We start from the raw sequence: 57,671 nt of genomic DNA on the forward strand, positions 1-57,671 counted from the left end.
ACCCGTTAATTCTTTGACATTCACATCGGAATTTACGGTTCCGTCGGCCTTGGCGGCGGCCTGCTGGGCAAAATTGTGATTGACGATGCGATAAAGGCTAAGATTGGCGGAGAGTTTACCCTTTAGTATTTCGTTTTTAACCCCGAGTTCATATTGGTCCACAATGGAGGGGCTGATCTGCGAGCCATAGATATCCACTCCGGTATTGATGATAAAATTATTGGAGTAACTGGCGAAGACGGATGTCGTTTTAACCGGTTGATATATGATGGCCAATTTGGGAGAAAAGGCCTTGTTATCGGCAGCCGCCGCTGTGCCTTTTCTTTCCGAATGACCAGCCTGGTTGAGAATGGTGGTCTGTAAGGTTTTCTGATAGGTCCACCGCAGACCGGCCAGTACTTTTATTTTCTCCGTTACCGTGATCAGGTCTTGTGCATAATATCCAAGCCGGTAAGAAGGAGAGGTAGTCCGGGCCGTGTCCCAGGTATCGGGTATATCGGTCCGGGCGGTATATTTACCGGGGTTCAGGATATTAATGCTGTCATAGGTCGATACTGCAACACCGCCGCTGGTTATTTGAAAAGCATTGGTTTCGGTTTCAATTCGCACGGCATCCGTCCCAACCAGGAGTTGATGGATAAAAGAGCTTGTCTTAAAATTTCCGGTAAGATTTAATTGAGCTGTATAGTCCTTCTCTCCGCTCTTCACACGGCTTAAACCTCTTTTCCAGTCACCGTTGGCCGCAATGGCATTCGGTACATTGGTTCCGAAAGAGTTTACCCGTGTATTCTGCGAAGAGGCAATAAAATTGATTTTCCAGTTATCATTTAAAACATGATCCAGGTTCACGGATCCGGTTTTTTGATCCAGGTGGTAATATGCCCAGGAAGTATTGATGAAGCGGGAGCGGGAACCAGGAATGATCGGATCCATATTCTGGTTCAGGACGCCGATTCCGTTATCAGGGGTAAAATCTGCATACAAATAATCTCCCTGAACCAGGAGGGTTGTTTTACTTCCCAGTTTGTATAATAAGGAAGGATTGACATAAGTTCGTTTTGTTTTGACCTGGTCCCGGTAACTTCCTGCATTCTCATAGGTCCCGATTACCCGGAAGGCCAGGTCCTTGGTTACTGGCCCGTATAAATCGATAATGGGCTTGTATAAATTGTTACTGCCTGCCCTCATGGATATCTCGCCTCCAAAATCGAATTTTGGTTTCTTTGTCACCATGTTGATGACCAGGCCGCCCGATACATTGCCATAGAGCAGGGCTGAGCTTCCCTTGAGTACTTCAATGGACTCCAGGGTACTCGCTTCCGGGAATCCCATCGTATTGGTAATTACTCCGTTCTTAAAGATACTTCCCCCCGAACCGCCCACTCCGATACTATATCCCCGGGAGGAAAAAGTCTCAGCCACACCGCCTCTCTGCTGGGTAAGGGAAACGCCGCTTACATTTTTTAATACATCCCCCAGGCGGGACGCCTGTTGGTCCCTGATTACCTTATTGCTGACGATCCCAATGGTTTGCGGAAGATCCATCGGAGAAATATTGATCTTTCCTACCGAAACGGGATGAAGATTATTACTTCTTCTGCCTTGTATGACCACGGCATCCAATTCTTTCAGGGTCTCTTGCAGACTGAATTGAACTTCCCGGGATTCGTTAGTGGTAATCACTACTTGTTTTTCCTGGGTTTGTAAGCCGGTATGGGAGACAATAATGAGGTAAGTTCCTGGTTTTAAGGACCTTAAATAAAAAAAACCATCCTCATCAGTGAACGTGACGATTTTCGTATTTTTAACCTGTACCGTTACGGAGGCTGCCGGTTTGCCGTCCACCGTTTTGACCTGCCCTTTAATAAGACCCTGCTGTTCTTCATTGGCAAAAGCCGGGATCAGGATCCATAAACAAAAAACAGGGAGAATTATTCTTTTGATCAAGGTAAGAGTAAGATTGCCAATCATATATGAATTACTTTAAAATAGATATTGTTATTGACCCGTTAATATTCCTTTTCGGAGCTGCAAAGGTATTTTCTACTTGCTGCAAAGGGTTTACGCAATGAGGAATAATGTTTACGGGAAAGGGAGAAAAACCTTCGATTAGTCATTCAAACCGGACGATAACAGCAATTCGATCCAGGTAAGCCGGCATTTCCGGTTTTGAGGTTACTGATAATTCTTAAATATATCAAGGATCTTGCGTATGCCGATAGGATCGTATTGATTGATCATATTATCGGTAAAGGATAACCGTAATCGTTCCATGGAAGGGGCTGATATCTGCCAACCGAGAGGTAGCAATGGAGCGTAAACAATGCCTTTTTGGTCCCTGATATAAACTGCGGTGGGCCATACGGAACAGTAGTCCACATGAATACCGCGCAGAAAAGGCGTAGAATCTGCGGCATACCGAAAACGAAGAGCGCTGTCAGCGGCACTGGCATTTCCGTTTATACCGCTATTGATAAGGCCCACCAGCGGGCTTATCGGTTCAAAACGGTTGGAAACGAGCCTTCTGGTGCTATCATTGGGATCGAAATAGGGATTGTTGGTAATGGAAACAAAATAAAAACGCACCCTACTTAATAAATTGGAAAAAGTCGAATCCCTCCCGCTATTATTTTCCCGTAAACAGTACCGGGCAAGACTGAGCATTATATTTTCAGAAGTGGAGGCGCCGGAATTATCCTTCGCACCTCCATCCATAAAATGATAACCGGCCCCCATCATACCGCTTGGGCTGATAAAGGGGAAACGGGCGCTTAGGAAAGCACCAGTCATTAAGGAAAGGGACTGAAGGGAATCGTTATCCTTTTTCCTGCGCCTGTTGAGTGTCCGGATCCTTTCCCTGATAAAAATGGTGGCAGGGAAGTCGCTGTGGCTAAGGGATACAGGGGCCATGATCCCTTTCAGGCCATCGTCCACATTTAAGGTGTTGGAAAATAATAACGGAGTTTCCAATCTGTTAACCGGATTTTTGGCAGGGTCCCACAGATCGGAAAATTCCTGATGCAGATCCAGGTGAAGGGTTTTTTTGGCGAAGCCTTCCCAAAGATATTCCTGGATAGCCGAACGGTCCTGCCAGGTGTCCAATCCGGAAACGGCAGCCCAGATGTCTTTTCCCAGGGCATTACTTAATACGGGCGTCAAAAAATCGTGTTGGTAGAACTGCCGGAAGGTATCTAATTTATAGGCCGCTGATGAACTATCCAGGTGGCGTGACCGATAGGCGCATTGCAAGGCTGCGCCGACGGTGCCCCCGGATGCGCCGGAAATAGAGAATACAAAATGTTCGAATCCTTTTCCATTTTCGATCAGGACCGAATCAAGATAAGAAAGGACCATATTGGTAAATACGGCTGCGCGGATACCCCCGCCATAGGTGTTGACCAGGAATACCGGGTAGGTGGTTTTTGCATTTTTGATCTCGTCTTTTCTATGTAATATCCATTGTTTAAAAAAAACACCTAAGGAATCCGGTTCCGGCTCCGTCCTGACGGTCATTGGGTTTACTGTATGATAGGGATTGTCCCTGGTTATGGAGATGACCAGGCCGATCACCAAAAAAAACAAAACAAAATTTATCTTTCTCCATTGACTGAAACGGATCAGGAGCGTCAATAGCAAAATATAAAAAATGATGCCGGAAAGAAGAACGGGGAGACTCAGGTAATTACAATCCAGGGAAAGGATCGAGAGGGGGCGTCTGTTCAATAAAACGAAAAGTAAGGCCAGACAACCGCTGCTCAGGATCACAGGCCAGCCTATTTTTTTTCCAAGCCATCCCGTATGACGGGCCAGCCATCCCGTTCCCATAAAAACGAATGACCGGATACTTACAAAAATGTAAAAGGCAAACGATAGAAGAAGTAAGTGGAAAAAAAGAAAGAAAAGCGAGGTGGGGCTCACACTTTGTTCTTTTAAAATGGTCCAACGGATAAAACCCGGGAGGATCAGCCCTAAAAAGAGTAGTATGATGATGGCCAGGAGGGCCGCTTTTGGCTTTCCCCAATTAATTTCCATCCGGAGATATGCTTTTCCGGCGACATCGTATTTTATCACGACAAAGAAAAAGGTGATCAGCCCGGCAAGCCAGATCATGGGAGGAAACAGATCCATCCAAAAACGGATACGAATGGTTTGGAGTGCATTCAGAATCGCGACTGCGGGCAGGATGATCGTTAAAATGCCGAGGAAACGGGATACTTTTTTTTCTGACAGGTTAAGGGCATTAATCGAAACTTCGGGTTCTTTAACGGGGTAGACAGGGGGAGTGTAGGTTGGCTCAAAAAATAATTTGGCTAAATACCAGTTTAGGAATGCTGCTATGACCACTACTGCTAAAAACAGGAAAACTCCTTCTTTGCTGGAATTGCTGTTGATCAGCAAATCCTGGCCCTGATCCAGGATCCATACCGGGGTTGCAAAAGCCACGACTCCGATCAGTATCACCCGGTACCGGAATAATTGCCTGGTTTTTACCTGGAGGTATTCGGTCAGGTGCACTAATCCCTGATCTTTAAAGATCAACGTAAATGGAAGGTAGAGGCACAAAAGAAAAAACAGGATGCCGAATTTTATGGAAGCGGCCAGACTGGTTATCCAGGCATTGATCGGCGAAAGATGGAGGGATATTATTGGAGGCTTCGAAGGGAGCTCTGTACTAAGCCCCCGGTTAATAAAATGAAGGAGACCCAGGTTCTCGATCGCATCGCAAAGACCGGCAAGAACGGCCAGCAATAATAATATATTACTAAAAATAGTCCCTGATTTTTTGATCTTGGTTTGAAGGGAGGTTATGATAATAATGGCGAGAAAGGTATATAAAAGAATAAACAGGTAGTCCAGGTAAATATCATCCCGTGCTATCCTTAGTCTGTTTACCGGCGAAATCCCCGTATGGAAAGGATCCACTTCGAAAGGGTCGTGGGTGTCCGCTTGCCAGGATTGGATAATGACAGTATCCCTGGCGGATGTCCAGCCGAGTTCCATCGAAACAATGCCATTTGGGGCTGACTCATTCGTTAAATAGGCTTTGTCTCTTAATTGAATAAAGGCCACGATAAAAGCGGCCGCAAAGACGGGCCAGAAAAACAGGTAGAAATGCCGGTAGATAAAATGATAAAATCGCTGGATAGAACTGTCATTCATACTATAAGGGTTATGATACTCGGGGTTAAGCTGAGTTCATAGGGATACCTTATTCCAGGGAACAGAGGACTGGTAAAAATAGGTAAAAAAGGCTTTCTTTTTTTTAAGATTTTACCGCTGTCAGTTCCTCCAGCACCCGGATCGTATTTTCTTTGTCCATTTCGGACAGCTTTTCCAGGCGCAGATTGTCCACATCTTCGTATGGTTTTCCTACTCCCAGATTTTCCGGCCATGTCTGTGCCTCCCGGATAAAAACAAACGCTTTTTTGAAATTACGCAGCCGCATTTGTTCCAGGGCCTGCATCAATTTTGCCTTCCGGAACAACTCATGCCCTTCAGTAGCGCCTTCAAAAGGAATGATGGTGAGCCGGCCCAGGATTTTGCCTGCATCTGCATACCGTTGGTTTAAAAGCAAGGCTTTTGCATAGAGCAAACCCATAATATATTGCTCCGGATGTTTGCGGTAAAAGGGTTCTGCGATTGACACGGCATTAGCATATTCTTTATGATCGATGTACCAGGTTGCTAATAATTTATGGTATCGCCATTGATCATCGAGGGATAAGGCTTTTTTAAGATCGGACAGGGCTGGAGTGGAAGAATCCGAAGGGGTCCCTGCTAATCCTTTTTCCTGAAGTATTGCAGCCCTAACGGCATAAAAAGGGGCAAAATCAGGTTGATCCCCGCAGGATAGTAATAGATTTTTGCATTCTTCCATCCGGTTTCTGTCATGATAAATGAGGGCCAGGTGATATTTAAGTAGCCAATGATCATCTTGCTTTACCAATTGCTCAAGTACCGCTCCCGTCTCTGAACGAAAGGGAAAGGAAAGAAGGGGATCGAGCCTTGAACGGTCTGTTGGTTTATGTTGAAGGAAGGCCAGCCAATAGGAAGCTTCCGTGGATGAAGGGTAAAGGGCAAACAACTTTTCCGCCTCATTCAGGCATCCGGCATTATAATACCAGACAGCCAGCTCTATAATGCTTTCCTGGGGAAGTTCATTACGGATCAGGGAGGTAAATTGATTTTTGTTTTCATCACTGGCGTCAATCATGTATTTTTCAAAACGACTGAAATGATTAAGGACATCCAGGATACCGATAATGCCCAATACTTCTTTTTCTTTGGAAAAATTAGCCTGGTAGCGGTAGGCAACAGCTTGTAATTGAAGCGCATCCAGCGCATACCGGTTAAAATCCAGTGCCTTTTGCGCATAGACCAGTGTCTTATCGTAGTTTTTTTCTTTCAGGTATAACTTGCTGAGTCCGGTATAGGCGGCAGTTCTGAAGGATGGGTCGAGAGAGGCGATATCCATTCCGTCCCTGGCATCGGTATAGTGATCCAGTTGGGCGTTGATCAAACCATAATAATAATTGGCGGCTCCGTCTTCGGTATCGATGCTCAGGGCCCGTTTGGCAAAATCAAGTGCTTCAGAATACCGCATGTTACGGTAAAACAATTCCGCCATTTTTACCAATGCAGGCAAATAATGAGGATCCAGCTCAAGAGCTGTCCTTAATTTTTCTTCGGCAAGGGAATAGTTTTTCTGATCCATCGACTCCTTCCCTAATACATAATTGCCATATGCTGATCTCCAGTTAAAATCTTTCGGTGCGTCTACCGGGCGGTTCAACTCATCCAAATGTGGATCGGTGGAGTAGACCATCTTTGTTTTTCCAAGAGTGACGGTAATGTAATCCTCCCGGATATTATTTTTAAGGGAATCAGAAAATATGCTCATGGGCGATAAACGCACGAATTTTTTATAAACCAATCTTTCTCCTTCCTTTATTTCAAGTGTATCGTTAAGCGTTTGAACAGGGGAGAACCGGATCTTCAACCATCCTTTTTCTCTTTGAATGTTAAGGGCTCCGTAATCATTCGCTTTCACTATCCCTTTTGTTTCCAGTACGGGGTACCAGTATTCCGTCCAGGTATCGGATTCATAGGGTTGAAGGCTTTTGTGTTTAAAGGGGGTCAGGCTGCTTTTCTCCTGGTTTTGATTGAACAATCTTCCGGATTGCAATTCCACATATTGTCCGTCGTGATCCGTCAGTAATTTTTCCCAGATCATACCCTGGCCGGAAAGACCCCATATCCAGATCTTTTTTCCGGCTTTATCGTCATGTGTTCCGTACCGGACCATCCCCATATCGTCATCGTGCCAGTATGCACCGGAGAAGTCCGTATATTTTCCGAACACATGATAGGATTTATAGGTTCCGAAATTATTCTGTTCATAAAAAGAGATATTTTTCCCATTTTGTTTATTGATGGGCCAGTCGGCATATTCACCCTCATGACCGATATACCGGTTCCCGGGATAAATGAATTCAAGGTTGCCGCTTGCTTTCAACCCTGCATTCATCCAATGGTACTCAGGCTGTTCGACTGGTGTTTGATTGAACCAATAGGCACGGGTGGTAAAAAATGCATGGCCGGCTTCAAGCGTGATCTCCATTCTCCAGTTGCTGCGGGTCAGCAGATCAAGTGCGCCGATAGTGCAGGTAACGCTTCCGTCCTCATTTGTTTTGGTGCTGTAATCTACCGGTGTGGAACAGTTAGGGGTATGCCCGATAATCCCGAAATTGGATTCCAATCCACCGCTGGTCCAGGGGCCGCGCATAGCAATATCCCTGAACTTGACAACGTGGTTGTCATAAAGGAATGGGCGGTTGGTAGATTTTTCTATGGCCGTCCAAATCTTACCTCCGATCTCAGGTAATATTAATAAGCTGATATAGTCATTTTCCAGTTCCACTACTTTCCATTCTTTTTGAACCGGGGTAGTCGTAAACCCATCGAAACGATAATAAGGATAAACCGCTGTCAGCAAGGGGATAGGATTGGGGTCTCCGAACGGATAGGTCGTAAATGTTTTTTTATACTCCTTTAGGGTGGCTGAATGTTGCGGGTAGACATTTATGCAGCAACATAAAAAGAAAAGAAGAAGCAGATTTTTCATGACTTATAAATTAGCAATGGAAATAATTGGTTGAGGGAAGATAAGTAATGCCACGCGATTTTGTACTTTTGGGCAAACAGCGAGTTACGCCATGAACTTTTTTCCCGGATTTTTCAGGACCATTATTCTGCTGGGTACTGTTCAGGGATTTCTGATAAGCGGTCTGCTTTTCTTTTCCGGTAAGCGGGGACAAACCAACCGTATACTATCCATTCTCCTGCTTTTACTCGCGATGGCCTGCTTAAACCTTTATTTAATTACCGGAACCTGGACAGGAATTTCTCCCATTTTACAGATTTTATCCTATTTTATTCCCCTGGTGATCGTCATGCCCATCGGTCCCCTGATTTATTTCTATACCCGTTCAACCCTGGATCCGGATTTTAAAATGACAGGGAAGGACAGGGTTCACTTTTACCCGGTTTTGCTGGACCTGCTACCTTACCTGACTGCTTTCCTTTATATCGGCGGTTTGCTTTTCGGGCTATGGAAAAAAAATGATCAGCCCTGGGGCAATTTTATCGATTCCTGCAACCTGTATTCCGATATTCCCCGCTGGATTTCGGTTACTGTCTATCTCTGGTTATCCGCCCGTCATTTCACTGCTTTCCGGATCGCCTCTGAGAAAGTGGAGGTCCCGGCCAGCCATACAAAAGATTTAGTCCGGCAAAAGGAACAACCGCCGGAAGGGAGGTGGATAAGGGAATTTCTACTTGTCTTCCGGGGTTTTCAACTGATCTGGTTAGTCTTCCTCATCCCTTACCTTATTCCCCGGTATAGCGACGCTTTGCTGGAAATGGTCGGCTGGTATCCTATTTATGTTCCGATGGTCCTGTTAATCTATTGGTTAGGTATCAGAGGGTACCTGGCGTCAGGTTTCCAAATGACCAATCCGTTGAAAAAGACCAATCCACCTTCTCCGGCCATTCCCCCGGCAACCATTCAACAGACGATCATTGTCCTGGAAAAAGCCATGGAAACGGATAAGTTATTTCTCAATCCGGCGCTCAACCTCTCCATAATGTCCCAACATACTGGTGTGACGCAAAAGATAATTTCTGCTGTCCTGAACCAACACCTGGAAAAAAGTTTTAATGAATTTGTGAACGGGTACCGGATCGAGGCATTTAAAGAGAAGATCCGGCAACCCCAGATGGACCATCTGACTATTACCGGTGTGGCTTTAACCTGCGGCTTTAATTCGCAGGCTACCTTTCAACGAAGTTTCAAACAGGTTACGGGGATATCCCCTTCCGGATTTCTGAGCCAGCTTCGGGCTGAAAAAAAACCATAAAAGAATTTTTGCACCTGCAAGACAAGGTTAGTAAGGCTCAGTTACCCTTTTTGACTGCTCAAATCCGGATTTGAGAAGCCTTATTTCTTTCCCTTTTTTGCGATAGACCGAGCTTTGTTGAAAAAAAAATATTATGTTTATCCGGTTCACCATCCCGCTATTTCTGCTTCTTTTGTTTTTTTCCGCCTCCGGCCAAAAGCGTGCTGCCCCTTCAAACTTTCCGGCAATCCCTCAAAATACCGAAAATGGTAAGGCCCGGGAAGACACCCTGCTGACCAGACTATTTTCCTTTTCTGATTTGCAACAGGATTTTATTTACCTGCGTAAGGCACTGGAGGAAACTCACCCGGGATTATACCGCTATCTCCCTAAAGAAATGATGAACTATACAATGGATAGTATTTACGGGCGGATAAAGGACAGTATGGGGTTTTACGAATATTATACGCTGCTGGCTTCATTTGTATCCCAGATCCGTTGCGCCCATACGAGTCTGCTGCCCGCTGAAAATTGGCAGGACATTTACAAAACCAGGATGCGGCTTTTTCCTTATCAGTTATACACCATTGGAGAACATACTTACTTCATCCTTAACCAGACCCGGGATACGCTGATCCGGCCTGGCTATGAATTGTTGGCGATCAATGGGTTGACGATCAATTCCGTCAGGAATCGTATATTTTCACACCTTTGGGCAGACGGATATAATGAAACCTCCAAAAAGCAAATGATGAATAGCGAAATGTTTGCGCTTGCTTATTATTGGTGGGTGGAAAGACCTGATTCCTTTGTAGTAAACGTAAAATCCCCCGATGGTAGGATCTTTGAGCAAAGGGCAGCGGCGTTGGTATTTCCGGAGATACAAAAAAATATGGTGTCCAATGTGGTTAATAAAGAACTATTAAAGATCTATGGCAAACGAAACCAACTGGACCAGAAAAAAAGCTGGCGTCTGGAAATATCCAAGGACCGCCATACGGCAGTACTTGTCATAAGAGGGTTCGGAGGGGGCGAAAATGGGACGGAGGCCCGTAGGAAAATGCACGATTTTATGGAAAGAGCGGTTCAACAGCTTAGGGATCGGCAAATTGAACATTTGATCATCGATCTGCGCTTCAACGGAGGGGGCTGGGATAATCAGGGGGAGGAACTGATCACTTATCTGATCCACAAACCAACGCTCTATTACCGGCGGATGCATACCGTGACGAATAGTTCCTCCTTTCTGCGGTTTTCCGATGTGCCTAAAGAAGAAATAAAGAATTTGAAAAATGAATTGATCCCTGAAACGGATGGCACATTCACCCTGACAGAAAAATTTACGGAGGAACTGGCCGTTCAGCAACCCAAGCCAAATGCTTTTACCGGGAAATTGTATTTCCTCGTTAACGGCGCCAGCGGATCCACTACCTCTGAATTCACGGCCGTTGCCCAGGCCAACCATTTAGGAATATTCATCGGGGAAGAAACGGGCGGGAATTATACGGGCGGGAATGGTAGCAGTTTTATTGGTCTTGTTCTTCCGCATACAGGAATCAAACTTGGAATTCCGCTGGCCTGGTATGATAATGCCGTCGATATTCCAGTACCGGAGGGAAGGGTAGGAAGAGGCACTTTCCCCGACTATGAAGTCCCCGATACCCTGGAAGCGGTATTAAAAGGAAGGATAAACCAGTTGGAATTTGCTTTCGACCTGATCAAAAAAGGGAAATAAGGGGATACTGATTGCCGAAACCGTACGCAGGTACGTTCATTTCCGGACAGTTATGATCCATAAACACTTTTTGAATAGTGAGTATCAGCTTATTACGTGTTGGCATGTCTATTGAGGAATGACCGGGATAACACCCTTCCCATGTTTAAAAATCACCTGCTTATTTCCTGGAGAAATCTGACAAAGAATAAAACATTTTCTTTGATCAATATTTCCGGGCTGGCCATCGGAATGGCGGCTTGTCTGCTAATCTTACAGTACGTGAATTTTGAATTGAGCTATGATCAGTTTAATAAAAATGTCAAGGATCTTTACCGAATAACTAATGACCGCTTTCAGAACGGCAAACTGATCCAGCATGGCACCATTACTTATTCCGCCGTTAGTAAGGCCATGAAGGAGGATTACCCGGAAGTGCTCGCATACACACGCATCGAACCTTTCGGAAATAACTTAATTACCATCAACAATACAAAGTTCGGCGACCAGCAGGTCACCGCTGTGGATAATTCTTTTTTATCCATGTTCTCTTATCCTTTTTTGGCAGGGGATCCCGGGACGGCTTTACAGGAACCTTATTCGGTCATCCTCACTCAAAAGGCCGCGGACAAATATTTTGGGAAAATCATAGCGGATTATACCTCCCTGGTTGGTAAATCGATTACCATGGGGAGTGACCCGACGCCTTATAAGGTTACTGGTATTTTTAAGGGGATCCCGGAGAATTCCCATTTGCAGTTCGATATCCTTGCTTCTTACAACACCATGTATTCCGGTAAATACCCCTATAAAGAAGCGGAATATAGTTTTACGGAATCGAATTTCTGGCATTACATACAATTAAGACCTGGTACTGATTATAAGACGCTGCAAGCAAAATTTGAAGGGTTCAGTCAAAAACATTTCCAGGGAAATAAAATTTCCGGCAGCGTAGAAAAATTCTATTTACAGCCCCTGTCGAAAGCACATCTTTATTCGGATTTTGAATATGAAATAGGAGTAACGGGCAGCGCGACGATTGTTTGGGGCCTGCTTATCATCGCCTTGTTTATTATCGTTATTGCCTGGGTAAATTATATTAACCTATCGACGGCAAGATCTGCAGAAAGGGCAAAGGAGGTTGGGGTGAGAAAAGTAACGGGGGCAACGAAAGGTCAGTTGATCCGGCAATTCCTGACTGAATCCCTGTTGATTAACGGGATGGCCTTATTATTGGCCCTACTGCTGGTGTATATCCTGCAATCGGCCTTTAACAAATTGATCGGGCACGACCTGTCCTTTTCTTTCCTGTTGCAAAAAAGCCTTGGCGGTTACAGCATAACGATTGGATTGCTGGTACTTCTTCTCGCGGGAGTCTTTGTTTCGGGTTTTTACCCTGCCTTCGTCTTATCCTCTTTTAAGCCGATACTGGTGCTGAAAGGAAAATTCAGTGCTTCCAAAAAAGGTATTGCCTTACGAAAAGTATTGGTTGTCGGACAGTTTGCCATTACCGTCGCACTGATCATCGGAGCTGTTGTAGTATACCGGCAGATAAGATATATGAATCAGCAGGAACTGGGCATGAATATCAACCAGATCCTGATTGTCAAACCTCCGATGCTGATGGATTTTGATTCTTCCTTTATCATAAGGGAATCGAGCTTTAAGGAAGAGGTGAAAAAAATTGCCGGCATAAAAGGAGTGGCGACGGCGGGCAGGGTTGCAGGTAGTGAAATGGGACGGGATTTTGACGTTCACCGTGCCGATGATAACAGCGGTAACCATTATACCGTCAGGAATATGGGCGTGGATTATGATTTTTTGGATGTGTATGCTATCAAACTATTGGCTGGCAGGAATTTTACCCCGCTGGATTTTAATGCAAGATTTGAAAAGCTGCATAATATACTGATCAATGCCAATGCTGTTAAGTTACTTGGCTTTTCCTCGGTACAGGACGCAATCGGCAAACAGATCACGAAGGGTGGAAAAAAATGGGATGTGATCGGGGTGATCAATGATTACCATCAAAAATCGTTGCATTATGCGTTGGAGCCTGTTACCCTGATGCCAACTTTTGGTAATTACAATCCGATTTCCATAAAAATAAATTCGGAAGGTTCCACTCATTTAGCCTCCACCATCATGGAAGTAAAAGCAAAATATGCTAAATTTTTTCCGGACAATTTATTCGATTATTATTTTTTGGATGAAAGTTATAATGAACAATATAAAAATGATCAGCTATTTGGAAAGGCTTTTAGCATATTTTCCGGTTTTGCCGTTTTTATTGCTTGTCTTGGTCTGCTTGGGCTTTCCCTTTTCGCAACGACACAACGGACCAAGGAGATCGGAGTAAGAAAAGTGCTGGGTGCATCCGTATCCAATATAGTCCTGCTGCTGTCAAAAGATTTTATCCGTTTAGTTTTGATCGCCTTTATCATTGCCTCACCCCTGGCTTATTTTATTATGCATCAGTGGTTGCAGGATTTTGCCTACCGCATTACGATCAGTTGGTGGGTATTTGCCATTGCCGGTCTCCTTGCGGTTATGATAGCTATGGCAACGATCAGTTTTCAGGCCATAAAAGCGGCCATGACCAACCCGGCAAAAAGCTTACGATCAGAATGAAATTTAGTAATTAATCAATAAACGATTTATTACTGAACGACCTTGACTTCAAAAATATCTTTTACACAGTTCAATTTGTCTTTCACCGAATAGGTGGTATTTGAACCAGGCGTAACCGTTATGCTTTTTCCGGAGGCGCCAGCTACCGGTCTTTTTCCTGAATTTCCGGAATTCCATTGATAGTCCCCTTTAAAGGATGCGGTAAGTGTCAGACTATCCCCTTTTTTAACGGTAAGGGTACGTCGCTGGTTTACATTTTTCATCATCGTGAAATGATCGCGGATGACTCCGTCGGAACAGATCCATTTAAGATCAAGCCGGTTGCCCTGGATTTCCAGCATCGAAGCCCCGCCATATGTTACGTTGGAATAGGGTAGGGCAATATGAGGATAAGTAGCTTGTTTGCCCCCCAGCTGACCGGCTGATCCACTTACGACATAAACGGTTCCCTGACCCTCTTTTTCGGAGTCCTTGATATAGGGGCAGGAATTTGCGCTTCCATCAAAAAAACCGGAAGAAGCGCTGACCAGGTTGGTTGCAGGATTGAAGCTGGTCTGTACTCCATAATGACCTTTCATCAGTTTGGATCTTTCATAATCATGACTATGACCGCAAAGAATAAGGTCCACCCCGTATCGTTCCAGGATACGGATAAAATTTTCCCGGATAGCCGTTAGTTCGTCATCCGTATCGGAATTATGCGATCCCATGGAATAAGGAGGATGATGCCAGTAGGCAATGATCCATCCCTTGTTCTGATTGGCTTCCAGATCCTTTTTGATCCATTGTACCTGCGGACCCGTTGTATCCGACATCCGGAACTGACCGGCCTCGATGCCATAAGAATCCAGGGAAAGAAAATGGATATTGCCCAGGTCGAAGGAATAATAAGCAGGGTTGAGGGAAGGAACGCCGCCCGATTCTCCATGAATGGGCATGGAGAAGTTCTGATAATAAGCTACTTCATGATTTTTCTGGACTTTATCTCTTTCTGCGTCCCCGTCATAATAATCATGATTACCGGGAGTTGGGAATAGCGGGTACTTAAACAGATTCCCTTTATAAATATTAAAAAAATTGCTTTGAAACTCTGCGTCCCTGCCGGTTCCGTAGGCGTTATCTCCAAGCAGGATCCAGGAGTCCAGCGGTTTGTCTCCCAGGTAATTTACTAATTGATCACGTACATTACGTTGATTAACGGAATTGTTTCCGCAATCTCCTACGGCTGCTATGCGGTAGATTCCTTCCGTTCCTGCCACAGGAAGGGTTACAAAATAGGTTTCCGGTCCGGTTTGTAAAGTATCCTTCCAGGATCCGATGGAGTAATAATAGCGGGTGGCAGGGGCCAACCCTTCCAGTTTTATTTTATGCTCAGATACCAATAACGTATCCTGGGCTATTTTGCTCAACTGCCCGGGTGTTGTTCCATAACGGACCATTCCTCTTATCAGAACGTCGGTTCTCCATCGTATGACGATACTATTGGGGGTAGCCACCTGTAAATAAGGTCCTCTGAGCAGGTTTGCTTCGGGTCTTTTATTGGTCTGGGCCTGGGTGAAAAAGCAAGAAAATAAAAAAAATGCCAATAAGACAAGCTGGGAATGGATCGATCTTTTATTTGAATTCATATAGGGGTATTCTTTACTGGTTGTAAATGTAATATTCTTAGTATTAAGGAATGGTTACTGTTTGGAAAATAGTGGACCTGGTTCCAGGGAATCTGTCAAAGCATGTAAAAAACGAATAATGTCTTTTATTTCTTCCTGACTTAACCGGAGGGGAGTGGACGGTAAGGTCTGTTCCGGCACTTTTAAACCCAGTCCGGCTCCTCCGCCTTTATTATAAAAATCCATTACTTTTTCCAGACTGCGGAATGCGCCATTATGCATATATGGATAAGTTAAGGCCACGTTGCGGACTGTAGGTGTTTTGAAGGTTCCTTTCAAAAAGGGTAAAGGATATTGGGAGAACCTTCCGGGGTCCTTACTGAGCAGGGGATGGGCAAAATCATCCGACCGGGTAGTACCCAAAGATTCGAATTCTGTCAGTTTGTAATCGGGAGGGATAAGTCCGTTGAACAGCGGAAGAAAATGACAGGTAGCGCATTGGGCCTTCCCCATGAATAGATTGGCTCCTTTTTTTTCCCGGGCATTAAGGGCATTTTCCTCCCCCTGCATATAACGATCAAATGCCGAATTCATAGGGTGAAGACTGCGGACATAAGCCCCGATCGCAGTAGCTACCAGCTCCAGACCTTCCTTCGAACCACCGGGGAAGGCTTTTCTGATCAGGCTATCATATTCTTGGCCTACTTTGATCCGGTCATTCAGGATCTTTTTATCCGATCTCATTTCCCTGGGATTTTGCAGAACGGTAACGATCTGGTCTTCCAGGGTCTTTGCCCTCCCGTCCCAGAACTGTTTATATTGAAAACCGCTATATAAAAGGCCAGGGGCATTCCTGTCCAGACGGCTGTGACCATCGATGGCTATACTTACCGGAAGGCGGTCGGTAAACATTTTCCCGGGTTCATGACAGGTTGCACAACTTCTTTGTCCATTTCCGGATAAGCCTTTATCCAAAAAAAGCACCCTGCCCAATTTAATTAACTCCTGTTGATCCCCTGCTTTCTGTTGATCCGCACTTGCCCCAACCGGGAATTTACCCGGCAAAAGGGCATCAGGACTGAAGAGATTGGCGGCCCTATAATTCAGTGCCCCGCTTGTATTCCATTCAAGACCTTTTTCCCGGATGAATGCACCCAGGAGAGTTTGAAGGGGGGAGGCATATTCTTTTAAAAAAATCAGACGGTCAAAGGAATCGAATCCGGGGTTTTCCCGGAGGTATCCGATTGTAAGGTCAAGGGAAGATTGCAGATCCTTTGAGCTTTTGGGGCCTGCGATGGCTTCTTCGGTAAAATAAGGTTTCAACTGTACTTGTACCGAAAGGAGCGCTTCACCGGATTCCTTTATCCCGGTTTTTAGCAGAGGGGCGTCATAGCCGGTTATACCAAGGGTCATGACCCTGACAAGCTCTACCCGCAGGCTTTCCAGTACTTGTTTGTCATCAGCCTGGAAATCATATAAAAGCGAGGTCAGATCGGCTGCCGAACTGGCGACGGCATCAGCCTGCTGCAATAATTCTTTTTTAAACGTACAGGGCTTCTTTTCGTATAAAAAGGATTCGATCACCTGAAGACCTACCGGCTCCTGGTATTCCATAAAAGGTTCTTCCGGTTCGAATTTAGGGGGCGAATTATAAATCCGGGCAGAGTTGCGGAAAAAATACTCCAGGAAGGCTTCTATTTTTTTATAATGCGACCTGCAATCGGCCAGGCGTTTCCTGGCTTCGGGCACCGAACGCAGATTTCCGGGATCCAGGGTCTGTAGGGAGGAGCGCAGTGCCGTACAACTGGCGGCAAATAAGGGAGCTTCCGTCTTGAAATAGTCCATGGCATGACCGACTCCCCCGGAATCCGTCGCCGGCAATTTAGGGGTGGGTACGAGAAAGAAGCCCAAAAAGGGAATAAGGAGGATCGCGAAACGCATGGACGGAAAATTAGGAAATAATGGACTATCTATAATGGAATATCTTTCTTAAAATTGCTTTATGAAGCAATCCCTTTTTCCCACCATAGCAGGAATGATCCTTTTCTCGTTATCCTTTTCGTTAACGGGATCCTCCCAAACGATTACCCTGAATGAAGCCCCAAACCGGAATGTCGACTATAGCCGGTTGGCAAGGATCGATACCCTGATAAACAGCTACCTGGAAAAAGGATGGCTGAATGGGGTGGTGACCATCGTGGTAAAAGATAACCAGCTTATCCAATATAAAGGGTATGGCTTTTCGGACCTGGAGAATAAAAAGCCAATGCGTAAGGATGATCTTTTCCGGATAGCTTCGCAAACCAAGGCCCTTGTCAGCGTAGGGATCATGACACTCTATGAGGAAGGGAAATTTTACCTGGATGAACCTATCTCCGATTTTATTCCTGAATTTGCCCATACGGCTGTCCTGGACACCTTCCATGCAAAGGATTCTACCTATACCACTATTCCTGCCAAACGGGGAATAACCTTTCGTGACCTGCTTACGCATACATCAGGAATTGACTATGCCGGGATAGGAAGCGATAAGATGAAGGCTATTTATGCCAAGGCAGGAATTCCATCCGGTCTTGGAGTGATAGACGCCGATCTGAAGGAACGGATGCAGACCCTGGCCAAACTTCCCTTAATCCATCAGCCCGGAGAAAAGTGGACCTATAGTTTGAGCGTGGATGTCCTTGGCAGCCTCGTAGAAATTATCAGTGGCACTAACCTGGAAGATTATCTCACCAAAAAAATATTCCGACCCCTGGGAATGAAGGATACTTATTTTAATGTTCCTTCTGCCAAATCAGGGCGATTGACTGCGGTATATACGGAAGACTCCCTCCACCATATTGTCAGATGGACTAAGGGTACAAGGGGTGGAATAGATCCGGACTACCCATTATTGCCCAAACATTATTTTTCCGGGGGAGCAGGAATAACCTCCACCGCCTTCGATTACGCCGTCTTTTTGCAGATGCTGCTGAATGGCGGCAGATATAACGGCGTTCAGGTACTGGCACCCCGCACGGTGCAACTAATGATCAGCGGCCAGTTGGATTTCCTGTACAATGGAAAGGATAATTTCGGACTGGGTTTCCAGATCACCAGCGAACGTTCGGCCGCCCTCGAATCCCAGAATGCAGGGTCTTTCTCCTGGGGGGGCTTTTTCGGAACTACCTACTGGGCAGATCCCAAGGCCAGATTGGTCTGTCTGATCATGACCCAGCAAACTCCGAACAGCCATGGGGATTATGGAAAAAAGTTCGAACAATTGGTATACCAGAGTCTAAAATAAAGAGCAGAAAAGAATTACGATCATCGTTTCGCGGAACACCTGTAAGGCGGCATAAAGCGTATTATACACGGTGCGTTCCGTCAGGGAAGTTTTTTCGGCAATGTCTTTGATGCTGACCTGCTCGTAATAGCGCAATTGAATAATTTCCTTTTGCCGGGGTGATAATTGATTCAATACCTTGTATAGTTTTTCTTTGATGGAATTTTCCTCCTGGTTCTGGATGAGGATAGTTTCATAGGATTCCTGGGATAATTCTTCCGGGAAGCTGGTTTCGGTAAGATTCCCTTTTTGCAATTTCTTATAGGATTTATACAGGATACGCTTATAAATGCTTAATACGTATTCCTGCATATTCCTCACATGCGATAATTTTGCATGTATGCGCCAAAGTTCGATAAAAAGATCATGAATGCCTTCCCTGGCCAGTTCCCTGTTCCGGTACCTGGATATCCCAAAACGGTATAGATCATCATAGAATTGATGAAAACAATTATACAAACCCTCCTTATCGCCATCCGCCAATAACTGCCAATTCTTCAATAAATCTTTAGGTTGATCGTTCATACTGGGTTCTATGAAAGAATGGGCGTAGTTGCTTGATTGCTAAAGTAAAAAAATAATTTTACAAAAAAGATAATAAATCATTGGTAAAAAACCAGCTTTCTTTACACTAGTAATGGAGTGCGGGAAAAGAATGCTTTTTAATGTAATTCTTTTCCCGCATCCGCACAATATTTGTGAGGTTCAGCCTGAGGCTGAACTCACAAACTGGGTTCCACCCAGTTTTTGATACTAATCGCGAAAAGATGAATTACACAGCCTGGACGACGGAGGATTTTTTAACGGATGACAGTTTTGTACGGTATTGTTATGGAACGGACCCTTTAGTGATGGTTTATTGGGAAAATATCCGGCAACAGGACCCGGGATTGGCTATCCGGATCGATAAAGCCAGGGAATTGTGCTTATTATTATCAGTAAGACCCTCTGATAAGGCCAAAAAAAATGATTGGGAAAGAATAAATCATAGTGTTTCTGCCCGTAGAAGACCAGTTTACCGGATGCAGCGGGCCTGGCTGTCGGCCGCGGCCGCAGTTATTTTGCTGGTAGGCGCCCTGTTTTTATGGTGGAAAAGAGATATGGCTGTAAAACCAGGCCTTTATGCTACCGGTCAATTTGCCCTGCTTACGAGTTCCGGGTTCGACGGGAGAAAGATAGTCGGTCTGCCTGATGGAAGTACGGTAACCTTAAATGCGTTCAGTCAGCTAAGGATCGCACCGGATTATAATACGAGAAACCGCAGGATATATTTGGAAGGCGAGGCTTTTTTTAAGGTCAAAGACGACCCGGAACGACCCTTCATCGTCATTGCCGGGAATTCAGCCACTACTGTACTGGGCACTTCCTTTAAAATCAGGAATTACAGGTCCGATAAACATTGTTCCGTCATGCTGGATGCCGGTAAGGTGAGTGTCGAATCCATCAGCGATGAAGGAAAAGCGGTAAAGGAAGTTTTACTACCGGGCGATGAGATCTTTGTGAGTCCGGATAATTTGTTTACCCGGTCAAAATTTGAAGCGGCAGCGCTGCAAAACTGGAAAGACCAACAACTTGTTTTTAAAGAAGCCAGCCTGGATCAGATCAGGGATAAGCTGTATTCGATGTTTGGCGTGGAAATAGGGACCAATCGTCTGCCAGCTAATCCGGTATCGTTCACTGGTGAATTTAACGGGAAGAATCTGAAGGAAATCCTGGATGCCATTGGCTTCACCAATAATTTCACCTATAAAATAACGAAAGACTCCGTACTGCTGGTATTTTAAGCGATACGTTCTGTTAATTGTACTGACACTGACGTAATCTCCTTTTAATTAATAATCATTTAAAGATTTTCTATATAATAGAGCAGGCCGGACGCTACGCGCTTGTTTTTGAAAAGATCGTATACTACCGGGCGCTGCCCGGATAAAGACCAGACCAAAACATATTCTTAACTCCAAACTGCTGTTTCATGAAAGGGAAAGATCATCTCTTCTATCGTACCATTCGTGTGTCGCATCTGTTCATTTGCCTGTCCTTTTGCGGGATAAGTTTACTGGGTTATACTCAGAACACGGAGCGCTTTTATTCCTTTACCTGGAAAGGAAGCCAGCTTTCCAGGATATTTGAAGACATCGAGTCCTCCGGAAAAGTCCATTTTTCCTATAATCCCAGGGATGTGGATGTAAGCCGTAAGTTTTCTTTAAAAATCAATCATCTCCGTTTGAATGAAATGATCGCCGTACTGGCCAAACAAATAAAGGCCCAGTATAAGATCGTCGGAGAAACAATAATGATACAGGCCTTAAAAGAAGGAGTCTCTTCTGTCCGGAGTGAGGGCACCTTCCTGTTCCGGGGCAGGGTAATGGACGGCGAAAACGAGCCGCTGCAAGGTGTCGTGATCACTAATAATACCCGGCAAAAAAATGCCCTTTCCGGTAAGGACGGTACTTTTTCCATTCCGGCAGGAGCGGATGATATCGTTTATTTCCAAATGGTCGGGTATGAGTTTTTTTCCCTGATCGCGGCGGAGAGCAAATCCGATCAGGTCATTACCTTAAAACAACGGATAACGGAATTGAATAAAGTGGTCGTAACGGCGCTGGGGATCAAGCGGGAAGAAAGGGCACTTGGCTATGCCTATTCCGAAGTGGATGGGAAAGAATTAAAAAAAGCCAGGGAGACCAATGTGATTAATTCTCTTGCGGGTAAGGTTCCTGGTTTGGTGATCACCAGCACCGCCGGTGGGCCTGCAGGATCTTCCCGGGTGATCATCAGGGGAAACACGACTATCACGGGAAATAATCAACCTTTATATGTGGTGGATGGGGTACCGATCGATAATTCGAATTATGGCCAGGTTGGCAGCGATAAGTATTCCGGGGGTGTGGATTTCGGAGATGCCATTTCGGGGATCAATCCGGATGACATCGATAAAATAAGCGTATTAAAAGGACCTTCGGCTTCGGCCTTGTATGGCAGCCGCGCGGCCAACGGCGTAATCTTAATTATTACCAAAAAAGGAAGCACCAAAAAAGACCTGGGTATTGAATTCAACAGCACCGTCTCTATCGAAAAACAGTTGACCCATTTTAATGGTTACCAATATTTGTACGGTCAGGGCAATAATGAAAAACTGGTTAATGATCCGGCCCAGGCAAAGGCTACCTTATTCAGCAATTTCGGTCCGAGACTGGATCCCAAATTGATGGTAATGAGTTTCGATGGCGTTCAGCGCCCCTTTGCCCTGGTTAAGAATAATATAGAAAACTTTTTCAGGACTGGTTCTACTGCGACCAACACCCTTGCTTTCACTAATTCTGGTGAACGTTCCTCCTTTCGTTTCTCTGTTTCAGATATGCGCAATAATGATATCGTTCCCAAGAGCAATATGCACCGGACCTCTTTCACCTTAAACGGGAATTCAAAATTCGGCAATAAGATTACGCTCGAAGCCCGCGCCTTTTATCTGAATGAACAGGTTAATAACCGGCCAGCCCTGGCAGACGATCCGGCTAATATCGGCAATAACTTTATCGGGTTAGCGAATAATGTAGACCAGGCCCTGTTCAAGACCGGCTACAAGGATGTCCGGGGTAGTTATGTGGACTGGGGTGGTGGACAGTACCGGCTGGATCCTTACTGGGTGATCAACGAGATGAATAATACCACCAAAAAGGATCGTTTTATCGGTGGTTTACAGGCGAACTATGCCGTAAGAAATTGGTTGGGAATACAAGGCCGCGCATCTACGGATTTCACCTATCTCAATTATAAAAAGTTCGCTCCCCGGACAACGCCGGGAACCTTATCGGGAAGGCTGGATGAAATAGACCAGAAATTTTCCACTACCGAAGCAGACCTTATCGTCAGTCTTCAAAAACAGGTATCTCCCGCTTTTTACCTGTCTGCACGTATGGGAGGAAGTCTCTCCCGGGTGAATAATTTTGGTAACACGATGGGGTTTACGAATATGGTAGTAACCGATGTGGTAAGCCCCAATAGTTTTTCCGATAAAACGCTGGTAGAAAATAATGTCCGGAAAAGCACCAATTCTTTGTATGGTCTGTTCAGCATGGCTTATAAAAGTTATTTCTATCTGGATGCTACGATCAGAAATGACGTATCCTCCACCCTGCCGGTAAATAATAACAGTTACACCTATACGTCCTTGTCCGGCAGCTTTATTTTTTCCGATGCATTGAAACTTAGTCATAAAATATTAACCTATGGAAAATTAAGGGCTTCGGTAGCAGAGGTAGGCAATGATACGGATCCCTATCAATTGGAATTGTATTATAACTTAAACCCTTTGCCTGTTAACGGACATGCTGTGGGAGGGGTCTCCACCACCGTGGTCCCCAACAAAAATCTGAAACCGACCAGGACCCGTTCCTTTGAAGTGGGTACGGATTTGAAATTCCTGGACAACCGGGTAGGCCTGCAGGCAACATACTATTCACAGGATTCCCGGGACCAGATCAATAAAGTGCCGGCACCGCTTTCTTCCGGGTTCCCGTACCAGATCATCAATGCAGGGGTCATTTCCAATAAGGGAGTCGAACTTTTAGTAACGGCCAAACCTGTTGTCACGAAGAACTTTACCTGGGATATCAGCGTCAATTTTGCAAAGAATGTCAGTAAGGTCAAATCACTGGCGGCCGGCGTTCCGTTTCTCGCCTTATCGGATGCCAGGTGGTTGGGAGTATCGGTGGTCGCCATGCCAGGCGCCCCTTACGGAGCGATCCTGGGCTACGATTACCAGAAGGATGCAAAGGGAGAGATTATATTGGATCCGGTTACGCTGGCCCCGCAGCCCGGCAGTTCCCGGCAGGTCATCGGTAAAGGAGTTTTCGACTGGACCGGCGGATTGGTCAGTACCTTCAGTTATAAGGATTTCAGCCTGGGAACGGTGCTGGATATTAAGACAGGAGCCCAGCTTTTTTCAATGACCAATCTTTTTGCAACCATCAGAGGAAATAGTACTTCCACGCTTGCCGGAAGGGCCGAATGGATCCAATCGGAGGAAAACAGGCAATCGGCAGGTAAGACCTTTGACGAATGGAAGGCCATGGGAAATGTAAAGGGGTATGTCCCAAAAGGTGTGGTGCAGACTGGAACGGATGCCGGTGGTCACCCGGTTTATGCGGCAAATACGCAGGCGTTGGATCCGGCAGTTTATTGGGGAAATTTCTACAGCGATGGCAACGGGATTGCAGTACCTTTTATCTACAACGCTTCTTATATAAAAGTCCGCGAAATAACGGTCAGCTACCGGGTGCCTTTGAATACGGCCGGTAAACATTCCTTTAAGGAGTTAAGTATATCCGTAGTCAGCCGTAATCCGTTCATCATCCACAAAGATGTACCGAACGTGGACCCGGATTCGAATTATAATAACGGGAACGGTCAGGGATTTGAATATGGTTCCCTTCCTTCCCGCAGGAGCTGGGGCTTTAATCTCAATTTCCGGTTTTAATTCCTAACCATCCTAAAAAAAAGGAACATGCATAACCTACAGGACATGAACAAACAACATAACCGACCTTTTACATACCGTCGCAAATCTCCATTCAATTACACAAACGGCTTTTTTATTTTTTTAACAGCTATGCTGTTGTCGGCAAGCTGTAAGAAGGTCACCGATATCAATACCGATCCAACCAAATCCACCAATATGGATCCTGCCAAACAGGTGGCCCTTATACAGGTGCGGTTCTCCGGGGAACTTACGGTAAATGAACGCCTGGGGATCATTCTTACCATGCCCCTTGTGCAGCAGATAGGCGGTATCTGGGAAAATCGCTATGGCCAGATGTATATCGAAAACAAACAATACCAATATGATTTTTGGGAAACCACTTATCCTAATGATGTATTGAATATCGTCGATGCGGTCAACCGGACCAAAGGAGATGCAGGCAGGACTAACCTGAATGCCATCGCGAGGATCATGAAAGTGGTCGTATTCGGAAGACTTACGGATGTATATGGGGATATTCCTTATTCGGAAGCAGGCGCTGCCTTTTCGAATGGTGTGGTTCGCCCAAAATACGACAGCCAGGAATCTATTTATACCGATTTTTTTAAAGAACTGAATGAAGCCGCCACGGCACTGGATATCTCGAAAGATCCCCTGGATAATGATCTTTTTTACAATGGCAATATTGCGGAATGGAAAAAGTTTGCTCACACCCTTCACCTGAGACTGGCGATGCGACTGGTAAAAGTGAATCCGGAACTGGCAAAAAAGGAAGCGCTGGCTGCTTTCAGTGACGGGGTTTTTACATCCAATGATGATATCTGTATGTTGAGTCACCAGGACGTTCAGAATGCTTATGATGATATAAGAGGGAATGGAGTTTCTGTAGCCCTGAATCAGCAGGAAGTTTTACCAAGGGCAAATAATACCCTGGTCAATGCGCTCAAAAATACGAACGATCCCCGGTTGAATTATCTGATCCGTTGTTACCAGGATAAATCTTACCAGCCCTTTAACCGGATCGATATTACCGATCAGGTTAAAGCGCAGGTGGGAGTTTTTGGAGTGAATAAAGGAAGTTATATCTGGGACGATTGGGCCAATTCCTTTAACATTTCTATTCCAGGCGCCGCCGCCTATACCGTCAGTAATAATGAACAAAAGGCGCAGCTGGCCAATTTTCTGATCCGGAATAATGCTCCGTTTTTTCATCTGACCTATGCCGAAACGGAATTTCTGCTGGCGGAGGCCAGTATCCGGTGGCCGGGAGAATTCGGCGGAACTGCGGATGCTCATTATGCCGCAGGCATTACGGCAGCCTGTAAACAATTGAGTTATTTCCCGGAAGGACCGGCATTATCGGATAATGAGATCGGTACATTCATACAAGGCAACCCTTTGCAGCCGGGTAAAGAAATTGAACTGATCAACACCCAATTGTGGATCGCGTTATTGCTGAATGGGCCGGAAGCCTTTGCGAACTGGAGAAGAACGGGTTACCCCAAATTCGTACCTGCCATTACCTCTGAATCGACCACCACTTCCATTCCAAGAAGATTCGAATATCCTTTATCGGAACACGAGCAAAATTCGGCCAATATCGCTACCGCCATCCAGGCCCTTGGTGGGCAGGACGACTGGAACGGAAGGGTATGGTGGGATAAAGAGTAGGGGTGACGAAATAATTGCGGAGTTTGAAGGAAACTTAATTAAACAAATAAAACGTATTGGAATGCTCGAAAAGCGATTTATCTTTCTCCTGATTGCCTTAACGGCCTTACCGGGTTGTAAAAAAAATGAGGCCAGTGCCCAGAGTGGGACCAATGATAATTTCAAAACGGTGGGTTATTTACTGATCAACCGGCCCAACTTAATGCAGGATATGGTCAGGGTCGATTTTTCCAGACTTACCCATTTGAATCTTGCTTTTGTAAATCCGGATGCTACCGGGGCTTTTCCCGATAATCCCCTTCTTCCTCAACTGGTAAAGATGGCGCATGATCATCAGGTAAAAGTACTCCTTTCCATTGGTGGAGGGGAGATCCCGGCCTGGGTTACCGGGTTTTTAACGGATGATAAAAGGGCCGCCTTTGTCAGTGCATTGACGGAGGTAGTTAGCCGTTATGACATCGATGGAGTGGATGTCGATTTGGAGGGGAGTAGTATTAATGAGCATTACGCCACTTTCGTAGCAGATCTGTCCATCGCACTTAAAGCAAAGAAAAAATTGATCACAGCTGCTATTGCTACCGTTTACGGACCGACCTTGCCGGATGAGGCACTGGCCCGTTTCGATTTTGTCAATATCATGTCTTATGATAAAACTGGGCCCTGGAACCCTGCCCTGCCCGGCCAGCATTCGCCTTATGATATGGCCGTGAGTGATCTGACTTACTGGGGCAAAACCAGGGGCATTCCAAAAGAGAAAATTACCCTGGGCCTTCCCTTTTACGGATATGGTTTTGGCGCCAACCAAACGACCTCTGGCATGAGTTTCGGAGATATCATCGCAGGCTATCCGGGCGCAGAGAACAAAGACCAGGTAACCTTGGGCGATGGCGAAACCATGTATTATAATGGAATTCCGACGATCAGGAGCAAGGCTGCCCTCGCAGTAAAAGAGGCCGGAGGGTTGATGATCTGGGAAATCCTGCAGGATGCACAAGGCGCCAATTCTTTATTGAAGAATATGAATGATGTCATTACCCATAAATAGCTGGAAACATAAAAAACTAACTTCAATGAAAAGAACAATCTATCCTTATATACTACCGGCAATAAGCTTCCTTGTCGTACTGGGAGCCTGCAAAAAAGACGATATATCCAAACAGGAAGCACAGGATAATTTTTTCCCAAGGATTTTTGATAATAAAAATGTATTCTTAAACTCTTCGACCATCATCAATGAAGGGGACACCTCCCGCTTCACCGGTCTCTCGTATTCTCCCGCAGGACAGGTTAAAGTCAGTTGGTCGGTAAATGATAAGGTAATGTCGACGGATACCGCATTTTATTTTAAACCTGATTCGGGCGGGGATTATACGGTAACCCTGGAAGTGGACTACAACAAACAGAAGACCAGCAGGACCTCTCACGTACTGGTTAATCCGTCCACCTATACCTTGAAACCTTATACGGCCGTATCCCTGGCCTATCTTTCTGCGGATGCCACGAATTTCAAGCTGGATTGGTCTTCACTGACGCATGTCGCCTACAAGACCGGACAGGTAAGACCGGATGGAAGCCTGGATGTTTCTGCGGGTGAGCTCAACCAGCATACGAATGAATTGGTCGCCCGGGCGCATATCAATGGAATTCCCGTATTGCTGGGGATCAGCGGCAGACTGACGGGGATCGATGGATGGGCCTTATATGGGTCCAACGATTTCGGAGGCGTCATCAGTGACCCGACCATGATGCCGGCCCTCGTGCAATCCATCAAAAGTTACCTGAGTGCCAAAAGAATAGATGGGGTGGATATTATGATGACAGATGTGAATGGGGATAACGCTGCCACCGCTATCCATGCCGTTGGCCCTTTTTTAGCCGCACTCAAAGCTGCCTTATCTTCAACGGCGATAATTACGGTTACTGTCACCTCCAATTGGTTGCATTGGGAATACCCGGATCTTTCAGCAGCCACCTGGGTCAATGTACATGCTTTTGAAGATGGTATCCATGTCGGGCCAGGTGCTCCGGTCGGCCAGGCATCCAGCTATGACTATATGGTCAGTTGTGCCGGGATCTGGCAGAATAATCATTTGCCGGCTGGCAAACTGGTTATCGGAATGCCTGCCTTCGGATTGCGTTACGATGCCCTGGATGCCAGTGGAAATAACCTGAGCTGGGGTTCTTACAGCTATGTCGGTTATAGCGATATCCTGAAAATCGATCCTGCTGCCAATTCCAAAGAACAGGTTAGCTCAGCCTCCGGAATTTATTATAACGGCGTGCCGTTGGTGACCCAAAAGGCGCAATACATAAAAGCCAATGGTTTTAAAGGGGCTTATTTCTGGGCGGAGGATTTTGATAGTAAAGGGGATTCCTCCCTGCTGAGCGCTGTCAATAAAAATCTGCATTAAACGGATATACCTGTTATTACCTACACCTGATATCAGCAGGGAAAACTCCGGGGCTTAGGGAAGGTTGCTCCAAGCCCCGGATCCTATTTTAGTTCGAATAATGCCAGTTTTCCTGCTGAAAGACCGCGATTAATAAATTCGATCTTCTTTTTTGCGGGAATAAAAAGATAATCTCCCTTTTTACTGAATGGTTTGCCGTTCACCAGAATATTGTTGACAAGGATATTTTTTCCAGGATCGCCCCGCGGCGGATTTTCCTCCGGGGAATCTGTTAGCAGGACTACAAGGACAGGGGCCGTTCGTTCCTGTAAAGAAAAATGGGTCCGGGGTTGCAGATTAAGCAGGTAACCCCGGACCGGTAATTCGTCAAATAATAATTGGAAAGCTGTATTTTTTATGGGAGAATCGGGGTTGATTTCAACCGGGAGTTTGTTCCTTCTGTTCAACAGTTCGATATCCATGACATGGAACTCCGAGGTATCTTCGTTCCAGACCCGGTGAATACGGGGCTGGGTATAAAAACCATCGAACCATATATTTCCAAAAGTCACGGGAGCATTGGTCTTTTTTTCTTCGATGATCACTTCCGAACCCGTCTTTACATTGGACAGAACGATAAAGACCGAGGGGGTCTCATGTTTGTGAAAAAAAGAAGTGTCTCCGGGCCCGATATGAACATCCAATACCCGTACCCAGGCATTTTCGAATACATTGTGGTGTCTTGGTTCCTTGCTAACCGCTACCGGGTTTAGGGCGTTAGGTTTTGATTGTGCGACTGAGGAATCTTGTTTACTTTGTGCATAGCAGGATACCTGAAGGGAAAGGATGGACCCTGTTATCAAACCGATGATCATTAAGAATGGTTTCATTCGTAGGTGCATACCTTTTTTTCTTAAGGTACCACTTTTATGATAAAAGTATCCTTCAGGCAATTTTGTTTGTCCTTCACCGTATAAGTCGTGGTGGAAGAGGGCGTCACGGTTATGCTTTTTCCGGAATTGCCGGTGGTCCAAATAAAATCTCCATTATAGGACGCGGTCAGCGTCACGCTTTCGCCCTTTTTAATCTTGATCGTCTGGTTCCGGTTGACCCGTTTCATCATCGTAAAACGATCCCTGATCTCTCCGTCAGCGCAAATCCATTTCAGGTCCAGACGGTTACCCTGTACTTCCAGCATAGCGGCGCCGCCATGAGTGGCGTCGGAATAAGGAAGAGCTTTGTGAGGATAACCAATCTGATGGCCTCCCAGCTGCCCGGCAGAACCGCTCACGACATAAACCGTTCCCTGGTAACCCTGTGCGGAGTCTTTAATATAGGGGCAGGAATTGGCGCTTCCATCGTAAAAACCGGAGGAGTTACTGACCAGGTTGCTGCCTGGATTAAAGCTCGCCTGCATTCCGTAATGGCCTTTCATTAATTTGGACCGTTCGTAATCATGGCTATGGCCGCAAAGGACCAGATCGACGCCATAACGTTCCAGTATCCGGATAAAATTTTTCCGAATCGCTTCCAGTTCATCTACACTATCGGAGTTGTGTGATCCTCCTGTATAGGGAGGGTGATGCCAGTAGGCTACGATCCAACCTTTATTCTGATTGGCATCCAGGTCTTTTTTGACCCATTGAACCTGCGGGCCAAGAGTATCATACAGGCGGTATTGGTCCTCTTCTATACCATAGGAATCGAGGGAAAGGAAATGGATATTTCCCAGGTCGAAGGAATAAAAAGAAGGATTATGGGAAGGTGTTCCGCCGGCTTCCCCCTTCGTGGGCATGGAGAAATTATGATAATAGGCCACTTCATGGGTTTTCTGGGAGACTCCGCCGGTAAGGTCCCTGTCCTTATAGTCGTGATTGCCCGGAGCGGGGTATAATGGATATTTTTTTAGCAGGTTGTCTTTGTAAATGTTAAAGAAACCGGATTGATATTCCCCATCGATGCCCGTCCCATAGGCGTTATCACCTAACAGGATCCAGGAGTTCATGTAATTATTGCCCAGGTAATGAATTACCTGGTCCCTTACAGCACGCTGGTTTACGGAGTTATTGCCGCAATCGCCAAAGGCGGCAATGCGGTAAAGCCCTTCCGATCCGGTCAGGGGAAGGGTCATAAAATAATTGTCCGGTCCTTCCTGCAGGGTATCCTTTAAGGTTCCGATCAAATAATAATATTTTGTTTCCGGTTGTAATCCCTCCAGGTTAAGTATATGTTCGGTAGCGAGCGTATTATCTGAAACGGTTTTGTCAAGGTTTTGCGGAGAAAGGCCGTAACGAACGACTCCCCTGTTTAAAATGGATGTTCGCCAGCGGATGATCATGCTATGCGGTGTTCCTGTCTGAAGATAAGGGCCCCGTAGCAGAAGACTGTTACCATTTGGAGAAGTAGCTTCCTGAGCGAGGGAAAGGAGAGGAAAGGCCAGGAGAATGGTCAGCAAGGTTACAAGGGTTCGTTTCATTGGGGTTTTTGGAGACGAAATTAACGTGTTCCTGCTGTATTTTGGAAAAGATTAAACTTTTTTAATCATGGTTTAAATTGTTTTCCTTCTGCCAAGCTGCAAGGTGAGGGTAGTGCTCTGTAAAATTGCCGTCTTTATCGAGAATACCTGCTCTTATGAAAGAACGCAGGGCTTCTTCTTTAGTAGGAGTCTTCTTTTGCAACTCCGCAGCTAAATCCATTAAATTTTGGTAATCTTTTTCACTCATAACTAAATATTTCAATATAAAGATAAAAGAATTTTGAATCAGAAAAAACTTACAAACAGCCTAAAAGTAAAATTAAATTGTTTGGGCATTAGTCTTGTCGATCCAACTATTAAAATCCACTTCTTTCCTTAGGCGAAAAAAACCTTTTATACAATTTAAATTTCGGACACAAATTTGAATATGAGTTTTTTCAAAAATTCCAGAGCCTTCAAATACCGGCCCTCCTTCAATAAATACACCTCTGGTAGAATCAAAAACTTTATATTTCGTGAAATCTCTATAGGTAAAATCTTTTTGAACCTGTTCGAGTATTTCTCCATGCATAAATTCAATCGCTGCGCAATCCAATTCCCTTAAAATTTTATCATTATGACGATCATTTGGCAAACTTCGGTTTCGTGGTATTTTTACCTCGGAGGCCTTATATTGGGCAACCATAGGATCATAATAAGACTTAATCATTTTGATATACTACTATCCATTAAATCGCAGCAATAACCTAAATCCAATGTTGCTCCAATAACCGCGGGAGTCTTTATAGTCCCCCGCTTTTTTTTATCCATTGCCCATTGCCAGGCTCTTTCATAATTATTCTCCCAAAAGTAAATCACATGCCCCAACCAGTCATAAGGTTCTTTACTAATTTTCACCTTATCAGGATTATTAAGAAGTGCCTCACACACTTCGGCTTCACAACCATGGAAACCAATTACTAAATTAGGTCTGATGTCGTACATACGTCATTAATAATTAAAACAGTTATTAAATAACAGCAGAATGAATTAAGAAAGATTTAGAATTAGTATCTCCGGTATCTTCTTGTTAAATTTACAAGGCATATCACAGCCTGACATAAACCAGTAATAGATCGTAAATTAAAAATAAAATTAATGTTCCCCGTATTTGGTAAAAATCCTTCCGGAAATCGTTTTAAAAAGATTCAGCATTCCCCTAATTATCTCAATGGTGCATTTCAGAATCAGACGCCAACGCCCGTAGCCCTCCAGGGTGTTTCTGTTTTTACGATGTTAAGAGAGTATAATCGTAAACCAAAAGATACCGTCCCCCCAGTTCGTCTTCCTTCTGTCAGAACCGATCTGATCAACCTCGCCCCGGAATCACCGGTCATCGTCTGGTTTGGGCATTCTTCTTACCTGATAAAGGTTAAAGGATTCAACATTCTGGTGGATCCGGTATTCAGCGGTAATGCCTCCCCCTTCTCCTTTTTCGCCAAAGCTTTCCCCGGATCGGATGTATACGGCGTTGCCGATCTGCCGGATTTAGATATGGTCATTCTAACCCATGATCATTATGATCACCTGGATTACAAGACCATCCTGTTGTTAAAAGATAAAACCAAACATTTCTATACTTCTCTTGGAGTTGGGGCTCATCTTGAATATTGGGGAATAAACCTGGATAAGATCAGCGAATTCGATTGGTGGCAAACTCAAACGGTTGCTCCGGAGATTACGCTTACGGCAACGCCAGCAAGACATTTTTCCGGACGAACCTTCAAAAGAGGGCAGAGCCTTTGGTCCTCATTTGTATTGAAGATTTATGGATATTCGATTTTTTTGGGTGGGGATTCAGGATATGAGCAACATTTTAAAGAGATAGGTGACCGGTTTGGCCCGTTTGACCTGGCCATTCTGGAAACCGGGCAATATGGGAAACATTGGCCTTATATCCATATGCTGCCGGAAGATACGGTCAACGCGGCCAAGGACCTGCGTGCAAAAGCCCTATTGCCGGTGCACTGGGGCAAATTTACCCTTGCCCTGCATCCCTGGAATGAACCGGTCCGACGCGTGGTCAAGGCCGCCGCTGCAAACGGTCTGCCCCTTGCAACACCGATGATAGGAGAACCGTTCATCCTTGGTGTTGATTTGCCCGGTAAAACCTGGTGGGAGTTATAATCGGTAACTTACCGGGTTACATTGGTAATCCGTTCCAACCGTTCCATCCGTTCTTTAACGGCTTCTAAAAATTCCCGGGGCTGATCAACGAAGCATAAAATAATACCTGTAGTCTTCCGGATGCCAAACAAACGTGTCACTGATACCGGTCGTTTCAACCAGATCAGGATATTATGCGGTTCCAGGTTCTTAATCAAAGCCATTTTAACGAAATAAACTCCCTGCTCATCTTCTGAGAATTTATGTTCATCCGATATTATTTTAGACTTTTCCGTGATGGGTTTAGTATACATTTCAATACGTTCAACATCGGCAAAATCAAGTATAGCATCTCCCGCTAATCCGTTACGTATCTCTAAACCTTTATTCGTAAGCCGGGTTGGTCTTGCTTTGATAGCCCGGATATGTCCGAACAATTGCAAACAGGTATAGAGGCTAAGCCCGGTAAAAATCCAGGCAATCGTTTGGTTCCATATGGCAAAAAGAAAATGAGTACCGGTCGTCTCTATCAGGAACAGACTGATGAATACACTCAACAGGAGGGTTACCCCATTTTTTTTGTAAGAAGAAAATGCTGTCTTATTGTCGATGGTAGTATCCTTTATTCCAATAAGGGAATAATAAAGAACGGCTATTTCTGAAGATATAATATTGGTGATTTTTTCATTTCCGATGACCGTTTGCAGGATCGCCCTGCAATGCACTAAAAAATCGATCTTTTCTACCGGACGGTTCAAACCATGCTGAAGGCAATGGGTATCCTGCTTAATTTCTACTTTCCTGTTTTTTTTGAGGGTTTGGTTCGCCCCATAAAACCGGTAAGCAATAAAAGACAGCACCGTAAATTCAATGACCGGAGAAATCCATTTTTTGGTCAGGTCCAATAAAGGATGGCTTTTATGATAGAGCAACCAACCTGCTAAAAGGGCGCCAATCATAAAGGCTCTGGCAACGGTCATTTTTGAAACCGTCGTGTTCCGGATGAACAGGAAATAGATCAGTGGTGCGGTCAGGGTCAAATCCAGGGTTATAGCGGTTGAGAAAAGAGAGGGATTAGATTGGAAAACAGCGCTAAAGGACAGAAAAGCACAAATAACAAAGACCAGGAAGGGCATTCCGATGGCAAGGATCCAGTTAGGTTGTTTTGTTGTCGTCATGATAAAAGGTTTATGGGCCAAATGCAGATAGCGTAAAAGATCCTCAAATTTACCGATTTAAGCAGGGAATTGAGGGATTTTGAATAAAATTCCCTATAATTATAGCATACAATCATAATAACAATCTAAACAAGGGATCATAAAAGTGAAATAAGTCCTTAAAAAAAGTAAAGAGATGAAAGCCATTCTGAACAACCTTCCGGATCTAAGCGATTTTAGAACAATTCCTGCCGAAAAGATAAAGGAATTCAGGGACCAGGGACATTTGTTGGTGAGTCAGGTTCTTGACCGCGAAGAGGTATCCGCCTACCGGGACATCCTGGTTGAGGCTGCGCATACCTGCAATACGGAAAAACGAAGATTGGAAGATCGGGATACTTATGGCAAGGCTTTTCTGCAGATCATGAATTTGTGGCGTTCGGATGAAAGGGTAAAATTTTTTGTATTATCCCGGCGCCTGGCAAAAATGGCGGCCGATCTGTTAGGGGTGGAGAATGTACGTCTCTATCACGACCAGGCTTTGTTCAAGGAACCAGGAGGCGGACCGACTCCCTGGCATCAGGATCAGTATTATTGGCCATTGGATACGACCAATACAATTACGATTTGGATGCCCCTGATGGATATAAATACCGAAATGGGTATGCTGACCTTTGCATCCGGCTCGCATAAAAAAGGCTCCGTATTGGAATATGAGATATCAGATCAGTCCGAGGGGGAATTCGAACGGTATATAAAAAAAGAAGATCTGCCTATTTCCAGGGCAGATGCCATGCAGGCCGGTGATGCTACCTGGCATTACGGCTATACTATTCATAATGCTCCCGGCAATCATTCCGGAATCACCAGGGAGGTAATGACAGTGATCTATGTGGCGGACGGCGCAAAAATAACAGAGCCGCAGAATAAATACCAGGAGAATGACCGGCAGACATGGCTGCGGGGCAGACAGGCAGGGGAGGCTGTGGATTCCGATCTTAATCCCCTGCTGCTCTGAAACAGGGGTCTGTCTTCACGATAAGACATCTGTCTCCTCAAACTTATATTTAAATTTCTTCAAATAATCGCTTGGTGCCATGCCGGCTATTTTCCGGAAAACACGATTAAAGGTAATGGGACTTTTAAAACCTGTTGCATAGGCGATGGTGGCCAGGGAATCAAAATCACTGGAAATTATTTTTTTACAGGCTTCACTGATTCGGATCTCGTTTAAAAAACTGATATAGGTCTTCCGGGTATGTTTTTTGAAATATTTGCAAAAGGAAGGTGGGGTCATAAAGGCGATGGAGGCGATTTTAGAGAGGCTTATATCCTCATTATAATGTTCCATCGTATATTGGTAAATATCATTCATCCTTAATCCCTCCGAGTCTTTGAAGCTGTGGTGGAAGCCGGTTGACAATGATTTCCATTCCCCGACATCACCGGCAAGCCGCTGTAACAGGTCCACAAGGAGCATTAATCGTTTAAGTCCGAACGTAGTACGGATCTGAAAAATATCATTTTCAATATGCCTGGCATAGGATTCCGGAACCTGTAATCCAAACTTGGTTTTGCCGAGGAATTTTTTTATGACTCCTAATTCGGGTAAACTGAACAGGCAATTCAATACGCTGGTATGATCAAAAAAAATGTGTATGGAATGGGTATTGATTTCCCCCTGGTTGGCAAAATGGGCCTGATCGGACTTGAATATATGCGGCTGATTGGCGCCAATGAAATAAATATCTCCTGCCTGGAAAGGTTGGGTATAATTTCCAAGGATCAGCGTCCCGCTGCCTTTAATGATCATCGTGATCTGGGCTTCCTTATGGCGGTGGAGGTAATTATAAAAGAAGGGCAATTGATCCTCTTGTACGACTACCGAGAATTCATTAGCCACCGGTACTGTAAATTGTAAGACTTTCATCCGGAAGTTTTTTTCAACTTTTCAATATTACCAATATTAATTAAATGTTTTTAATTAAACATAAAGGAAGAAACCCTTAGTCTTTATGCAAACGTTTGCGTAAACGGCTATTGTGGATAATTATTGATGCCTATTGGACAATTCCTGATAACTGTCTTAACCCCCGGATCTGTATTTTTGAAAAGTACCGAGCCTTTCATTTATAACTACCTTCGCTGTCAAATATTTATAGCACACATGAGAAAACGACAGAAGGCTTGTTTACTGGTAATTTTAAGCCTTTTCACCGTCCGGGCCATCAGTAATCCCGGTGCGTTTTTCAACGCACCGGGAGAGCCGGCGGATCAGCTTCCACAAAAGATCGCTCAATATCAGGCAGATATCGAAAGTTTAAACCGCGTATATATATTTAAGGACAGTCCTGAATATTATGAAAGGCTTCGCCGTTATAATCATGAGGCATTGACAAGCCTGCAGGAATTGAATTTCAACTCTTTAACTGTATCCGATCAGGTAGATTACCTCCTTTTGCAGCGTAATATCCACCAGGCGCTAAAAGAATTGGATCAGGCAGAAAAAATTTATGGGCAGGTACATTTTGCCCTTCCTTTTGCTCAACAGCTTATGGATTTGCAGATCCGCCGTCGTCGCGGAAATATTCCTGATGGAGCAATGACCGCCCAAATTTTGGATAGCGTAAAAAAAGAGATTTTAGCTGCCCGCCTGCAATTGGAAAAACAAGCGCCCTTACAGAGAAGTCTCACTAAAAAAATCATCGATGTGACCGAAAGTGTCCGATCCGGTTTAAAAAATACTTATGAATTCTATTATGGATATGATCCCGGGTTTACCTGGTGGGTAAAAAAGCCTTATCAGGAAACTGATTCTGCCCTTTCAGGGTATATTCAATACCTCAGGTCGAAGATAAACGGGGAAAATGCTTTTGTAAATCCCATTGGGGAAGATAAACTAAAGGAATTACTGGAATTCGAAATGATCCCTTATGCTCCGCGTGACCTGGTGGACATAGCCAATAGGCAATTTGCCTGGTGCGAAAAAGAAATGAAAAAAGCCTCAGCGGAAATGGGGTTTGGTGAGGATTGGAAAAAGGCATTGGAAAAGGTGAAACAGCATTATGTTGAACCCGGCAAACAGCCAGAACTCATTAATCGCCTGGCTGAAGAAGCCATTGCCTTTGTAGAAAACCACGACCTGGTAACTATACCGTCCCTGGCGAAAGAATCCTGGCGTATGTCAATGCTGACGCCTGAACAGCAGCGGTTTGCCCCATTTTTCCTGGGCGGCGAATCGATCCTGGTTGCTTATCCTACCGAAGATATGGACCAGGAGATCAAGGCCATGAGCATGCGAAGCAACAATTACGGATTTGCGCATGCAACCGTTTTTCACGAATTAATTCCCGGACATAATTTGCAGGGGTTTATGGACAAAAGACACAAGGCCTATCGTTCTGGGTTCCGGACTCCTTTTTCGGTTGAAGGGTGGGCCCTGTATTGGGAGATGCTGCTTTGGGATAAAGGTTTCCACAATACCCCGGAAGAGAAGATCGGTGCTCTTTTCTGGAGGATGCACCGGTGCGCGCGCATTATTTTCTCTTTGAATTATCACCTGGGAACATGGTCTTCACAACAAGGTATCGACTTCCTCGTAGAGAAGGTAGGGCATGAGAGATTTAGCGCAGAGTCGGAGGTAAGACGTTCCTTCACAGGAGATTATGGTCCATTATACCAGATTGCCTACATGATGGGTGGACTACAACTACGGGCGCTGCACCGGGAACTGGTGGATTCGGGCAAAATGAAGGACAAAACATTCCATGATGCTTTTTTGCACGAGAATTCTATACCTGTGGAGCTTTTCAGGGCCATTATTACCAGGCAAAAACTCGATTCAGCCTACACCACAAAATGGCGTTTTGCCGATGAGTTTAAATGATAGGTTACTTATTTTTTTTCTGTTTTATCGCGGTGATATAACCATTGAAGGAGATCATCTGCCGGTTGGTGCTCGTCACTTGTAAGGAAGCGTAGCCATCCTGGGAAATACTGAGCGATAGCTGCTGTACATCCCGTTTATCCTTGGGTTTGATCTGAACATCCCAGCCTCCTTTTTTACGAGCTGTCACGGTATAATCAAAGTCTTTCGAAGTAAATTGAATACCGCCCTGGGTTGGATCAATCGGGGCCGAATAGGCTCTTCCAAAATAAGGAAGATAACAGATAATGGAGCTTTTGGTTACTTTCAGATCGTAATCACTGGTCAGCTGCCGGGTTCTACCGCTCATCGGCATGGCCGACTGTGCTTTAAAAACATAGCTCTGTGAGTCTACCAGGTTCTTGATTGCCGTTTCTTTTGCCGCTTGTTTGTCCTGTTTGGTGGACTGGGCCGGCACTATGTAAAAAAGGCAAACGGCAAGTATACAAAGGGATGTTATCTTTTTCATATATTAAATTTACGTAATTGCCTTCGGGATTAAGTGGGAGATCTGGTAAAATTTGCAATAAATTTGCAACTTGAAAAAAAATATACTCCTCTTCCTCGCGGGGATTCTTTTCTCTGTCTTATGGGCTTCAGCTTCCACGGCTACCAAGCTCGGCCTTCGTGCGGCGCAGCCTTTTGTCATTTGTATCGCGCGATTTTTCCTGGCGGGCTCCATCATGCTGATCATAACGCATGGACTGTTGCGCAACAGGATGCCTGCCGGAAAGGAATGGGGCCAGCTGGCGGTATACGGTCTGCTTAATATCAGCCTTTACCTGGGTTTATATGTAATTGCCATGCAACACGTATCCCCGGGGCTGGGGTCCCTGGCTGTAGCCACGAACCCGGTATTTATCAACCTGATCGCCTCCCTGCTCTTCGGCCTGCCTTTACGAAAATCGACACTGATCAGTTTATTGCTTTGCAGTACCGGGGTCGTTTTGGCGGCATGGCCGCTGTTGAGGAACAGTTCCGCAACTCCGGCGGGCCTGCTGATTCTCCTGGTGAGCATGCTGGCCTACTCTGGCGGAGTATTGTATTTTTCCAAACGCGCCTGGAATGATCTCCCGATGTTAACGATCAATGGATGGCAGACCATGCTCGGGGGCATTTTTTTACTGCCTTTTGCCTTTGTCTTTTATGACCCATCCGCCAATAACTGGAATCATGAATTCCTTGGGTCGGTCTTATGGCTTGCTATTCCCGTTTCTATCTTCGCTGTTCAGCTTTGGCTTTATCTGTTAAAAGATGATGCGACCAAGGCCTCCTTTTGGTTATTTCTATGCCCTGTATTTGGTTTTCTTATTGCCAATCTGATCGTGCACGAACCTGTCGGCCTGTTTACAGTTGCCGGGATGGCCCTGGTCATTGGCGGCCTTTTTCTCATTCAGCGGAAGGTACATTCAGATAGGTAATAGCAGGCTGGCTAATCCATTCATTTGTCCTCCAGGAATAATGAATGGCTGTAACGGTAGTTTCTCCGTTTTGTGTTATATTTACTCTATTAAATTAGTAGACTATATCATGAAAAAGAATATGCCTGTATGGAACTGTGGGAATAAAGTGCAATGTAACTGCAGGGACAATTATGAAGTTTCTGTGAATAAATACAGATGACGTTCAGGATGGCGTGATTTTTTAATAATGTTGTGATATTACCCTTATTTGGACCTTGACCATTAAACCTATCTTAATTATGCTTACGAAACGCAAAGACCTTGCTGCGATTCAGGAGGTCCGTCTATTCATCGAAGAAAATTTTGGCAGCGAAATCCCTGTAGATTCCCTTTGCCGAAAATTCGGGCTCAACCGTACCAAACTTCAGGAAGGATTTTCCCAATTAACAGGGCTCCCTGTACATTCTTTCATTTCAAGCCTGCGCATGAAAAAAGCAATGGCGTTATTGAAGGAGACAGAAGAATCTATTAAAGTGATTGCTATGGAATGCGGGTACAAAAATGTCAGCAGCTTCACCCGAGCCTTTACCAACTATTGCCATTGCTCTCCATCCCGGTTCAGGGCGAAATCTTTTTCCGCTGGTTTACTCTTAGAAAAATCCGGACAATCGGACAAGTAAAAATGTCAATCGGTAAACAGCCTGATTTGGAAATGCCTCACGGATAGTCGTAGCTTACACCCAGTTATTTCAGCTTAAACGCAATCCTAAATAATCAGCATGAAAAACACAAAAAATAATTTTCGATGTTGTTAATCGCTTAAACTTCTCCCGTATTCGGTTGCGCAAATCAACCACCTGTTTCATATCTGCTCTACACGAATAATTTTTTTCCTAAGGTCTTCCTGCATGGGACTTTTCAAGTCCGCCATCCGATCATCGGCCCGCTGTGCTGTTTTGTCAGCCCAAAACGGCGTTGACCGGGCTTTGTCAGCAATTCTATGTCACCTAATCAGCGTTGCTTAATTTGTAAACCTTCATCCCATGAACAGAAGAGTAAAAATAAAGGATTATGATATGCCTTATATCCTTGAAGTCCGAAAGATCATTGACGACAACCCTAAACTGAATGTTAAGATTACAGACCTGGCCCAGAAAGTGGGTATCAATGAGTGCAAGTTAAAATACGGGTTTAAAGAGATCTTCAAGAAAGGAGTGCATCAGTACCGGCTGAGTCTACGTCTGCAGAATGCAAGAGACCTGCTGGAGGGTACGGATCGCACTATCGAAGAGATTGCATATGCAGTCGGCTTTGAGAGCAGGGACGGATTTAGTAATGCCTTTAAAAAGGAATTCAAACGATCTCCCCGGCATTGGAGAAATGAGTTATTGACCCTATCGGAATGAAATACAGGGTTAGTATTATATTAACACTTTTACTATTGCTTTTCTTTAGGGTAAGTAGTCAGCAAATCGAAGGAGTCATAATAGATTCTGCAGGAACACCATTAAAGGATGCTTCGGTAAAGATCCTCAGCCTTCAGGATAGCCTGGTTACTATCAGCCGGGCTGATGGAAAGTTTATGATAAAGGTTTTTAAAGCTTCCTATTTTACCATTCATGTAAGTTTGATAGGATACAGACCGGCTGATAAAAAAATCATTTCTGGAAACGGAAGGTTCATTATTATCGACACTATCCGGTTGATGCAGGATTTTCATTTGCTGGACACTATCCGGATTATTTCAATAGCTCCAGTATTACTAAAGGGTGACACCATTGAATACAGGGCAGGTGCTTATTTGGCGAGGAAAGGAGACTTTGTGGAGGATTTAGTGAGGAGATTTCCCGGGATAACTGTGGACTACTCCGGCCAAATCATGGCTCAGGGGAAAAAGATAACAAAGGTAACCCTGAATGGGAAAGATTTTTTTGGTGATGATATCCTTATTGCTACCAGGAACCTGCCTTCGGAAATAATAAAGAATATTCAGGTTATTCAGGATTATGGAGAAGAATCGAAAATAACAGGAATCAAGACAGGCCAGCCAGTTTCGGTCCTCAATATTAATACCCGGGATGATAAGACTTCAGGAAGATTTGGCCAGGTAACGGCTGGAAAAGGTACTGATGGTCATTACCTGATTAATATCTTTGCTAATCAATTCAATAAAGAAAAAAGGCTGGCTTTTTCAGTTTCTGCAAATAATACAAATGCAGGGCTGGTGAGTAACGACCAGCTATCGATTGGGGCCAATTACGGCGACCGTTGGTCGCCTATACTAAGCGGGGATGGTAGTTACAATTTTTCGCACTCGGGCAGGCTAATAACCGGGAGCACTGAGATTCAGAGTTTTTTCCCAAACGGAAGTACCCTGAATGATAATAGCAGTAGTTCCATATACCATTCTGATTCTCATAATCTGAATTATAAACTGGCCTTCAATATTGACCCAAAAAACAGTTTATCACTGCATTCCCGGTTTAGTAATGCTGTTTTTTTGTCTTCCGAAAGAAATGATTTTAATTTTTATCAAACGGACAGCCTTCATAAAAGAAAAACAAGTGGTTTTTCTCAAGGTGGAAGTACCGGGCAGGCATTAAGCCTGGGTACAGACCTGTTGATCATTCATCATTTCAATAAACATGGTAGAATGATAAGTCTTTCAACCTCTTTTGATAATAACAATAATAACGGGCGTAACGATAATATTAATAATTCAATGACCTTTTTAGAGGATACCCTAACTTTCTATTCTCCCCTGCATCAGAAAATAGATAACTACAACCAGACAACCAAAATCAATGTAAAATTTACTTTTATTGAACCCATCGGCCCTTCATTGAAGCTATTTGTAAATTATGGTTATATAAATGATTTGAATCAATCCCGGCGGAAAACTTTCTCGATTGATAGTGTGACGGACAGGCCTGCATTGATTGATAGCCTAAGCGACATGTATACCTATTCCCTTGTTACTCACCTTGCAGGAATTGGACTGAATGGAAGTAGTAAGAAATTTGATTATTTCGTGGATATTTCTTTGCAGCCTTTTATCTTATCAGGAAATCCTTCAAAAAATATTCCTGTTCTATACCGGAAAGTTACCCTAATACCTGCTGCCAAATTGATATATAAATCTGGAAGATCTTTGAATCTTAGTGTGGGATATGGCGCAGGAAGCAATAATCCCGGGTTAATGCAATTGCTGCCGGTAACAGACCTAAGTAATCCACAATATCCGGTTAAAGGGAATCCAGGGTTGAAACCATCTTATACACATAACTTCACCCTGAGTATTAATAAAACCAACTTTCATTCAGGAGATTTTTTTTTCCTTAATCTCGGGCTAACCGAAACTCAGGACAATATCGTCACGAATGTGATTAATGATCCGTTAGCCCTTCCAGGCCCTGCCGGAACCGTTATACAGGAGACCCGGTATATTAATGTAAATGGGGCATATTCGTTGAATAGCTCTTATAATTACTCAAAACCATTCCTTAAAAATAAAATTGTAGCCGGGATCGGTGGCGGGCTTAATTATAATAATAATATTGCATTTATCAACGGTTACAGATCTGTCAATGCCAATTGGATCTGGAATCAAGGTTTGCAACTCACTCTAAGCCCCGATGTTTTCGATCTATCCTTCAGCGCCGATTTTTCCTTCAATAAGACAGATTATAGTTCGGGGTCGAAGAAAAACCCGACGGTCAATAGTATCCAATTTGGATTTAACGCGCGCCAGTTTTTGTTTCATACCCTTCTTTTGTCCTGTGATTTTAGCCAGCTATTCACGAGGGGATATGGTATTCCTGTCGGAGAAAATCAAACCATTCTCAATATCTTCCTTGAACAAGGATATTTTAAGAATAAAATGGTCACGCTTAAGCTTCAGGGATATAACCTCTTCAATGTACAGGCAGGGATGGCAAGATCCGTTTCCGGAAATACAATCACGGACAGCCGGATAAACCAGATTGGAAGATATTTTATATTCTCAGGTAATATACGTTTAAGTGAATTCTATGCTATACGAAAAAAGCAAAATTCCCATAGTAATGATGAGTAGATCAAACCTATAGTAATAATCCCGATTCATCGTGTTTTTATCCCGATTGATATTGTTAGTATAGCTAATTTACATAGTAATAATAGTAATAAGGAGGGGCGGATTTTATTAAACAAACATGATATTCAAATTGTATGAAAATAAGAAAACTCATCACTGAAATTATTTGTTTTGCCTTATTGTTGAATTTCTTCTATGACGGCATTTATAAGCTCGTGCATATTCAGGAATATCAATTCTGGCTGAAACATGCTGCTTTTGTAAAATTGATGCCCGGTTATTTCACCTATACGATTCCACTGGTGGAAGTGGTATTAGCTATCCTGATCTTAATTCCATTATCCCGGGTATTTGCCTTATACTTAAGTATGATTCTCCCGATCATTTTTATTTTGTATGTCATGAGTTCTTTTTTGTTTAGCCCGTTGATATTTTGGCCTTTTCATGGATTGTGGGCTCATCCGTCGTGGATGCAAAAAATGGTCTATTCCCTTTTGTTATCATGGCTGGCATTTACTGCTATTGTTATTTATGGTGGAAAGGGTTTCTTGATTAGTAAATCAAAAACATTGCGCAAGACACCTGTAAATGTTAACTAATGCAGGTATCGGTTTGCCCGTATCCGAAACATAATTATGGGCAAAGGGGAAGCCGAAAACCTTTAAAACAGAGTAGGCAATTAAATGTTAAATTCTTTTTTATGAACAAGGTAAAAATGTTTTTTGTTGCTGCCTCACTTTTGTTAGTGACTGCAGGTGTATTTGCCGGTAAGGCTAGATTCGATACATATAGTCTTTATGTTTCGAATAATGCAACGCCAACCACTCTTAACAGTTTTCAGCTGACCCCTGCAACCACTGTCGCATTGATAGATCTGACAACTTCCGGATCCACAGGTCAGGCTACGGTTACCAATACGAGCGGGACCGCCTTTAAATTATATAGGGTAGTGGGCAGCACTTTCACTCCCTTATATGCAACTGGCTGGTAATTTAATTTAATTCGGCAGCATAAAGTAACCCAATAGTTTTTTTGTATTCAAAAAGGCTATTGGGTTATTGATTGTTTACAGTCCGGCTTAATAACCATTATTTTGGACCAGATTTGGATCGGTCCTTAATTCGGCCAAAGGGATGGGATACAACAGAGCATTTTCCGTCCAATGTGGTTTAATCGGTGACAAAACAGAAGTAGCCTGACCGGTTCTCTTAAGATCCAGCCACCGGTTGCCCCATTCTGCAAACAATTCGATTTGCCTTTCATTGGCAACGGCAGATAAAAGATCTGTCTGGTAAGTAAACGAAATTTCGGAAAGCCCGGCCCTGGCACGAATTACACTTAGGTCTGAAGAGGCGGCTCCCAGGTTATTTTGATTTGCCCTTGCTTCGGCCCTGATTAAGTATTGTTCTGCCAGGCGGAATACCATATAATATTCGGAATATGGCCCATTAATGGTGGCCTGGCCGGGGCCAGCCTTATATTTGTAGGGAATGGAATATTTGCCTCCTTTATAAGAAACCGTTTCGACCCAATAAGTTTTTCTTTTGTCTCCCGGCTCAAATTCCGCTAACAATTTTTCAGATAAGCAGGCAAAAGGCGCAAAATTTGAGTCTGGGGGGATTAGTTGATAACCTTCCGGGGTTGTATTGTACGAAATAACTGCTCCAGAATTGTTTTGTTGTAATTGCCAGATTGCTTCACTGCTGTTGGTCAGGTAAACTGAATTTAAATCCGTGGCAAGTGAAAACAGGGTGGTATTTTCAATAATGGTTGTTGCTTGTAATTCTGCATCCTTCCAGTCCTGTATGTATAGGTACACCCGGGCTAAAAGCGCCGTGGCGGCCCACTTATTTGGAACGATTCGCTGCCCGGAGCCAACAGAAAAATCGACAGAAAGACGATGTTGTGCATCAAGTAAATCGGCTATGATGGTTTGATAAACGGCCGGTACTTTTGTTTGACCGAGCAAACTGGTTTTATGCCAATTTGTAGTAGTCACCATAGGAATCTCTCCAAACAAATTTATTAAATAAAAATTGCAAAAGGCCCGGATAAATTCTGCCTCTCCGGTTAGTTCATTTTTTACCGAATCATGAACTCCCGAATTGTTCTGAAGGCCATCGATTATGGAATTGGCTGCATAAAGGATAGAATAGGGGTTGCCCCAAAGATTGTTGGTTATAAAAGGATTGCTCGTTGCGATGCTGTTTTGTTGAAATTCTACATAATCATTTTTAGTCTGATCAAAGATAATTAGTTCGTCTGCACTCAGACCGGCAAAAATCGACAAACCACCACTGGAAAAAGATAGGGCATTAGTGATCATGTTTGAATACATACCGGCGGCTGCAGAAGTGGCCTGGTCATCTGTCGAAAATACCTGAGAAGTTGAAATTGTACTTATTGGCGGTGGTATGTCTACTAATTTTTTGCAGCCTGCAAAAATCCCCAAAAAAAACAAACTATAAGTTATTAAAATTGGCTGGGAGGGCATAATATAATTTTTAAAAATGACAGGAAACCCCTGCTGTGATTATTCTTGCAATGGGCAGTGAGCCAAAACTCTGAAGTTCCGGATCTGAGCCTTTATAGTGAGTTATCAAAAGAAGATTTTGCCCCTGGATATAGATCCTTAAATTTTTTATCCCCGTTCTGACCAGTAATTTCTCAGAAAGGGAATAGGATAAGGAGACATTCTGAAGACGTATGAAGGAAGCGTCGGTATATAATCCGTCTGATTGGTGGAAAAGCGTAAAATAGTTGCCATAATAATAAGGATTGGTCGTAAAACGGGGCGTATTGGTTATATCGCCTGGTTTTTGCCATCTGTCTAATACAGCTACAGGCTGATTGGTATTGTCTCCCGGAGCATCAAGCGTAGCATTGGCATTTAGGCCGATTTGATTTCTAAAATAAAAGCGCAGGCTGAGTTCCCAATTTTTGTAACGGAATTCGTTGGTAAATCCACCGTCAAATTTTGTGCTCAGGTCATGATAATAGGTATCGTCTGAGGTTTTTCCGGATGGATCGATAGTTATCTGGCCATCTTTGTTTTTATCCTGGAAAGCGTAGACCCCTGTTTGTTGATCGGTACCGGTATAGTGCAAAAGTCTCTGGGTATTCAAGGATTGACCAATGACAAAATTTGTGGCATATGGAGATTGAGACAGGTTCGGATAGTCGAGGAGCTTATTTCGGTTAATACCGATTAAGAATTTGAATGACCAGTTAAACTCTTTTCGGTCAATAGCTCTTACGTTTAGCATAAATTCCCAACCGGTGTTTTGTACATCGGCAGGACTGTTGGATGTCACACTTGTGAAACCCGAAAACAGAGGTGTTGGAAATGGGACTAATTGATCATTACACCGATCACGATACCAGGCCGCCTCGATTGTAATCCGGTCTTTCAGAAACCCCAGATCAATAGCGGCCTCCAGTTTGCGATTGATTTGCCAATGTAGCAGTGAATCTGTATGACCCTGCGGGGTCAGCGGCAATGCTCCATTATAGAGGCCTCTGCCAAATGGCCATCGGCTTAGATAGCTGTAATTACCGATCTGATCTCCTCCAGTAGTACCATAACTCCCTCTCAGTTTGCCCAGGCTTAAAAAATGAAGTGCATTTTTCATCCATTTTTCCTCGCTGAAGATCCAGGACCCGCCAAGGGATCCAAAATTTCCGTATTGCCTTCCGGGTCCGAATTTTGAAGATCCATCCCTGCGGGCATTCAGATTGAGAATGTATTTGTTCTCCCAGTTATAGTTGATCCGGCCAAATAATGCGGCATACTTGTATTCGCCCAAGCCATTGGTTGAATATTGGGAAGGGGCGTTCGTAACCGAATATAGTAAGGCATCATTTTTATAGCCGCTGCCGGTTAACATAAGTGCGCTGGTGGAAGTTTGCTGCATGGATGCACCTCCAAGGATATTCAGTTTGCCTTTATTGATAAAACTGTTAAATTCCAATTGCGGTTCAATAATTAAGTTATGGGTTTGTGTATTTCCAAAATTTGCCCGCCCGGTGGGGTGATAGGCTGGATCCTGCGATCGGATAGGTGTTAAAAATTCCTGGTTGTTTTGAATATTGTTATAACCAAAATTCGTTTTAGCCTGTAGCCCCTTTATAAGCTCATAACTTAATACTAAATCACTGTTTAAGGTATTGGTTGTGGCAGAATAGGGTTGAAATAAGCCTGAAAACGGATAACCACCGATGCCTGCATCCCAATCTGCAAAGTTCGGATTACCTTTAGTATCATATACTGCCGGGCCGTTTGGCGGGAGAGTCACAGAGCCGGGGACACCGATCATATCCGAAGAAACAAGGCTGTAGCTTCCGGAAAATAGCAGATTGAAACGCTGATTCAGGGATTTATGATTTAAATTCAGGGACAGAGAACCCCGTTTGTCTGCGCCGCTTGTTGTCATAATTCCCGTTTGATAATGATATCCTGCACCTATGCGAAAAGTAGTTCTTGCATCTCCCCCAGAAAGATCTGCCTGAATATCCGTCATCTTACCAGTTCCATTAAACAGATATTTTTGCCAATCCGTATGGCGGAATGTGTCAAGAACAACCAGGTCAGGTGCATTGTTTATGTCGACCGGTAGTTGATCATTTGCTAGTGCTTCTTTGCGCATGGCAACATATTGTTGAGTATTAAGGAGACGGTAAGGCTGCGAAACATTACTAATACCCTCGGAAACATTTATTTCCAGCTGAGCCTTACCTGGCTTGCCCTTTTTGGTGGTGACCAGGATTACGCCATTGGCGCCTCTTGAACCATAAATCGCAGTGGCATCTGCATCTTTCAATATTTCGATACTTTCGATGTCTGCCGGATTAATGCTGAAGAAAGGGCTTTGCCCATTGGCAGGACTTTGAATCCCGCTTTGAATTATTCCCTGCGAGCCATTCGTATAACTGTCTTTATCGTATAAGTCTAATATGGTCAGGGGAACTCCGTCAATAATATAAAGAGGGTCTGAAGGCGCATTTGGATTAATCGTATTTCTTCCCCTGATCTCGATCTTAATTGAACCGCTGGCATATCCGCTTGTATTAGTGACTACCACTCCTGCAACCTGCCCTTGAATAGCTTGTAACACATTCATCACTGGCTGTTTGGCAATATCTTCCGCCCGGACAACGCCAATATTTCCGGTTGCCAGTCTTTGGCTTGTCTGACCATACGCTTGTACGACCATCTTATCAAGTTCGTTGGTGGCAGGCTCCAATATCAGCAGGAGGTTGGTTCTGCTTTTTACCGGAACTGTCTGTGCCTTGTATCCGATAAAGCTCACATCTATCAGGTCTTCCGAAAGTATATTTTTCAGGATAAAATCACCATTGGCATTTGTCGCCGTACCTCTTCTTGTCCGTTTGACGATGATATTGGCATTTACCAGGGGCTCCCCTTTATCGTTCGTCACCCTGCCCCTGATCTCACCTATGCCAGAGGGGCTGTCTGTTGCGGAGCTTGCTGGTTGCGCTTCCTCCTTTTTTTTAATAAAGATGGTAGTTCCCTCAATCGCATAATCCAGGGGCTTATTTTTAAGACAAATCTTCAGGAATAATTCCAGCGAAACATTTTTCAGGTCCAGGGTGACATTGCCTGCCGACTTCAACATGTCTTCCCCATTCTCATAAAAAATGCCATATCCTGTCTGCTTTTTCACCGAGGCAAGGACAGTTTTAAGTGGGACATCCTTTCCGGAAAAACTTACTGTTTGCGGAGGGGGCGCGGCACATACGGGAAGATAAATCAATAATAACAGAAGGGGCGACCAGATAAGGACAAATAACAATTGTTTTGGCAAATGGCTCATGGTGGTTAGTTTAAATAATTCATGCAAACGGGCAAGACGGGCATGATCCGACATCGAAGATCGACGAGCAATCAGCTAAAAAGGAAGCGTGGAATCAAGGAAAGGTTAATGGTAATGGCTTTTCTAAAGAAAGGGAAATAGTTATTTATTTTTTATTTTGACACGATCAGTTTTTTCCCTTCAATATGGAAATGCAGATCCTTCTTTTCCATATGGGTCAGAATAGCGGATAGCGTCAGATTCCGGTCAATTTCACCATCATATCGGTAATCGGGGACCGGGATCTCAAATTTTACGTCTATATCGTACCACCTTGCCAACTGTTGCAAGGCTTCTTCAATATTAGTATGGTCAAAATGGAAATAACCTCTTTTCCAGGATATGGCCTGTTCTGTGTTTATGTCCTTCAGGATCTGCCAACTTTCTTCCATGGTGCCTTCTACGGGAACGACGGCCTGTTCTCCCGGTGCTAATAGTGTTTTTTTATCTCCGCTCACGAGTTGTACTTTTCCTGATAACAAAGTAGTCCTTATCTTTTTTTCGCCGGCATATGCCATTATATTAAAACTGGTCCCCAGTACATTGACAAACAAACCATTTATTTTTACACTGAAGGGAACCTTCACATGACCATCTCCGTCAGACCGCGGCGCGATCTCGAAATAAGCTTCACCGGTTAGTTCTACCGTCCGGTTATTGCCGCTAAAAGAGGTAGGGTAACGTAAGGAAGAGGCATTATTCAGCCACACTTTGGATCCATCCGGTAGCACCAGTTGAAACTGACCGGCATTGGGTGTTGTAAGGGTATTATACACCACCGGCGGCGGACTTTTTTTCCCGACAGTTTTATCAAAAGGAGAGGATTTATCATCGCCGGCTATTTTATCTTCAACAGATGATTTCTCGTTTTTGGATAAGGTATATTCCAGCCTGTCCTTTTCTTTGATAAGATGTGCATCGCCTTGTCTGGCCAAACTCCCATCTGCGGTTTTTTCCAAAATAACAACGGATCCATTAGCCAAGGTTAACGTCGCTTTGCTGCTGCCGGGCAGAATATCATTTCCAGGTTTGTTTCCTGCGGATCCAGCATTGGTAAAGGAAGATTTCTCCGGGCGGGTCGCCCACCAAAAAGCTCCCGCTGCGAAAAGAAAGAGCAGACAGGCTGCTGCAGCGGCGACCGGGACTCTTTTGTACAACCGATGATGTGCAAGGATGGTAGGTTCGATCTGCTTTGTATCTTTTGCCTGTGCTTCCTGAAAGCCGGATAATTGCTCTTCCTGCAAGCCTTTTTGCATATCTGCCTGCAAAAGAAATTCGATCTTCTGCCAGATAGTACCCCGTACTTCATGGATTTCCTGCATATCTGCCTGGAGTTGACCGGGATCGTTCAACTGATTGTAAACTAGCCGGTTGACTTCTGAAAGTTGCAGCCAATGCTCCAATTCCATACGATCTCCTTCCGTCATTTCATCTTTCAGATGCATGATGATCAGTTCTTTTATCCGGTCGTTGCTCAGAGCCATTCTTTTCGTATTAATTTTTCGATCCGGTGATTACTTGTTATGTGGATCCGTATAAACTGTAATTAAGAGGATGCACTTATCTAATTAGACGGTGGGAATTGTACTTTGTACTCAATTATTTAATAATAAATTAAAAATTTCTTAACAATGCAAATGTTTGCCTGCCAAAAATTAATTGCCTTTCATCAGCGGGTTATCCTTGGTTATAATGAGAAAGAGTCAGTAGATTAAAACAAAGCAGGGTAGTTACCAGGGCATTTTTGGAGAGCAGGGATATGCGTAGTATTTTGATAGCGCGCTGTTTATAATTTCGGACGGACTGATTGCTGATCCCTAAGATCCCGGCAATCTCTGTATTGGATCTTTCTTCGATATAAGAGAGTAAAAAGACTTTTTTGCAGCTTTTTGGCAGGTTCTCTATTTCTTTATAAATTTCTTTTAATACTTCCGCTGCAATATCGTCCTGTAAAAAGCCGGTTTCCGTCTCCTGCTGCAATAGATAGATCAATTCTGCCTGTTTTAGATTTTGCCTTTGCTGGCTTCGTAAAAAGTCGAGGCAGGCATTGCGAATTGAAACATAGAGAAAGGCTTTAATGTTTTTTATACTCCCGAAGTCGGTACGTTTTTTCCATAACCGGGCAAAGATATCTGCTGTAATATCTTCCGCAGTCCCCTGGTCTATTATGAATCTTTTGGCAAAACGATAAAGCGAGAGGTAATACTCATTATAAATAGTGGTAAAAGCCTGGGTGCTGCCGCGAGTAAATTGAACTATCAGATCGTTGTCAGGATGCTCCATCAGATGAATTTCAGGCTATCTGGTATATTGTTGACTATTTCGGGTATTCATATAGCTCCTGTTCCGGAGCTTACAGATAAAATAAATATGGATGGGTAGCACAAATGAACCTTGATTAAATCGCCGGATTTCTTCGACTGGTTGTGTAAGTCTTTTTGAAAGGAGAAGGTTTAAACAATAATGAAGCTAATATTTTAAGTGGAAAACAAAAAAAATTAATTTTTATACCTTCTTTTCCGGCTGTTCAGATATTTTTCCCGGATGATCTCGCTCATAGGTTTTTGATAAACCTTGCTTTCCACCCAGGAAATGAGATCCAGATAAGCAAATGCTCTCGTCTCAAAACGGTTTTTCTCAAGGTGTTTGATCTTTTCCAGGAACTTTTCAAACTCTGCTTTTAGCGTGTGACGGGACGTGTGAAAAGAGGAGCGGAGAAACCTGAACATCTCTTCTTCCACGCGGGTGAGGTTTTCTTTTTTGGCCATGAAGCGATATACCGATTTGGTAAGTGATTCCATCAGCTCAAAATTCCCCAGTTCGAAATGTGCCATCAAATGTAACACCCGGGCATAAGACTGCAGGTCGTTACGCATATCCACCTGGTCATTGATTATTCGCTGCAAATAGTCTATGCAAACGGCATAATTCCCGCTTCCAAAAAAAAGTGTGGCTATTTTATAATTTAGGACCAGGATCCTGTGCCGGTCAATGAACATGTCGTATGCTGCCAGTTTCATTTCCATTTCCGGTACCATCAAAAGACCTTCTTTGAAACTGCCCAGCATAAAATGCTGATTTATTTTAGCGGTGGTGATATACAGAAAGGTCTGAATCCGGAAATTATCATTTTCGCGGACTCTGTCCGTTTGGGCGAAGGCTTCGAATTGTTGTAAGGTGGTCTCGAATTTCTGATAGTTCCGCAGATCAAAATGAGCATTGAGTAAATTGTGTAATGCCTTTATATAATGGCCGGTTTCTACCCTTATCATGAGAGGCTGCTCGGCGAAAAGGTCCATCCATTTTTGCGAGTAACGGTAATACATCAGGAAGTCCTGCCGGATAAACGCATACCAATTATAGATCTGGTAGAGATATAACCTTTCGTAAAACCCGGTTTGTTTCCAGGCAGATGGGGGTAATTGCTCCTCCAGGAACTGTTTAATCCGCTCTTCGTCTTTTTCGTTGCGGGCATGTCCATTTTTTATATACCAGCTATACACCAGCAAGGCCAGGTTGGAAAGTCTGGCCACCATATCAATACGACTTGTCACTTCCAGGGATTCGGCCGAAAGTTGTTCAGCCCTCATTTGCATACTATGGGTGATATGGAGGGTTTCTATTCTTTTCTCCAGTGCCAGGGCCTGGGCCAGGAAATTGAACTTTTGATTGACCCTTGCAGTCTCTTTGGCGCGGTCCAGGATCCGCAGGCTTTGCTGAAACAATCCCTTCTTATAAAGGATATGTGCATAGTCGAACATTTCATTCAGCTGAAGATCAATGCTTTCTGCACTTTTTAGCAAACGAAGACTGGCAAGGATCTGTTTGTACAGATGGGTCTTTAAATTCGATAATTGCGGTTTCTCGATGCCGGAGAGTTTTTTTAGCAGATGTTTTTCATCATAATCATTGAGCTTATCCAGGGCATCGAATAATTGGACGATCTTAAGATCTTCTTTAGTAGAACTTCTTTTAATATAAAGCTTGAAATGCCTTTTTTCTGACTTTTCGAGGGAATGAATTAATTGAAATAATGTATCTGAAAACCGGTTGGCCATAATGAAGCAATTAACCTGAAACTTAATCCAGTAAAGGATCTTACCACGAATAATATCATTTTGACATAATTAATTCATCCATAAGTTGATTAGAACGGCAAGCCGGCGAATCTTATTTTTGTTACAGAGAATGAGATAAATCATACGGCAGCAATCGCTTAGCAGGCATTCGTTAGCGGCTCATTCAAACAAAAAACTGGTTATCAGTCCAAAAGATATTATTACCTTTTTTCATATGGCAAGCAATCGTTAGCGCCCTCTGTTTCTACAAGGGGCTTTTTTTTGCAAAATACCTAAGAAAATCTATTCAAGGATCATTTGCCACTTATTTATTTTTGTCCTGCCGGTATTTTTTATCCTGCTCATATCGTACACTCATCCCGGATATATTTTTCGGACATCCTGGTGGTTATTCTCCTTTAAATTATCTTCTTTTTGCTAAAACTGCTAAAATGTAGCGGCAGCATTAAGAGCGTTTATAGGCATAAACAAGCGATTCATGTACGCAAAAAACCTGTTAATGTAGTTTTTCCACAGACTGATTAGGAATCATATAATTTGCCCCCCGAATCGCGCAAGCTTGTACTGTTTGTTTTAGTTATTATAAAAGTGTAGTGTTTTCTCATGTGACCTTAGTGTCCACCAGGGGTTTGTTTCTACAAGGCCCTTGCTGTTTTTTTCAGGTCACCGCTTCTGCTCCCTTTATCCCACATGATTAACAGCGATAATATGTCAGTATGATATTTTTTTTTACCTAAATTATTTTATTTATTTTGCTATCCAAATTAGTACTCTTGAGGCCTGATTATCCAACAAAGCTATTTTCCGACAAACGAAACGAATATGTATTCCTCCTGGAATCGTTAACTGCTGATTTATAGCCGCCAATTAAACTGCAGTCCTTTTCCACCTGCAGTCCTTTTCCTCCTGTTTTTTCCCTTGTTTTCGCCTTAGGGCCCAACCTGATCCCATTAGAAGCAACGATTATTTGTCAATTCCTGAAATAAAACAACAGCTAGTGCAATCATTCTTCTTCATTCGCCAGGACGGCCGCAACGTAAAAGTGGACTTTCATCAGATCCTTTATATTGAGGCCCGTAAAAATTATACCCGTCTGGTTATGACGGACAGATCGGCCATGGTTCTGGTTACCCTGAAACAATGGGAAAAGATCCTCCCTTCCGATTTATTCTGCAGGGTCCACAGGGGTTATATCGTTTCCATCGAAAGGATTATTTCCTTCGATAATAAATTCGTTTACCTGCCAGGTATGAATATTTCCATCGGGGATCAATTTAAGAACGCTTTGGCAGAAACAGTGATGATTGTCGCCAGCGAACCGGTCAGGAAAGAGGAAGTGCTGTCAGTATGGGAATCTGTCGAACATTCTTTTGAAATTTCCAATTAGATCCCCCGAATCTTAGATATCGTAGGGAAAAGGAAGTAGCTTTAACAGGTAGTAACTTTCTCCTTTTTTTATGCCGAAAACGACCCTCCCGGAAGTATGGTTGCGTGGCCCTGTTCCAGGGATACCCCCACTTTTACAGCCGGTTGCTCATGCCCTTCTACAGGCGCGTGAAGAAGTTTCCGCCCTTATGGGTGGGTTTTCTTCGGAACATTTGTGGGATCGTCCGGCGGGAGTGGCCTCGCCCGGCTTTCATTTGCAGCACCTTACCGGGGTATTGGACCGTTTGTTTACCTATGCCAGGGGAGAGGGTTTAAATGAAAGGCAATTGGAAGCGCTGGGTGCCGAAGGCATTCCAATGTCGGGGCAGGAGGGGGGTGGGCAACCGGCTCAGGTTCTCCCGGATCTTGTTAACCGGTTCAGCTATCAGGTAGATCTTGCCTTAGCCCAATTAGCCGCCACGCCCGAAAGCATTTTGCAGGAAAGCCGCAGAGTCGGGAGGGCCGGAATTCCATCCACGGTAACCGGATTACTTTTTCATGCGGCAGAACATACACAACGTCATACCGGTCAATTATTTGTCACCGTAAAGGTACTTTCTTCCCCCGGGGAATAATCATTTATCCCAGTCCAGGCTTCCTTATATACATTTTGGTCTCCTTTTAACGGAAAAATCAAGGTAATTTTATAAAAAACGAGGCAACCCCCTAAACCGATCCGGCGTTTGATCTATAACATTCAATTTATCAGGCAAGAAAGAAAGTTTGGAAAAACTGCTCCATATCATATCCGGTTGCGCGCAGCAAGATCGCCAGTGCCAGCAATTGCTGTACGACCAATATTATGGCCTTTGCCTGAAAATTGCTTTTCGATATGTAAATACTTATGAACAGGCGGTGGAGGTGGTCCATGACGCCTATTTGAAAATGTTCCGGAATTTCAGCCGTTTCGAAGTCAGGGATCAGGAAAAGATCGAAATGCTGTTGATCGGATGGATCAGGAGAGTGGTTATTAATGCGGCCATCGATTATATGAGGAAAGAGATGAATAATCATCAGACCTATGCTATCCCGGAACAGGTATGGGAGCATGGAGATAAAGGCCAGTCACCGGATAATTCGGTACTATATAAGGAATTGATTAGTTTGGTTAAGGAATTGCCCCCGGCTTACCGTTTGGTATTTAACCTGCATGTGATCGAAGGATATTCCCATCCGGAGATTGCGAAAATGCTGGGTATCACAACAGGTACTTCCAAATCCAATCTTTCCAAAGCAAGGGCCCATTTACAAAAAGCGCTGACAACCCAAAACGTAGAAACTATTTTATGTCCAACATAAATAGCAATAATATAGACGATTTGTTCCAACGGGCATCTGACAAGTACCCGTTAAGGACGGATAGTGCCGATTGGGGTCGGCTGGCTTCCGCTTTGGATAAAGACCCCTCTCTCATCATGACGGCAGGCAGCGGTGAAGGGGATACACGAAGACGGCGGAGGTTTTTATGGTTATTGTTATTATTACCGTTGGGGGGAATAGGATTTTATGCCTTGCAGTCCGGTTCCTTTGGTCCCAGGCATTCCGGTGCAATGGGTGGCCTTCAATCAAAAACGAATAGCCTGAGCCGGCAGAAAGTGGAATCTCCCTCCATCCCTGAGCATGTAGCCGTGGAGGAAAGTAAGGGAAATACCCTAACCGGGGATAAACAAGCGATAGATAAGCAGGCCATAGATAAGCAGGCCATAGACAAACAGGCCATAGACAAACAAGCGATAGTAAAACAGGAAATAAATAAACAAAATTCGACAAACTCCAATTTGGACCCCTCAACGCAGAGTAGTCAAACCAAAACGGTAGCTGCTTTCGGGAAAGAAGAAAGAGATCGGAATCCTGTTAACCGGAAAGGAAACAGACAACAAGCTGATAAAAGCATAAATAAAAACTTTTCTGCAGCCAACAGGACAGAAGATAACCAGACAGAAGATAAAGCTCAAACCAAAGATAAAGCTCAAATCGATTTCCGGAGAAAAAATGCGCTGATGAAGGGAAATGATAAATCGGGTGTACAGGTTTCCGGTTTTGAGAACAGTAATATCAAAACTGCTGTACCCATGACCAGGGTAGCGGATCAATTGTTGGTGAATACCAGTGCGATGACATTGCCGACGCTTAAAAAAGAGCAGGACGCGGGTATTAAAAGAATCAGTAAGGATACGGTCTCAGCCCGCTCCAAATCAATCAAAAACAGAACAACCGGTTTTTACGCGGGAATATTGGTGGCTCCTGAGTTAAGTACAGTGAAGGGGCAGGTCGTAAAAAAGCCCGGTATCTCAGCAGGTATATTAGTGGGATATCGCCTGAATGCAAGACTGGGAATAGAGACAGGACTTTATGTTGAGCGGAAAAAATATTATACCGATGGCGAATATTTCGAAATGAAAAATATTCCTCCGAATTATAGCCTGCTGAATGTAAACGGAGCCTGTACCATGTTTGAATTTCCCATCCATATCCGGTATGATCTCAGTAAGGGCGACAAAATGAAATGGTTTGCAACGGCAGGATTGTCCACTTATTTTATGACCAAGGAATCCTATGCATATCAATTTATGTATAATGGATATGTACATGATAAGTCGGTTTCTTATAACAATCTTTCCCGGTATTGGTTTTCCATGATCAATCTGAGTATCGGATACGAACAGAAACTGGGTAAGATCGGTAACCTGAGGCTGGAGCCATACATCAGGATTCCCACTTCAGGGGTAGGTACGGGTAATCTGCCTATTTTGAGCGCTGGCCTGAATCTGGGTATTACGCGCAAGTTCTGATAAATATTTTTTTAAAGAAAACAGTGTATGCTGAAAAAAAAGAAATTTTTTTGGTGGGGCATTCTTGTGCTCCTGCTCATCTTGATGGCCAGGATTTTTTATT

General features: G+C 44.0%; 42 protein-coding genes (2 of these 42 cut by a window edge). 23 read left to right on the plus strand and 19 right to left on the minus strand.

The genetic code is table 11. The annotated features are described in order from the left end of the window. The 3 genes from ACX0G9_RS00425 to ACX0G9_RS00435 all read right to left on the minus strand — a co-directional run. Nucleotides 1-1,971 carry the 5' portion of a TonB-dependent siderophore receptor gene (locus ACX0G9_RS00425; protein ID WP_459062855.1) on the minus strand. The gene continues 483 nt to the left of window position 1, outside the view, so 1,971 of the gene's 2,454 nt are visible here — the first part of the coding sequence; its start codon is at nucleotides 1,969-1,971; its stop codon lies off the left edge, out of view. A gap of 204 nt (nucleotides 1,972-2,175) precedes the next feature. Beyond that, nucleotides 2,176-5,160 carry a hypothetical protein gene (locus ACX0G9_RS00430; protein WP_459062856.1) on the minus strand — a complete coding sequence of 995 codons (2,985 nt, stop codon included), beginning with the start codon at nucleotides 5,158-5,160 and terminating at the stop codon, nucleotides 2,176-2,178. Between the two features lie 103 nt (nucleotides 5,161-5,263). Continuing rightward, the gene (locus ACX0G9_RS00435; protein ID WP_459062857.1) at nucleotides 5,264-8,125 is read right to left on the minus strand and encodes a DUF5107 domain-containing protein; all 2,862 of its coding nucleotides are present in this window, start codon (nucleotides 8,123-8,125) and stop codon (nucleotides 5,264-5,266) included. A gap of 91 nt (nucleotides 8,126-8,216) precedes the next feature. Between ACX0G9_RS00435 and ACX0G9_RS00440 the strand changes: the two genes are divergently transcribed. From ACX0G9_RS00440 to ACX0G9_RS00450, 3 genes are all read left to right on the plus strand, one after another. Continuing rightward, complete coding sequence (locus ACX0G9_RS00440) at nucleotides 8,217-9,419, plus strand: helix-turn-helix domain-containing protein (RefSeq protein ID WP_459062858.1); 1,203 nt, start codon at nucleotides 8,217-8,219, stop codon at nucleotides 9,417-9,419. Between the two features lie 133 nt (nucleotides 9,420-9,552). Continuing rightward, on the plus strand, nucleotides 9,553-11,133 hold the full coding sequence (locus ACX0G9_RS00445) for a S41 family peptidase (RefSeq protein WP_459062859.1): 1,581 nt from the start codon (nucleotides 9,553-9,555) through the stop codon (nucleotides 11,131-11,133). A 141-nt stretch (nucleotides 11,134-11,274) separates the two neighbouring features. Continuing rightward, nucleotides 11,275-13,743 carry an ABC transporter permease gene (locus tag ACX0G9_RS00450; protein ID WP_459062860.1) on the plus strand — a complete coding sequence of 823 codons (2,469 nt, stop codon included), beginning with the start codon at nucleotides 11,275-11,277 and terminating at the stop codon, nucleotides 13,741-13,743. Between the two features lie 29 nt (nucleotides 13,744-13,772). On the opposite strand, the gene ACX0G9_RS00455 is transcribed toward ACX0G9_RS00450, so the two are convergent. Beyond that, a complete protein-coding gene (locus ACX0G9_RS00455) occupies nucleotides 13,773-15,371 on the minus strand; it encodes a purple acid phosphatase family protein (protein WP_459062861.1) in 1,599 nt (532 codons plus the stop codon). Nucleotides 15,372-15,425: 54 nt separating this feature from the next. After that, nucleotides 15,426-17,291, minus strand: a complete 1,866-nt coding sequence (locus ACX0G9_RS00460) for a cytochrome-c peroxidase (protein WP_459062862.1) — start codon at nucleotides 17,289-17,291, stop codon at nucleotides 15,426-15,428. Nucleotides 17,292-17,352: 61 nt separating this feature from the next. Between ACX0G9_RS00460 and ACX0G9_RS00465 the strand changes: the two genes are divergently transcribed. Next, nucleotides 17,353-18,636, plus strand: coding sequence for a serine hydrolase domain-containing protein (locus tag ACX0G9_RS00465; protein ID WP_459062863.1), 1,284 nt, complete (start codon nucleotides 17,353-17,355; stop codon nucleotides 18,634-18,636). Here ACX0G9_RS00465 and ACX0G9_RS00470 read toward each other — a convergent pair. Further along, nucleotides 18,628-19,200 carry an RNA polymerase sigma factor gene (locus tag ACX0G9_RS00470; protein ID WP_459062864.1) on the minus strand — a complete coding sequence of 191 codons (573 nt, stop codon included), beginning with the start codon at nucleotides 19,198-19,200 and terminating at the stop codon, nucleotides 18,628-18,630. The genes ACX0G9_RS00465 and ACX0G9_RS00470 overlap by 9 nt on opposite strands. Before the next feature lie 242 nt (nucleotides 19,201-19,442). On the opposite strand from ACX0G9_RS00470, the gene ACX0G9_RS00475 reads away from it, so the two are divergent. From ACX0G9_RS00475 to ACX0G9_RS00495, 5 genes are all read left to right on the plus strand, one after another. After that, nucleotides 19,443-20,459, plus strand: coding sequence for a FecR family protein (locus ACX0G9_RS00475; RefSeq protein ID WP_459062865.1), 1,017 nt, complete (start codon nucleotides 19,443-19,445; stop codon nucleotides 20,457-20,459). A 188-nt stretch (nucleotides 20,460-20,647) separates the two neighbouring features. Further along, the gene (locus ACX0G9_RS00480; RefSeq protein WP_459062866.1) at nucleotides 20,648-24,154 is read left to right on the plus strand and encodes a SusC/RagA family TonB-linked outer membrane protein; all 3,507 of its coding nucleotides are present in this window, start codon (nucleotides 20,648-20,650) and stop codon (nucleotides 24,152-24,154) included. Nucleotides 24,155-24,181: 27 nt separating this feature from the next. Beyond that, on the plus strand, nucleotides 24,182-25,828 hold the full coding sequence (locus ACX0G9_RS00485; RefSeq protein ID WP_459062867.1) for a SusD/RagB family nutrient-binding outer membrane lipoprotein: 1,647 nt from the start codon (nucleotides 24,182-24,184) through the stop codon (nucleotides 25,826-25,828). Nucleotides 25,829-25,889: 61 nt separating this feature from the next. After that, the gene (locus ACX0G9_RS00490; RefSeq protein ID WP_459062868.1) at nucleotides 25,890-26,873 is read left to right on the plus strand and encodes a glycosyl hydrolase family 18 protein; all 984 of its coding nucleotides are present in this window, start codon (nucleotides 25,890-25,892) and stop codon (nucleotides 26,871-26,873) included. A gap of 25 nt (nucleotides 26,874-26,898) precedes the next feature. Next, entirely contained in the window at nucleotides 26,899-28,239 is a 1,341-nt protein-coding gene (locus tag ACX0G9_RS00495; protein WP_459062869.1) for a glycosyl hydrolase family 18 protein, read from the plus strand. Nucleotides 28,240-28,322: 83 nt separating this feature from the next. On the opposite strand, the gene ACX0G9_RS00500 is transcribed toward ACX0G9_RS00495, so the two are convergent. The 5 genes from ACX0G9_RS00500 to ACX0G9_RS00520 form a co-directional block, all read right to left on the minus strand. Then, nucleotides 28,323-29,108 (minus strand): hypothetical protein, encoded by a 786-nt coding sequence (locus ACX0G9_RS00500; RefSeq protein ID WP_459062870.1) that lies wholly within the window; start codon nucleotides 29,106-29,108, stop codon nucleotides 28,323-28,325. Between the two features lie 23 nt (nucleotides 29,109-29,131). After that, nucleotides 29,132-30,694: a purple acid phosphatase family protein gene (locus tag ACX0G9_RS00505; RefSeq protein ID WP_459062871.1), complete on the minus strand. Its 1,563-nt coding sequence runs from the start codon at nucleotides 30,692-30,694 to the stop codon at nucleotides 29,132-29,134. Nucleotides 30,695-30,755: 61 nt separating this feature from the next. After that, nucleotides 30,756-30,941: a hypothetical protein gene (locus ACX0G9_RS00510; RefSeq protein ID WP_459062872.1), complete on the minus strand. Its 186-nt coding sequence runs from the start codon at nucleotides 30,939-30,941 to the stop codon at nucleotides 30,756-30,758. Between the two features lie 72 nt (nucleotides 30,942-31,013). After that, entirely contained in the window at nucleotides 31,014-31,403 is a 390-nt protein-coding gene (locus tag ACX0G9_RS00515) for a hypothetical protein (RefSeq protein ID WP_459062873.1), read from the minus strand. Continuing rightward, nucleotides 31,400-31,678, minus strand: coding sequence for a hypothetical protein (locus ACX0G9_RS00520; protein WP_459062874.1), 279 nt, complete (start codon nucleotides 31,676-31,678; stop codon nucleotides 31,400-31,402). Before ACX0G9_RS00520 ends, ACX0G9_RS00515 begins: the two co-directional genes overlap by 4 nt. 153 nt (nucleotides 31,679-31,831) lie before the next feature. Between ACX0G9_RS00520 and ACX0G9_RS00525 the strand changes: the two genes are divergently transcribed. Beyond that, nucleotides 31,832-32,860, plus strand: coding sequence for an MBL fold metallo-hydrolase (locus ACX0G9_RS00525; protein WP_459062875.1), 1,029 nt, complete (start codon nucleotides 31,832-31,834; stop codon nucleotides 32,858-32,860). An 8-nt stretch (nucleotides 32,861-32,868) separates the two neighbouring features. Here ACX0G9_RS00525 and ACX0G9_RS00530 read toward each other — a convergent pair whose 3' ends face one another. Then, nucleotides 32,869-34,017, minus strand: coding sequence for a hypothetical protein (locus tag ACX0G9_RS00530; RefSeq protein ID WP_459062876.1), 1,149 nt, complete (start codon nucleotides 34,015-34,017; stop codon nucleotides 32,869-32,871). 175 nt (nucleotides 34,018-34,192) lie between these two features. Between ACX0G9_RS00530 and ACX0G9_RS00535 the strand changes: the two genes are divergently transcribed. Next, nucleotides 34,193-35,014, plus strand: coding sequence for a phytanoyl-CoA dioxygenase family protein (locus ACX0G9_RS00535; protein ID WP_459062877.1), 822 nt, complete (start codon nucleotides 34,193-34,195; stop codon nucleotides 35,012-35,014). A gap of 15 nt (nucleotides 35,015-35,029) precedes the next feature. Here ACX0G9_RS00535 and ACX0G9_RS00540 read toward each other — a convergent pair whose 3' ends face one another. Beyond that, on the minus strand, nucleotides 35,030-35,926 hold the full coding sequence (locus ACX0G9_RS00540) for an AraC family transcriptional regulator (protein WP_459062878.1): 897 nt from the start codon (nucleotides 35,924-35,926) through the stop codon (nucleotides 35,030-35,032). 237 nt (nucleotides 35,927-36,163) lie between these two features. Between ACX0G9_RS00540 and ACX0G9_RS00545 the strand changes: the two genes are divergently transcribed. After that, nucleotides 36,164-37,882, plus strand: a complete 1,719-nt coding sequence (locus ACX0G9_RS00545; protein ID WP_459062879.1) for a DUF885 family protein — start codon at nucleotides 36,164-36,166, stop codon at nucleotides 37,880-37,882. A gap of 4 nt (nucleotides 37,883-37,886) precedes the next feature. Here the strand turns inward: ACX0G9_RS00545 and ACX0G9_RS00550 are convergent, their stop codons facing one another. After that, nucleotides 37,887-38,390, minus strand: coding sequence for a DUF4251 domain-containing protein (locus tag ACX0G9_RS00550; RefSeq protein WP_459062880.1), 504 nt, complete (start codon nucleotides 38,388-38,390; stop codon nucleotides 37,887-37,889). A gap of 70 nt (nucleotides 38,391-38,460) precedes the next feature. Here ACX0G9_RS00550 and ACX0G9_RS00555 point away from each other — a divergent pair, with 70 nt between their 5' ends. The 6 genes from ACX0G9_RS00555 (at nucleotide 38,461) to ACX0G9_RS00580 (ending at nucleotide 44,390) form a co-directional block, all read left to right on the plus strand. Next, nucleotides 38,461-39,342, plus strand: coding sequence for a DMT family transporter (locus ACX0G9_RS00555; RefSeq protein WP_459062881.1), 882 nt, complete (start codon nucleotides 38,461-38,463; stop codon nucleotides 39,340-39,342). A gap of 281 nt (nucleotides 39,343-39,623) precedes the next feature. Further along, on the plus strand, nucleotides 39,624-40,004 hold the full coding sequence (locus ACX0G9_RS00560) for a helix-turn-helix domain-containing protein (RefSeq protein WP_459062882.1): 381 nt from the start codon (nucleotides 39,624-39,626) through the stop codon (nucleotides 40,002-40,004). A 363-nt stretch (nucleotides 40,005-40,367) separates the two neighbouring features. Continuing rightward, complete coding sequence (locus ACX0G9_RS00565; RefSeq protein WP_459062883.1) at nucleotides 40,368-40,730, plus strand: helix-turn-helix domain-containing protein; 363 nt, start codon at nucleotides 40,368-40,370, stop codon at nucleotides 40,728-40,730. After that, the gene (locus tag ACX0G9_RS00570; protein WP_459062884.1) at nucleotides 40,727-43,399 is read left to right on the plus strand and encodes an outer membrane beta-barrel protein; all 2,673 of its coding nucleotides are present in this window, start codon (nucleotides 40,727-40,729) and stop codon (nucleotides 43,397-43,399) included. The genes ACX0G9_RS00565 and ACX0G9_RS00570 overlap by 4 nt, the downstream gene beginning before the upstream one ends. 134 nt (nucleotides 43,400-43,533) lie before the next feature. Then, nucleotides 43,534-43,998, plus strand: a complete 465-nt coding sequence (locus ACX0G9_RS00575; RefSeq protein ID WP_459062885.1) for a MauE/DoxX family redox-associated membrane protein — start codon at nucleotides 43,534-43,536, stop codon at nucleotides 43,996-43,998. 101 nt (nucleotides 43,999-44,099) lie between these two features. Continuing rightward, the gene (locus tag ACX0G9_RS00580; RefSeq protein ID WP_459062886.1) at nucleotides 44,100-44,390 is read left to right on the plus strand and encodes a hypothetical protein; all 291 of its coding nucleotides are present in this window, start codon (nucleotides 44,100-44,102) and stop codon (nucleotides 44,388-44,390) included. An 87-nt stretch (nucleotides 44,391-44,477) separates the two neighbouring features. Here the strand turns inward: ACX0G9_RS00580 and ACX0G9_RS00585 are convergent, their stop codons facing one another. From ACX0G9_RS00585 to ACX0G9_RS00605, 5 genes are all read right to left on the minus strand, one after another. After that, on the minus strand, nucleotides 44,478-45,725 hold the full coding sequence (locus ACX0G9_RS00585; protein WP_459062887.1) for a RagB/SusD family nutrient uptake outer membrane protein: 1,248 nt from the start codon (nucleotides 45,723-45,725) through the stop codon (nucleotides 44,478-44,480). A 178-nt stretch (nucleotides 45,726-45,903) separates the two neighbouring features. Beyond that, nucleotides 45,904-49,233, minus strand: a complete 3,330-nt coding sequence (locus ACX0G9_RS00590; protein ID WP_459062888.1) for a SusC/RagA family TonB-linked outer membrane protein — start codon at nucleotides 49,231-49,233, stop codon at nucleotides 45,904-45,906. 152 nt (nucleotides 49,234-49,385) lie between these two features. After that, nucleotides 49,386-50,756, minus strand: a complete 1,371-nt coding sequence (locus ACX0G9_RS00595; protein WP_459062889.1) for a FecR family protein — start codon at nucleotides 50,754-50,756, stop codon at nucleotides 49,386-49,388. 193 nt (nucleotides 50,757-50,949) lie between these two features. Next, the gene (locus tag ACX0G9_RS00600; protein ID WP_459062890.1) at nucleotides 50,950-51,555 is read right to left on the minus strand and encodes an RNA polymerase sigma factor; all 606 of its coding nucleotides are present in this window, start codon (nucleotides 51,553-51,555) and stop codon (nucleotides 50,950-50,952) included. Between the two features lie 215 nt (nucleotides 51,556-51,770). After that, a complete protein-coding gene (locus tag ACX0G9_RS00605) occupies nucleotides 51,771-53,330 on the minus strand; it encodes a hypothetical protein (protein WP_459062891.1) in 1,560 nt (519 codons plus the stop codon). Between the two features lie 1,018 nt (nucleotides 53,331-54,348). Between ACX0G9_RS00605 and ACX0G9_RS00610 the strand changes: the two genes are divergently transcribed. The 5 genes from ACX0G9_RS00610 to ACX0G9_RS00630 form a co-directional block, all read left to right on the plus strand. Next, a complete protein-coding gene (locus ACX0G9_RS00610) occupies nucleotides 54,349-54,738 on the plus strand; it encodes a LytR/AlgR family response regulator transcription factor (RefSeq protein WP_459062892.1) in 390 nt (129 codons plus the stop codon). A gap of 70 nt (nucleotides 54,739-54,808) precedes the next feature. Next, complete coding sequence (locus ACX0G9_RS00615; protein WP_459062893.1) at nucleotides 54,809-55,351, plus strand: DinB family protein; 543 nt, start codon at nucleotides 54,809-54,811, stop codon at nucleotides 55,349-55,351. A 148-nt stretch (nucleotides 55,352-55,499) separates the two neighbouring features. Then, nucleotides 55,500-56,075, plus strand: coding sequence for an RNA polymerase sigma factor (locus ACX0G9_RS00620; RefSeq protein WP_459062894.1), 576 nt, complete (start codon nucleotides 55,500-55,502; stop codon nucleotides 56,073-56,075). Next, entirely contained in the window at nucleotides 56,063-57,568 is a 1,506-nt protein-coding gene (locus ACX0G9_RS00625; RefSeq protein ID WP_459062895.1) for an outer membrane beta-barrel protein, read from the plus strand. The genes ACX0G9_RS00620 and ACX0G9_RS00625 overlap by 13 nt, the downstream gene beginning before the upstream one ends. 27 nt (nucleotides 57,569-57,595) lie before the next feature. After that, nucleotides 57,596-57,671 carry the beginning of an OB-fold protein gene (locus tag ACX0G9_RS00630; protein ID WP_459062896.1) on the plus strand. 347 nt of this gene lie beyond the right edge of the window, so 76 of the gene's 423 nt are visible here — the first part of the coding sequence; it begins with the start codon at nucleotides 57,596-57,598; the stop codon falls past the right edge of the window.

The sequence above is a fragment of the Flavitalea flava genome, from assembly GCF_054461575.1.

Excerpts from the sequence above, each read along its gene's own strand:
- ACX0G9_RS00430 (WP_459062856.1), bottom strand. The coding sequence starts at position 5,160 with ATGAATGACAGTTCTATCCAGCGATTTTATCATTTTATCTACCGGCAT.
- ACX0G9_RS00435 (WP_459062857.1), bottom strand. The coding sequence starts at position 8,125 with ATGAAAAATCTGCTTCTTCTTTTCTTTTTATGTTGCTGCATAAATGTC.
- ACX0G9_RS00440 (WP_459062858.1), top strand. The coding sequence starts at position 8,217 with ATGAACTTTTTTCCCGGATTTTTCAGGACCATTATTCTGCTGGGTACT.
- ACX0G9_RS00445 (WP_459062859.1), top strand. The coding sequence starts at position 9,553 with ATGTTTATCCGGTTCACCATCCCGCTATTTCTGCTTCTTTTGTTTTTT.
- ACX0G9_RS00450 (WP_459062860.1), top strand. The coding sequence starts at position 11,275 with ATGTTTAAAAATCACCTGCTTATTTCCTGGAGAAATCTGACAAAGAAT.
- ACX0G9_RS00455 (WP_459062861.1), bottom strand. The coding sequence starts at position 15,371 with ATGAATTCAAATAAAAGATCGATCCATTCCCAGCTTGTCTTATTGGCA.
- ACX0G9_RS00460 (WP_459062862.1), bottom strand. The coding sequence starts at position 17,291 with ATGCGTTTCGCGATCCTCCTTATTCCCTTTTTGGGCTTCTTTCTCGTA.
- ACX0G9_RS00465 (WP_459062863.1), top strand. The coding sequence starts at position 17,353 with ATGAAGCAATCCCTTTTTCCCACCATAGCAGGAATGATCCTTTTCTCG.
- ACX0G9_RS00470 (WP_459062864.1), bottom strand. The coding sequence starts at position 19,200 with ATGAACGATCAACCTAAAGATTTATTGAAGAATTGGCAGTTATTGGCG.
- ACX0G9_RS00475 (WP_459062865.1), top strand. The coding sequence starts at position 19,443 with ATGAATTACACAGCCTGGACGACGGAGGATTTTTTAACGGATGACAGT.
- ACX0G9_RS00480 (WP_459062866.1), top strand. The coding sequence starts at position 20,648 with ATGAAAGGGAAAGATCATCTCTTCTATCGTACCATTCGTGTGTCGCAT.
- ACX0G9_RS00485 (WP_459062867.1), top strand. The coding sequence starts at position 24,182 with ATGCATAACCTACAGGACATGAACAAACAACATAACCGACCTTTTACA.
- ACX0G9_RS00490 (WP_459062868.1), top strand. The coding sequence starts at position 25,890 with ATGCTCGAAAAGCGATTTATCTTTCTCCTGATTGCCTTAACGGCCTTA.
- ACX0G9_RS00495 (WP_459062869.1), top strand. The coding sequence starts at position 26,899 with ATGAAAAGAACAATCTATCCTTATATACTACCGGCAATAAGCTTCCTT.
- ACX0G9_RS00500 (WP_459062870.1), bottom strand. The coding sequence starts at position 29,108 with ATGAAACCATTCTTAATGATCATCGGTTTGATAACAGGGTCCATCCTT.
- ACX0G9_RS00505 (WP_459062871.1), bottom strand. The coding sequence starts at position 30,694 with ATGAAACGAACCCTTGTAACCTTGCTGACCATTCTCCTGGCCTTTCCT.
- ACX0G9_RS00510 (WP_459062872.1), bottom strand. The coding sequence starts at position 30,941 with ATGAGTGAAAAAGATTACCAAAATTTAATGGATTTAGCTGCGGAGTTG.
- ACX0G9_RS00515 (WP_459062873.1), bottom strand. The coding sequence starts at position 31,403 with ATGATTAAGTCTTATTATGATCCTATGGTTGCCCAATATAAGGCCTCC.
- ACX0G9_RS00520 (WP_459062874.1), bottom strand. The coding sequence starts at position 31,678 with ATGTACGACATCAGACCTAATTTAGTAATTGGTTTCCATGGTTGTGAA.
- ACX0G9_RS00525 (WP_459062875.1), top strand. The coding sequence starts at position 31,832 with ATGTTCCCCGTATTTGGTAAAAATCCTTCCGGAAATCGTTTTAAAAAG.
- ACX0G9_RS00530 (WP_459062876.1), bottom strand. The coding sequence starts at position 34,017 with ATGACGACAACAAAACAACCTAACTGGATCCTTGCCATCGGAATGCCC.
- ACX0G9_RS00535 (WP_459062877.1), top strand. The coding sequence starts at position 34,193 with ATGAAAGCCATTCTGAACAACCTTCCGGATCTAAGCGATTTTAGAACA.
- ACX0G9_RS00540 (WP_459062878.1), bottom strand. The coding sequence starts at position 35,926 with ATGAAAGTCTTACAATTTACAGTACCGGTGGCTAATGAATTCTCGGTA.
- ACX0G9_RS00545 (WP_459062879.1), top strand. The coding sequence starts at position 36,164 with ATGAGAAAACGACAGAAGGCTTGTTTACTGGTAATTTTAAGCCTTTTC.
- ACX0G9_RS00550 (WP_459062880.1), bottom strand. The coding sequence starts at position 38,390 with ATGAAAAAGATAACATCCCTTTGTATACTTGCCGTTTGCCTTTTTTAC.
- ACX0G9_RS00560 (WP_459062882.1), top strand. The coding sequence starts at position 39,624 with ATGCTTACGAAACGCAAAGACCTTGCTGCGATTCAGGAGGTCCGTCTA.
- ACX0G9_RS00565 (WP_459062883.1), top strand. The coding sequence starts at position 40,368 with ATGAACAGAAGAGTAAAAATAAAGGATTATGATATGCCTTATATCCTT.
- ACX0G9_RS00570 (WP_459062884.1), top strand. The coding sequence starts at position 40,727 with ATGAAATACAGGGTTAGTATTATATTAACACTTTTACTATTGCTTTTC.
- ACX0G9_RS00575 (WP_459062885.1), top strand. The coding sequence starts at position 43,534 with ATGAAAATAAGAAAACTCATCACTGAAATTATTTGTTTTGCCTTATTG.
- ACX0G9_RS00580 (WP_459062886.1), top strand. The coding sequence starts at position 44,100 with ATGAACAAGGTAAAAATGTTTTTTGTTGCTGCCTCACTTTTGTTAGTG.
- ACX0G9_RS00585 (WP_459062887.1), bottom strand. The coding sequence starts at position 45,725 with ATGATCACTAATGCCCTATCTTTTTCCAGTGGTGGTTTGTCGATTTTT.
- ACX0G9_RS00590 (WP_459062888.1), bottom strand. The coding sequence starts at position 49,233 with ATGAGCCATTTGCCAAAACAATTGTTATTTGTCCTTATCTGGTCGCCC.
- ACX0G9_RS00595 (WP_459062889.1), bottom strand. The coding sequence starts at position 50,756 with ATGGCTCTGAGCAACGACCGGATAAAAGAACTGATCATCATGCATCTG.
- ACX0G9_RS00600 (WP_459062890.1), bottom strand. The coding sequence starts at position 51,555 with ATGGAGCATCCTGACAACGATCTGATAGTTCAATTTACTCGCGGCAGC.
- ACX0G9_RS00605 (WP_459062891.1), bottom strand. The coding sequence starts at position 53,330 with ATGGCCAACCGGTTTTCAGATACATTATTTCAATTAATTCATTCCCTC.
- ACX0G9_RS00615 (WP_459062893.1), top strand. The coding sequence starts at position 54,809 with ATGCCGAAAACGACCCTCCCGGAAGTATGGTTGCGTGGCCCTGTTCCA.
- ACX0G9_RS00625 (WP_459062895.1), top strand. The coding sequence starts at position 56,063 with ATGTCCAACATAAATAGCAATAATATAGACGATTTGTTCCAACGGGCA.